Source organism: Frateuria sp. YIM B11624, from assembly GCF_049727805.1.
Taxonomy (GTDB): Bacteria; Pseudomonadota; Gammaproteobacteria; order Xanthomonadales; family Rhodanobacteraceae; genus Frateuria_A.
On record NZ_JBCNYA010000030.1, the window covers coordinates 1 to 47,563 of the forward strand.

Consider the following 47,563-nt stretch of genomic DNA (forward strand, 5'->3'; position numbering starts at 1 on the left):
GTCGCAGGGGAGCGCATCACCCGGACCGGGTGTGTAGAGCGCGAGGAAGTCGTCCCAGCGCTGCTGGCGCGCCTGGCTGCGCAGCCAGGCGCGGCGCAGGTCGGCGGACGGCGGCAGGTCCGGGTAACGCGCGAGGAAACCGGCGACGGTGGCACGGTCCAGCGTGTCCACGTCGTGCTCGAGCGCGGCTTCCTCCAGATAGGGATAGAGCGGGTAGTCGGCCAGTTCCTTGGCCCAGCTGCGCCAGCCGTCGCCACCCTGCTGCGCCACCGTCCAGGCCTGCTTGAAGGCGATGCGCTTCGCGGTCAGCGAAGGCTCGGCGTGCGCCATCGCCGCGAGGCAGAACCAGACGGACAGGGCGAGCAGGAGATGCGACAACGCGCGCCGCGCGCGGGCGGCCGGGAGGATGTGCGGGGTCATTGTTGCAAGTGTAGTAAGCGCCGGTAAGCGCAGCGTTAATCGGCGGCCACCGTGAGGCCAGCGTCCCCGGTTTCATGCACGCTCCTACTCTCCGGAAGAAAGACCGTCCACGCCCTTTGTTAAGCTGGCGCTTTGCCCCTGCGCAGGAAGACATGTCCGCCACGCCGTCCCGTTCCCGTTCGCGCTGGCCCGTGTGGACAACGCTCGTGCTGGCGGCGCTCGCCGGCATCGCCGGCTGGTGGTGGATGGGGCGCCCGGTGGCGCTGCCCGACGCGCCGTCATCGCGCATCGCGTGCGTGTCCTATGCGCCGTACCGCCGGCCCGGCGAGACGCCGTACGACCCGACCATCTTCATCAGCCCCGAGCGCATCGATGCCGATCTGCGCGCGTTGTCCCAGCGCTTCGACTGCGTGCGCACCTATTCGCAGGGACAGGGGCTGGCGGCGGTGCCGGCGATCGCCAAGCGCCATGGCATGCAGGTGCTGATGGGCATCTGGCTGGGCCGCGACCCTGTGGCGAACGCGCGCGAGGTGGCGATGGGCATCGCTACCGCCAAGGCCCATCCGGACGTGCTGCGCGGGGTGGTCGTCGGCAACGAGGTGCTGCTGCGCGGCGAGCTTTCGCCGCAGGCACTGGCCGGCTACGTGCGGCAGGTGCGTGCGGCGGTTCCCGCCGCAGTGCCGGTGACCTACGCCGACGTGTGGGAGTTCTGGCTGCGCTACCCGCAGATGGCCAGCGCGGTCGACTACCTCACCATCCACATCCTGCCTTACTGGGAAGACGAACCGGTGCCGCCGGAGCACGCCGTGCGCCACGTGGCGCAGGTGTACGCGCGGATGCAGCGGGCATTCCCGGACAAGCCGGTGATGATCGGCGAGACCGGCTGGCCCAGCGCCGGCCGCCCGCGCCGGGCGGCACGCGCCACGCTGGTCAACGAGGCGCGCTACCTGCGCGAGTTCCTCGCCTATGCCGACCGGGTGCACATGCCCTACAACGTGATCGAGGCCTTCGACCAGCCGTGGAAGCGCGTGCAGGAGGGCACGGTGGGCGGCTACTGGGGCATCTTCGACGTGGACGCGCGGCCGAAGTTTCCGATGACCGGCCCGGTGGTGGAGGAGCCGCGCTGGTGGTGGGGCTGGATCGCCGGCGCCGCGGGCATGCTGCTGTTCGCGCTGCGCCTGGGCCTCCCGCGCCGGCAACCATGGCGCGAAGGCCTCGCGCTGCGCCTGGCCGGGCTCGCCGCGGGCGCGGCGCTGGCCTGGCAGGTGCGGCAGATGGTTTACGCCTGCCGCGACCTGTTCGAGTGGAGCGCATCGGTCGCCGCCTGCGTGGCGGCGCTGCTGACTGCGCTGTGGCTGGCGCGCGACTTCGCCGCGCGGCTCGGCGGTGTCGAAGGACGCGCGCCACCCGCCCGGCTGCAACTGGGCTGGCTGTTCGCCCTGGCCTGGTACGACCTGCTGCTGGTATTCGACGGCCGCTACCGCGACTTTCCGCTGGGCCTGTTCGCGCTGCCGTGCGTGGGCTACGCGCTGGCCGGCTGGCTGGATCCCCGGCCGGCACGCCCGCCGCTGGAGCACTGCCTGCTGGCGCTGCTGCTGCCGGCGCTGGGCACGCTGGTGGTGGTGCAGGAGGTGGGGCTCAGCCTCACCGCCTGGCTATGGCTGGTGCTGAACCTCGCCCTCGCCGGGCCGGTGCTGCGGGCCTGGGGACAGGCTGTCCGCCTGCGCACGCAGCAGCCGTAGGACGCCGACCAGCAGCGCGAACGCGCCGGCCTCGAAGCAGTAGAGCACCAGCGCCGCCACACCCAGCGCCGCGGCCAGCCAGGCCGGGAGCGGGTGGCGCCAGAACAGCGCGATGAAGGCGGCGGTGAGCGCCGCGTAGCCGTAGCCGTAGCTCAGGAAACCGAGCACCGCCCACTGCCGCCAGGCGCACCAGGCGGGGCCGCCATTGGCGGTGCACAGGTTGGCCACCGCCGGCGGTTCGATCATCCCGTAGCGCAACGCGGCGGCGGCCACGGCGACCAGCGCGAGGGTGAACCAGGGCAGCACCAGGCGCAGCATGCGGTTCATCGGCGCAACCGGTGGGCGCGTGGCGCCAGCGTGGCCGGCAGGCGGATTTCCGCCGCCAGCGGCAGGTGGTCGGAGAACGCCTGCGGCAGGGCCCAGACGCGCTCGAGCTGCAGCGATTCGGACAGCAGGATATGGTCCAGCGCGCGCCGCGGCTTCCAGCTCGGAAACGTCGGCGTCGGCTGCCCCGGCGGTTCCAGGCTGCAGCGCGCGAACAGATGGCGCATCTCGGCGCTGTGCGCCTCGGTGTTCAGGTCGCCCATCAGCACCACGTTGGGATAGTCGTGCAGCACCTCGGCGATGAAGGCGAGCTGGCGCGCGCGCGCCTGCGCCGATAGCGAGAGGTGGGCGATCATCACGGTCAGCGCTTCGGGCTCCGCGCCATAGCGCACCAGCAGCGCGCCGCGGCCGGGGATGCGGCTGGGCAGCGGATAGTCGTGGACGCTGTAGGGCTCCATCCGGCTGATCAGGCCATTGGCCGAATGCGCCAGCCGCGCCATCGGCCGGTTCGGCTGGTGGCTCCAGAACGGCAGGCCGGAGGCTTCGGCCAGGTAGCGCGTCTGGTTGAGAAAGCCCGAGCGCAGACTGCCGGCGTCGGCCTCCTGCAGGCCGATCACGTCGAACTGCGGCAGCACTTCGGCCAGGCGGTCGAGGTTGTCCAGCTTGCTGCGGCCGGGCAGCACCGCGTTGATGCTGCGGGTCAGGTATTCGCTGTAGCGCTGCACGCTGGCGCCGGCCAGGATGTTGCAGCTCAGCAGGCGCAGGCGGCGTTCCGGGGTGGCCGGCTGGGCGGCCTTTTCTGTGGGGATCTTGGCGGGAGCGGCGCGTGTCATGGGCGGCGTTAGCGGAAACGGGGCGTTGGCGAAGGTTCCCTGCACCGATCACCTTGAGCGTAACGCAGCGGGGCCGGAGGGATCTTTCGACTCCGGCCCTGCGGGCTGCGCCCAGGGCGAATGGCTTGAGGTTCGACGAGCATCGCCTGCCGTGCGTGAACGCGAAGCGCGCCGCGCTACTTGCCGGCCAGCTCGCGATCGACCAGCCAGTGCGTGAGCTTGACCAGTTCGTCGAGCGTCTTCACGTGCGCGCTGCGGTACTTGCCATCGACGACGATCGTCGGGGTACCGTCGATCTGCCACTTCTGCAGCAGGTCGAAGTCCTTTTTCATCTGCGCGGTGGCCGCGTCGGAGTTGGCGATGCGCAGGAACTCGGCGCGGTTGACGCCCTGCCGGGCGTAGAAGTCGGCCAGTTCGTCCAGCGTGTTGATCGGGTAATTGTCCTCGAACTTCGCCTTGAACAGCGCCAGATGGGTACGCTCGACCACGCCCAGTTGCTTGGCCGCGTAGTAGGCGCGGGCGAACGGCATCCACGCGTCGTTGAAGGGCGCCGGCAACAGCTTGAACACCACGCCCTTGGGCAGCGACTTGCGCAGCTCCTCGGCGGTCGGTGCGAAGTGCGCGCAGTGGATGCAGCCGTAGGAGAACACCTCGACCACTTCGACCTTGCCCTCGGGGCCCAGGCGCTGGTGCGGCGCGGGCAGCGTCACGTACTGGTCACCCTCGGTGAAGGGCGCGGGCGACTCCGGTGCGGCGCTGCAGGCGCTGGCCAGCAGCAGGCCGCCGAGCAGGGCGAACAGGCGCAGGCGGGCGAAGTGCTTGATCATGGAGGTCTCCGTGGAAAGGGAAGTCGTGCAGCGCAGCCGGGCCGCGCGGATCCCGCCCATTGAACCACCTTCGCCGGCGCGGCGAGGATCCAGTGCGCGGAAACGCGACTTCGACCGCGCATTGCCGGCGCGAGTTTCCGTGCTTCACAACGGTGCAGGAGCGCGGCTGCGCGCTCCTGCACGGCGGGTGCCGCCAGTTACTTGCCGGCCGCTTCCTTGGCCACCAGCCACTTGGCCAGTTCGATGGTCTGCGGGTAGCCGCCGGCGTCGCGGACGTCGAAGCGGTACTTGCCGTTGACGATCAGCGTCGGCGTGCCCGTGACGCCGTAGGCCTTGATCAGGTCGTCGGCGCGCTTCATCTGCGTATTGATGCTGAAGGAATTGGCCACCGCGGCGAATTCCTTGGGATCGGCGCCGCACTTGGCGTACACCTTGGCCGCGTCCGCGATGGTCGGCAGCGCGTCGTGCGGCTTCAGGCCGTTGCCGGCCTGGTTCATCGCCGACAGCTCGCCGCTCTTCCACACCGCGTCGTACATCGCATCGTTGCACTTGTCGGCCACGCCCAGCGCCTTGGCGGTGAAGTAGGCGCGCTGCAGCATCGGCCAGTTCTCCTGCGGGATGAACGAGGCGGGCAGGTAGGCCATCGTCGCGTTCGACGGCAGGCTCGCGGCGAGCTGGCCGACGACCGGATGGAACTGGTTGCAGGCCGGGCAGCCGTAGGAGAACACCTCGGTCACCTCGATCTTGTCGGTGGAGGTGGCCTTGGGCTGGGCCGGCTCGATGCGGAAGTAGTTCTTGCCCTCGACCCACTTGCCGGTGTCCACGAACGGTTCGGCCGGCGGCGTCGGTGCGCTGGCCGGAGCCGTGGCCGCTGCCGCAGTGCCGGCACTGGCCGGCGTGCTGGCGGCGGGAGCCGGGGCCGCGCTGCCGCTGGCCGCCGGCGTGGCGGGCGCCGGCGCCGCGGTGCTGCTGGCGGCCGGTGCGGCGGGCGTGCTGCCGGTGTCGCTGTCATGGCTGCAGGCGGCGAGCGCGAACAGGGCGGCACACAGGATCGGCAGGCGCTTGAGCATGGGAAACCTCGGGTTGGCTAAGGCTGGAAACGGACACGCCGGCTTGCGCCGGCGTGTGGTCGGTCAGGGCGTGGCCGGCTTGGCCGCGCCCGCCGGGTCGTTCACGTGCAGGCCTTCGACGTAGCTGGCCAGTGCCGCGATGTCCTTGTCGTCGAGCTTCTTGGCGATCGCCGGCATGATCTTGGCCTGTGCGTCGTCGCCCCAGGTGGTGCCGTCATGCCAGGACTTGAGGGTCTTCTCGATGTACTGCGCGTGCTGGCTGGTCAGCTGCGGATAGGCCGCACCCGGATTGCCGCGGCCGTCGATGCTGTGGCAGGCCATGCAGGCGGGAATGCCGCGCTCGAGGTCGCCCTGGCGGAACAGCTTCTCGCCCTGCGCGACCAGCGCGGCATCGGCCACGCCCGGCAGCGACTGCTTGCTGGAGAAGTACGCGCCCAGGTCGTGCATGTCCTGCACGGACAGCGGCGCGGCCATGCCCATCATGATCGGGTTCTGCCGCTGGCCCGCCTTGAAGTGGGTCAGCTGGCGGACGATGTAGGCCTCGTTCTGGCCGGCCAGCTTGGGGTACTGCGCATCGCTGGAGTTGCCGTCCATGCCGTGGCAGGCGCCGCAGGCGGCAGCCTTGCCCTGGCCGGCGGCCGCGTCACCCGGCTTCACCGCGGCAGTGGCCTCCGCCGGCGCCGCCGGCTGGGCGGCAGGAGCGGTGGGCGCGGCTGCGGCCGGCGCGCTCGTCGCTGGTGCGGCGTCCTGCGCCACGACGACGCTGGCGGACAGCGCGAAGACGAGGGCGATCATTCCCCCCAGGGCAGCAGGCCGGAAACCGGCGGACCGAAAACTCATACACTTGTCTCCCGAAAGACCGCTTAGATCCGCCGCGAACCGCTGCCAACATGGCCTGCGGCAGGCAGAAACCGCCGAATTATCCCCGCCCCACTGCATCCGGGTCAAACCGTTCCCATGCCCAATCCGCTCAGCGGCGCGCAGTTCGTGCTGGCCGCCCATCGCATCAGCCAATTGCCCGCCGACAAGGGCGCCGAAGTCGCCTTCGCGGGGCGCTCCAACGCGGGCAAGTCCAGCGCGCTCAACGCGCTGACCGGGCACAAGGGGCTGGCGCGCACCTCCAAGACGCCCGGGCGCACGCAGCAGATGGTGGCGTTCTCGCTGCCGCCGCTGGCGCAGGGCGAAGGCGAGGCGCCGCTCGATGCGCGCCTGGTCGACCTGCCGGGCTACGGCTACGCCAAGGTGCCGGAGGAGTTGCGCGAACACTGGAAGCAGGAAATCGACGCCTATCTGCATCGCCGCCGCAGCCTGCGCGGCGTGGTGCTCATCGCCGACATCCGCCATCCGCTGAAGGAGTTCGACCGGATGATGCTGGACTTCTGCTTCGAGACGAACCTGCCCTGCCATCTGCTGCTGACCAAGGCGGACAAGCTTTCGCGCAACCAGGCGATGCAGGCGCTGGCGGCGGTGCGCAAGGGATTCGGCGAAGGCGTGCAGGCCAGCGCGCAGGTGTTTTCCTCGGCCGACGGCACCGGCGTGGAGCCGGCGCGCGAGGCGGTGCTGGCGCTGCTGCGCACGCCGCGCGAATAAGGCGGACGGCGTAGGGTGGACTTCAGCCCGCCAGGCGTTCTCGCGAAGTGGCTGGTGGGCTGAAGCCCACCCTACGAAAGCGGATCAGCCGCCCAGCGAGGCCATGAACACCGCGCAGAGCGCCGCCATGCCCTCGCGGTCGTCCTCGTCGAAGCGGTCCACCCGCGGGCTGTCCACGTCCCACACGCCCAGCAGCGAGCCGTCCGGCTTGACCAGCGGCACCACGATTTCCGATTGCGATGCCGCGTCGCAGGCGATGTGGTCCTCGAACGCGTTGACGTCGCGCACCAGCTGGATCTCCCGCGTGCGCGCCGCGGTGCCGCAGACGCCACGCCCCAACGCGATGCGCACGCAAGCCGGCTTGCCCTGGAACGGGCCGACCACCAGCTCGGTGCCGTCGAACAGGTAGAAGCCTGCCCAGTTGAGGTCGGGCAGGCTGTTGAACACCAGCGCGCTGAAGTTGGCCGCGTTGGCGATCAGGTCGCGCTCGTCGGCGAGCAGGCCACGCGCCTGGCTGGCCAGATCCGCGTAGTGTTCGCGCTTGCTGGCGTAGGTGGCTTCGGAGAGGTGGAACATCGGTGCGTTTCCGGCGGCAAAGGCCGCATTATGCGCCCCCCACCCGGGTGGGGAGACCTGCGATGGGCGTGACCGGGCGGCGCAAGGGCATCGAGGCAGGGCGACGTTGCCGTGGTCGTCGTCGGGCTTGCTGCACGTGCCGGTGTTCCCGGGTCATTGACCACCACCGTGGGTTGAACGAAGAGCACTCCGGCCTTCGCGGGCATTTCGTCGCATCGCTTGCCCGTGACCCATGGCCGCAGGGAACATGGCTGTTCCGCATCGACCGAGGACCGCCATGCACGACCAACCGAAGGCGGGCCGCGCGCTGTTCGTCGCGGGCACGGATACGGGCATCGGCAAGACCCACGCCGCCTGTACGCTGATCCATGCGCTGCGCGCGCGCGGGCTCGTCGCATGCGGCATGAAGCCGGTCGCCAGCGGCTGCCTGGAGACGCCCGAAGGACGACGCAACGAGGATGCGCTCGCCCTGCAGGCGCCCAGCAGTCAATCGGTCCCTTACGGGACGATCAACCCTGTCGCCCTGCGCGAACCGCTCTCGCCGCACCTGGCCGCGCGGCTGGAAGGGGTGACGGTGGCGATGCCGCCGCTGCGCGTCGCCTTCGACCGGCTGTGCGCCACGCACGAGGCCGTGGTGGTCGAGGGCGTCGGCGGCTGGATGGTGCCGCTCGCCCCCGGCCTGCTCGCCTCGGCGATACCGCAGCAATGGGACCTGCCGGTGGTGCTGGTCATTGGCCTGCGCCTGGGTTGCCTCAATCATGCGCTGCTGAGCGCGCGGGCGATCCTCGCCGACGGTTGCCGGTTGGCCGGCTGGATCGGCAACCGCATCGACCCGGCGATGGCCGCGCTGGAGGACAACCTGGAAACCCTGCGCGACACGCTCCCCGCGCCCTGCCTGGGCGTGCTGCCGTACGGTCTCGCGCCGGAGCAGGCTGCCGACCGGCTGGACCTGGCGCGGCTGATCGAACACCGTTCACCCTGAGCACAACCCGCAGGGCGAAGTCGAAGGCCCGCATGCCCGCGATGTGGCAACCGCTTCACGCCTCGCATGCTTCGATCCACCCAGCCCCGCCACAGGAGTGCGCATGAGCCACCGCAACCACTACTACCTCTCGATCGCCGACATCCGCAGCGCGCACGGCGCCGATCCGGCGCTGGCCTGGCAGGGCTCCAGCCCGGACGACCTGGCCGCGGCGCTGCAGGAGGCCCTGCGCGGTACCGGCCTGTTCGAGCGCTGGCGCGCCATGCAGCCGGATCCGGACGAGGTCGACACGAGCCTGGCCGCCACCGACCCGCAGGCCACCGCCAGCGCCAGGGTCGCCGACCTGCACGTGGACCTGGACCTGGTCACCGACCTGCCGATGCGCGTGGTGCGGCCGCGGCTGAACTGGTTGATCGGCTCGGGCTGGCAGCTGCGCGACATGCGCGCAGCCTGAAGGCCAGCGGCAGGATGGCCGTACTTCCGGCCCTTGGAACTCCCGCCCCAGTGTGGTTAGAGTCGAACGCTTGATTCGACCGTTCCGCGCCGCGGACGCCACCTGGGGAAAACCGAATGCCTCGTCTCCGCCTGCTCGTGATCGCCACCTCCATGGCCATGGCCGCCTGTTCGCAATCGTCCAACGACAACCAGTCCACGCCGGCACCCGCGGCGAGCGCGCCGGCGGCCGGCACCAGTACTGCGCAGGCGAATGCGACCAATCCGTTCTTCGCCGCCAGCACGCTGCCGTTCCAGGCGCCGCCGTTCGACAAGATCAAGGAAGGCGACTACCAGCCGGCGATCGAGGAGGGCATGCGCCAGCATCTGGCGGAGATCGAGAAGATTGCCGACAACGCCGAGCCGCCGACCTTCGACAACACCTTCATCCCGATGGAGAAGTCCGGTGCGCTGCTGAAGCGCGCGATGATGGCCTTCGACACGGTCACTGGCGCCAACACCTCCGATGCGTTGCAGAAGGTGCAGGAAGAGGAAGCGCCCAAGCTCGCCGCGCACCAGGACGCGATCTACCTCAACGACAAGCTGTTCCAGCGCGTGGAGACGATCTACAACCAGCGCGACACGCTCAAGCTCGATCCCGAGTCGCTGCGCCTGGTCGAGGTCACCTACAAGGACTTCGTGCACAACGGCGCCAAGCTCTCGGCCGCCGACAAGGCCAAGCTGAAGGAGCTCAACAAGGAAGAGTCCACCCTCAGCACACAGTTCACCAACAAGCTGCTGGCGGCGACCAAGGCCGGCGCGCTCACCGTCGATGATGCGGCCAGACTCAAGGGCCTCTCCGAGGGCGACCTCGCCGCCGCCGCGCAGGCGGCCAAGGACCGCAAGCTGGACGGCAAGTGGACGCTCCCGCTGCAGAACACCACCCAGCAGCCGGCGCTGAAGGACCTGGACGACCGCGCCACTCGCGAAGCGCTGTTCAAGGCGTCCTGGGACCGTGCCGAGCACGGCGGCGACAACGACACCCGCGCTACCATCGAGCGCATCGCGCAGATCCGTGCAAGCCAGGCCAAGCTGCTGGGTTTCCCGACCTACGCCGCATGGAAGCTCGAGGACCAGATGGCCAAGACGCCCGAGCGGGCGATCGACTTCATGCAGAACCTGGTGCCGGCCGCCACCGGCCGCGCCGGGCGCGAGGCGGCCGACATCCAGAAGGTGATCGACCAGCAGCACGGCGGTTTCAAGCTGGCCGCGTGGGACTGGCAGCACTACGCCGAGCAGGTGCGCAAGGCGAAGTACGACCTGGACGAGAACCAGATCAAGCCGTACTTCGAGCTCGACAACGTGCTGCAGAACGGCGTGTTCTACGCCGCCAACCAGCTCTACGGGCTGACCTTCAAGGAGCGCCACGACATTCCGGTGTGGCAGCCGGACGTGCGCGTGTTCGAGGTGTTCGACAAGGACGGCACCTCGATGGCGCTTTTCTACTGCGACTACTTCAAGCGCGACAACAAGGGCGGCGGCGCCTGGATGAGCAACCTGGTCGACGAGTCGACCCTGCTGGGCACCAAGCCGGTGGTCTACAACGTCGCCAACTTCACCAAGCCGGCGCCGGGCCAGCCGGCACTGCTGTCGTTCGACGACGTGATCACCATGTTCCACGAGTTCGGCCATGCGCTGCACGGCATGTTCGCCGACACCAAGTATCCGAGCCTTTCCGGCGCCAACACCGCGCGCGACTTCGTCGAGTTCCCCTCGCAGTTCAACGAGCACTGGGCGACCGACCCGAAGGTGTTCGCGCACTACGCGATCAACTACAAGACGCACGAGCCGATGCCCAAGGCGCTGGTCGACAAGATCAAGCAGGCGCGCCACTTCAACAGCGGCTACGACATGACCGAGCTGGTCGCCGCCGCGCTGCTGGACATGGGCTGGCACACGCTGAGCGCCGACGCGCCCAAACAGGACGCCGACAAGTTCGAGATGGACGTGCTGACCAAGGACAAGATCAACCTGTCCTACGTGCCGCCGCGCTACCGCTCCAGCTACTTCCAGCACATCTGGGGCAACGGCTACGCCGCCGGCTACTACGCCTACCTGTGGACGCAGATGCTGGCCGACGACGGCTTCGAGTGGTTCAAAGAGCACGGCGGCCTGACCCGCGCCAACGGCGACCGCTTCCGCCAGATGGTGCTCTCGCGCGGCAACACCGAGGACCTCGCGAAGATGTACAAGGACTGGCGCGGCAAGGACCCGAGCGTGGAACCGATGCTGATCGACCGCGGGCTGAAGGACGCGCCACAGGGCAACGAAAAGTAACCAACGAACCGGGCCGGCGCGATGCCGGCCCGGTCATTCCGGGCGTCGCAAGGAGGGGACATGGCCAAGTGGCTGTCCGGCGTGATGGTGCTGTACACGCTCGTCGTCGGAGTCGTCAGCGCCACGAAGACTCCTCCGCAAACCTTTCAGGCAGCGCTGGACCGCTACGTCGCCAGCAGGGACCAGCTCGTTCCCGCATGGCGGCGCCTGCATGCGACGCGCTGGCCGGACGATCAATCGTACGTCTACCAGATGCTGGCCACGGCTGACGCCATGGTAGGCCGCTATGCCCAGGCTCGGCAGGAATTCGAACAGGCATTCGATCGCCCTCGGCCGAAATCCTCGGGCTGCTCCAGTGCCCTGGGCGAGGGCAGCTTCCAGGACTGGCTGTCCAGCCATGCCGCGAGGGTCGATCTGGTCATGGTCAACGAGGCGCACACCGAGCCGGTGACGCGTGCGCTGGTCTACCAGATGCTGCCGTTGCTGCGCCGGCAGGGCTACACCATCCTCGCGATGGAGGCCTTGTACGACAGCGACATCGCGCGCGCGATTGATGCGCGCGGCTATCCACTCGACGACAAGGCCGCCTTTTACTACCTGCGCGAACCGATCGAAGGTGAAGTGCTCCGCGAAGCCAAGCGCCTGGGTTTCCGGCTGATGAGCTACGAGCAATGGGCGAATGTGCCGGGTGCCCGCGAGGCCGGACAGGCGGCCAACCTGGCGGCGATCCTGAAGAAGCATCCGGGAGCCAAGGTGTTCGTCGTCGCCGGCCACGGTCACGTATACCGTCAGGACGGCCGCATGGCGCAGCGGCTGGCCGAGATCTACGCCAAGCCGTTCCTCAGCATCAACCAGCTCGGTTGGCAGGAGTCGCCGGCGACGGACCCTTGCGTGCGGGCGCCTGCGGGCGCGGCGGCGGATTCGATGGCCTCGATGAGGTGGAAGCCAGGCGATCATGGCACCGACATCACGGTAGTGCGTGCCGGTACCTACGCACTCGAGCGCGGCGCCGCCGGAAGCGACTGGCTTACGCTCGGCGGCACGCGATCGCACCATCGCTTCGGTACGGCACCCTGCGGGCCCCACGCCAAAGCCTGCCTGGTGGAGGCCCGCTACGCGGATGAGCAGGCGGAGGCCGTTCCCGCCGACCGCTACCTCGCAGGAGAGGGCGAGGAGCACGCCGATCTCTACCTGCGTGACGGTCGGTATGTGGTCAGCTATCGCGATGCGGCAGGCAAGCTCAAGGAAAGCGACAACATCTCTGTCGCGCACGGCGTTCTTTCAACGGTCCCTTGACCTGTCGCTTCCCTCTTCCGAGGGAGAGCAGACGCATATGCGAGCAGGTGCAAGGACTGTGTTGCCGCATCAGCGGAGGAGAATTGCCGGGTTTCATGCGTTTGAATAAAGCACGGCAAGAGCCGGCGCCGGGGGAAATCGGTCGCCGGCATATCCGAAGCCAGGGCGCCTCAGTAAGCGAACTCGCGGAACACCGGATCCACGCTGCCGCCCCAGGCGCCGTGGAACAGCTCGAGTTTGCGTTCGGCGGGCGTCTGGTTGGCTTCGACGATCTCGATCAGCGGATCGAGGAACATGCTCTCGTCGGCGCCGTTGCGGTTCAGTCGTGCGCGGCGCTTGAGGCCGTACGCGGCGATCTTCAGCGTCTCCGCGGCCAGTTCGCGTACGGTGCCGCCGCGGAACGGCAGCTTCAGCGCCTGCCGCGGCACGCCATCGCGCAGCGCGTGGCGCTCTTCCATGCTGAAGTCCTTGACCAGGTCCCACGCCGCGTCCAGCGCCTCCTGGTCGTAGAGCAGGCCGACCCAGAGCGCGGGCAGGGCGCACAGGCGGTTCCACGGGCCGCCGTCGGCGCCGCGCATCTCCAGGTACTGCTTCAGGCGCACCTCAGGGAAGGCGGTGGTCAAGTGGTCGGCCCAGTCCTTCATCGTCGCGCGCGTGCCCGGGGCAGCTTCCAGCTGGCCCTCAAGGAATCGGCGGAAGTCCTGCCCGGCCAGGTCGATGTAGCGCCCGTCCTGGTAGCTGAAGTACATCGGCACGCCGAGGATGTAGTCGACGTAGCGTTCGTAGCCGAAGCCGTCCTCGAACACGAAGTCGAGCATGCCGGTACGGTGCGGGTCGGTGTCGGTCCACACCTGCGAACGGTAGGACAGGAAGCCGTTGGGCTTGCCTTCGGTGAACGGCGAATCGGCGAACAGCGCGGTGGCGATCGGCTGCAAGGCCAGGCTGGCGCGGAACTTCTTCACCATGTCCGCTTCGCTGGAGAAATCCAGGTTGACCTGCACGGTGCAGGTGCGCGTCATCATGTCCAGGCCCAGTGAGCCGACCTTGGGCATGTACTCGCGCATGATCTTGTAGCGGCCCTTGGGCATCCACGGCATCTCGTCGCGACGCCACTTGGGCTGGAAGCCCATGCCGAGGAAGCCCAGGCCCAGCCCGTCGGCCACCGAGCGGACTTCCTCCAGGTGCGCGTTCACCTCGCAACAGGTCTGGTGGATGTTCTCCACCGGCGCGCCGGAGAGCTCGAGCTGACCGGCCGGTTCCAGCGTGATGTTGGCCTTGCCGCGGGTCAGCGCCACTGGCGTCTCGCCCTCGCGCGCGATTTCCCAGCCGTATTTCGCCGCGAGGCCTTCCAGCAACGCGCGGATGCCGCGCTCGCCCTCGTAGGTCGGCGGCCGGAGATCGTCGGTGCGAAAGCCGAACTTCTCGTGTTCGGTGCCGATCCGCCAGGCCTCGGGCGGCTTCTCGCCGGCGGCAAGGTAGTCGGCCAGTTGCTGGCGGCCTTCGATCGGGGTGCTCTTTACGGCACTGGGTATGGACACGGGCAAGCCTTGCTTGGGGGAGCGGCCACTATGGGGGCGTACATGGCCACGAAAAGGGGGCCGTGCCGAAATAGTGTACGCCCTGGTTCTGGTGCACGGCCGTGAAAGGTCCGGCTTGCTTGCGTCGTCGACGCACTGAACGGCAGCGAACTGGGCTGTTAGGTTTTTGTGAGTACATTCTCTTGATGTGTCCGTGCCCAGGATGTCCCGCGCAGGGGCATCTCAAGGAGAACGAACACGATGTCTATAGAGCTTGCGCGTCAACGAACGACGCAGGCGGCGCTTCCCGCCATGGCACTCGCCCTGCTCGCACCCTGCGTTGCGTCGGCCTCCCCGCAGGAAACGATCGAGCGGGCCGGCCCCCCGGTGCCGACGCCACAAACCCAGCCGTGCGAAGTGCAGCTGTTTCGCGACGCCCCGTTCGCCACCCCGGCCACCGGTTTCAGTTTTACCCCGCCAGTCGGCTGCCCACCTCCGTGGGCCAAGGTGGTGCTGAGCATGGATCTGGATGGCTCGCGCGCCGCGCAGACCCGGGGCGTGGCCGTGGCATTGAACGACGTGCCGCTGTTTCTTGGTCCGACGCCCGACACCGCTCAGCCGTCGAACTGGCACGTGGAGCGCGACCTGACCGACTACAGTGTGCTCTTCAAGCAGCCGGGCAATGGAGCGCTGATCGCTTTGCGCGCGTTCCGTGACGCGACCGGGGGCAGCACCCGGATCATCGGCAGTGCCACCCTGCGCTTCTATCCACCCAGGCCGGGTAAACGCACTCCGCGGGTGCCCGATGCCGTGTATCCGGCCTACACCGACCAGCTCTCCGGGCCACCCGGGGTCAGGGACCTCGCCTCGCTGCCCCACAACATCGAGCGCGCCTACCTGGACGTGACCGCAAACGATGAATCCTTCTGGTACAACTGCATCACGCCCGCCATGGCGCAGGCGCACCCGACGCTGATCAGCCCCGTCGCGCTGGGCTTGAGCCAGCGCGGGATCTTCCCTGCCGACCAGGGTTGCCTGCCCCACAGCTATTCCGACGTGCTGGTAACCGTCGATGGTTCGCCGGCTGGCGTCGCCCCGGTGTTCCCGTGGCTGCCTACCCATTTCAGCATCAACTCGGGACCCAGGCGTTCGCCCTTCTGGAATGCGGTGGACACGCCCACGGACAGCGCCGAATCGCTGGACTTCGTCCCCTACCGGGTGGACCTGAGTCCGTTCGCCGCCATCCTCAACGAGGCCGGGACCCACCAGGTGGCGTTGAACATGACTGCGCACATGGACATCAATGGGCAGTGGTTCCTTGCTCCACGCACGGCCAACCTGCTGGTGTACCTGGACCACGGCAAGAGCCGCCTGCCCGGCGCGGTCACCTTCAACTCGCTGCCGGCCAGCCTGCCCGAGCCTGCGGTCAGCGACGGACTCGTGCAGGACGGCGACCTGCTGCAGGGGCGGGTAGGTACCCGGCTGGACCGCGACTTCGAGATTCGCGGCTACGTCGACACCTCGCACGGCCGCGTCCAGTCGGCGGTGATCCAGCATTCGAGGTTCTGGAACGTACGGCAGTACCACGTCAAGGACGATCCCGCCGATTTCGGCGACCAGCCCTACTACCGGGAGGACCTGTGGCTGAAGAGCACGACGCAGAGCGTCAGCCGGCACACGCAGGGCGGGAACCTGCTCAGCGAGGACCGGCGGGACGCCAGCTATCCGCTGGAGATGCACTACATCGGTGCCGGCCGGTTGACGGACTGGTACAGCGAGGAAGGCAACCTGGACGTCGACCTGTTCGGCGGGTCGGTGAACGTGCACCAGCAGCGTCTGCTCGACGTCAGCCATTTCAGGCACGACCTTCCCCGATACAGCACCCAGTTGCGCGAAGAGTTCTACGGCAACCATCGGGTCGATCCGGACACCGACGCGGACAGCAACTGGCATGCAACGCATGCTTTCGCATTCCAGGACAGTCGCGGCAGCTGTTACCAGAAGACGGTCACCACCCAGGATGGTTCGCTGGACGACACGACCACCGGCATGGGTTGTCCCGATGGCATCAACCGGTTGCGCTGGTATGCGCATCCTGACGGTTCGCCTGATGGATGGAGCTGGCAGCGTCCCTGATGCGCAAGCGGACAGGCCGGCCTGGCCGGCCTGTCCGCTGCATGGCCCACGCCACGCCGCCCGGGGCTGGCCGTGGCTTGCAGGTACTACCGTGATGCGGCTCCTGTCTTCTGGAGCAGGGTGCCGAAGGCGGCGCCGATCTGCGCGTCGCTGAAACCACAATGGCCCTCGCCGGCGGGGGCGAGTACGGTCAGCAGATTTCCGCTGCCGGCCGCGCGGACCTGCTCCGGATAGACGCCGTGAAGCCGCGAGGGAATGGTCATATCGGCGACGTTCCATTCCATCACCAGCGGCACTTCGATGCGGCCGGTAAGGCTGGCGTTGCGGTCGGCGTAGGCAAGGGCTTCGGCCGGGCCGGCGTAGCGATGCACCCGGCGGTTGAAGGCGGCATCGTCGCCGAAACCGCGATAGACCGTCGTGCGGTTGTCCACGGGCATGCCGCCCGCACGCTGCTCCAGTTCGCGCAGCACCATGTAATAGAGCGACAGCGAGGTTTGCGTGCCCTGCAGACGTCGCTCCAGCAGGGCGGCCTGTGCCGGGTGCGTCTTGAGTGCCGTGGCGAAGACCGTGGGCGGAACGAATTCCGGCGCGTCCGCGGCAGCCAGGTCAGGCAGCACGCCGGGAATCAGCGCGTCGAAGGTGACCAGCGGTTCGAGCAGGGCATGGGATGCCAGTTCGGGTGTCGAAACGGTGGCGCCGCACAGGATCAGTGCGCCCGTGTAGGCGTGCGGATAGCGTTCCAGGCTTGCCGCCGCTTCGAGGCCGCCGAGCGAGAAGCCGACGAGGTACGTGTGGCGCGGGCGTCCGACGTGGTGGACAGCAAGCTGCCGGAGCCGCTCGTTGTCGATGATGGCATCGCCCACGGCCCATCCTTGCGATGCGTAGGCACTCTGCGCGACCGCGTATCCCTGCCCGAGGAAGAGCTGCGTGGGCTCCTTCGGTTCCATCGGTGTGGCCCGCGGCGCGCCCTGGGGCTCGTAGCCGTGCATCAGCATGACCAGGTCGCCGTTCCAGTCCGCGGGAACGTCGATACGGTAGGGCGCGCCGTGGAGCGTGCCGGATGTGGGCTGCTTGGACGGTGCCCCGGCCGCGAGCGCAGCCGGAGCCGGCATCCCGAGGCAGGCGGCCAGCGCCGTCCCTGCGATCCATCGGGCCACACGTTTCCATCGCTGCATGGTTGTCGCCTTGGGTGGGATCCGCGCCAACTTAGCACGCGAAAGGGTCTGTCCCATCGCAATGGCGAACATGCCGAAGGCCGCAAAACAAACAGGCCGGCATGTGCCGGCCTGTTTCGCGAAGACGTGTCGCCTCAGCGCTTCATCGAATTGAAGAACTCGTCGTTCGTCTTGGTGTTCTTCATCTTGTCGAGCATGAACTCCATCGCCGCGAGCTCATCCATCGGATGCAGCAGCTTGCGCAGGATCCAGATCTTGGCGAGCAGGTCCGGGTCGATCAGCAGGTCCTCACGGCGGGTGCCGGAGCGGTTGATGTCGATCGCCGGGTACACGCGCTTCTCGGAGATGCGGCGGGACAGGTGCACTTCCATGTTGCCGGTGCCCTTGAACTCTTCGTAGATCACCTCGTCCATCTTCGAGCCGGTGTCGATCAGCGCGGTGGCGATGATGGTCAGCGAACCGCCTTCCTCGACGTTGCGCGCGGCGCCGAAGAAGCGCTTCGGGCGCTGCAGCGCGTTGGCGTCCACGCCGCCGGTGAGCACCTTGCCGGAGCTGGGTACCACGGTGTTGTAGGCGCGCGCCAGGCGGGTGATCGAGTCGAGCAGGATCACCACGTCGCGCTTGTGTTCGACCAGGCGCTTGGCCCGCTCGATCACCATCTCGGCGACCTGCACGTGGCGGACCGCCGGCTCGTCGAAGGTCGAGCTGATGACTTCCGCGCGCACGGTGCGGGCGATCTCGGTGACTTCCTCCGGCCGCTCGTCGACCAGCAGGATGATCAGGTGCGACTCGGGATGGTTGTACTGGATCGCCTGGGCGATGTTCTGCAGCATCATCGTCTTGCCCGACTTCGGCTGGGAGACGATCAGGCCGCGCTGGCCTTTGCCGATCGGCGCGATGAGGTCGAGGATGCGCCCGGTGATGTCCTCGCTCGAACCGTTGCCGCGCTCGAGATGGAACGCCTTGCGCGGGAACAGCGGCGTCAGGTTCTCGAACAGCATCTTGTTCTTCGACGCCTCCGGCGGATCGCCGTTGATGTCGTCGACCTTGAGCATCGCGAAATAGCGCTCGCCTTCCTTCGGATGGCGCACGCGCCCGGTGATGTAGTCGCCGGTGCGCAGGTTGAAGCGGCGGATCTGGCTGGGGCTGACGTAGATGTCGTCCGGGCCGGCGAGGTAGGACTCGTCGGCCGAGCGCAGGAAGCCGAAGCCGTCCTGCAGGATTTCCAGCACGCCCTCGGCCCAGATGCCGCCGCCGGAGCGCGCGTGGGCCTTGAGGATGGAGAAGATCACGTCCTGCTTGCGCGCGCGCGCCACGCCTTCCTGGATGCCCAGCGATTCGGCGAACTCCAGCAGCTGGATCGCGTTCTTGCGCTTCAGCTCGGTGAGGTTGATCAGCCGGTCGCTGCTGCCGATGTCGGCGTTCTCGTCGTCCTCGGGCAGGCCGCGCGGGTTGTTGCGATTGGGCTGGCCCTGGTTGCCGCCCTGGCCGCCGCCTTGCCCGCCCTGCGGGCGCTGGCCGCGCTCGTGGCGGCGCCGGCGGCCGCGGCCGTCGCGGTCATTGCGGTCGTTGCGGCGCTCGTTGCCGCCATTGGCCTGTTGCTGGCCGTTGCCGTTCTGGCCGCCTTCGCGCGGTTCCTGCGGTGCGCGCTGGCTGGCGTCGCCCGCTTCGATCGGCAGGTTGGCCTGGGCGGGCGCCGGCGCAGGAGCGGGTGCCGGAACTGGCGCCGGAGCGGCCTGGGCCGGTGCGGAGGCCGCGGGTGGTGCAGCCGGGGCCGGGCTCGGCGCCGCGGCGGCCGCCTTCTCGGCGGCGGACTTGCGCGGCGCGCGGGTGCGCGGCGCGTCCGCACTCTTGGGTTCGGCGCGCTTGGCGTCGGACGGGTCTTGGGTTTCGATATCGGACACGGGCAAACCTCGTGGGGCGCCGTTGGGACAGGCCGTAAGTGAATCAGGAGGGAGATCGAGCGTCGCGCGATGCGCGCGGGAGGGGCGAAGCGGACCGCCCCTTTCGGTCGTAAAAGGAATCTAGCATCCGCCGCGCGGCGCCGTAAAGCGCGCGCGGCGGGGACGGTTGCTTCGAGGCGACTCGCTCAGATCGCCTTGTCGATCATCTGGCTGAGCTGGCCCTTGCTGACGGCGCCGATCTGCGTCGCCTCGACCTTGCCGTGCTTGAACACCATCAGGGTCGGGATGCCGCGCACGCCGTAGGTGCGTGGGGTCTTCTGGTTCTCGTCGATGTTGAGCTTGACGATCTTCAGCTTGCCCTCGTACTGCCTGGCCAGCTCGTCGAGCATCGGCGCGATGGCCTTGCACGGGCCGCACCATTCAGCCCAGAAGTCGAGCAGCACGGGGGTGTCGGACTCGAGTACGTCCTTCTGGAAGGCATCGTCGTTGACGTGGGTGATCAGGTCGCTCACCAGGATCTCCATGGTTGCGTGGAAAGGGGGTTTGGGACCGCGCGGCCGGCATCGGCTACACTGGGGCGCCCATGTTGCGCGGTTCTAACCGGAAGACTGCGGGGGATTGCCGTTGCGGCAGGCCTCCATTCCAGCGTAACTCGGGTCGCTATTCAAGCGATTCAAGGGCGGCGACGGAGGGTTCCGTTGTCATAGGCGAGCCGGCTCGAGCGCAGCCGGTTCGCCTATGCCAGCGGGGCCGTCGGTCGCAAGCCTCCACCGGCGGAGCCCAAGGCGGCAGCGCGCGCAGGACCGATCCGAAGCGATGATCGGCAGGACGCACGCGCAGCCGGCCGCCCCGCGACCTTCAACCGTTCCGCGCCTTTCCGGCCGCGGAGCCGGGCCCCGCTCCGCGGCCGCCCGCACCCATCCCAGTGACCCATGTCCGAAACCGTACTGACTGACACCTTCTTCACCAACTTCGACCTTCACCCGCTGCTGCAGCAGGGCCTCGCCGAGGCCGGCTTCACCCGCTGCACGCCGATCCAGGCACTGACCCTGCCGATCGCGCTGACCGGCCGCGACGTCGCCGGGCAGGCGCAGACCGGCACCGGCAAGACCTGCGCCTTCCTGGTCGCGCTGATGAATCGCCTGCTGACCCAGCCGGCGGTCGCCGAACGCAAGGATTCCGATCCGCGCGCGCTGATCATCGCCCCGACCCGCGAGCTGGCCATCCAGATCGACAAGGACGCGCGCAACATCGGCCGCCACACCGGCCTGAAGACCGCGCTGATCTACGGCGGTGTCGACTACGACAAGCAACGCCAGCAGCTCAAGGACGGCTGCGACATCATCATCGCCACGCCCGGCCGCCTGCTCGACTACTACAAGCAGCAGGTGTTCGGCTTCAACGGCGTCGAGGTGATGGTGGTCGACGAGGCCGACCGCATGTTCGATCTCGGCTTCATCAAGGACGTGCGCTTCATCTTCCGCCGCCTGCCGGCGCGCGAGCAGCGCCAGGTGCTGCTGTACTCGGCCACGCTCAGCCACCGCGTGCTGGAGCTGGCCTACGAGCACATGCACGAGGCCGAGAAGCTGGTGGTCGAAACCGACCACGTCACCGCCGACAAGGTGCGCCAGGTCGTCTACTTCCCGGCCAAGGAAGAAAAGATGCCGCTGCTGCTCAACCTGCTGGAGCGCGAGAACCCCAGCCGCAGCATCATCTTCGTCAACACCAAGGCCGCCGCCGAGCGCATCACCGAGCGGGTCAAGCGCCAGGGCTACCGCGTCGGCGCGCTGTCCGGCGACGTGCCGCAGCTGAAGCGCCAGAAGCTGCTGCAGCGCTTCCAGGACGGCCAGCTCGACATGCTGGTGTGCACCGACGTGGCCGCGCGCGGCCTGCACATTCCCGCGGTCAGCCACGTCTTCAACTACGACCTGCCGCAGGATGCGGAGGACTACGTGCACCGCATCGGACGCACCGCGCGCCTGGGCGCCGAGGGCGATGCGGTCAGCTTCGCCTGCGACCTGTACGCGATGAGCCTGCCGGACATCGAGACCTACATCGGGCAGAAGATCCCGGTGGCGACGGTCGAGCCGGAACTGCTGGTGATGCCCAAGCCGCGCGAGATCGATCCGCAGTTCGCCGCGCAGGCCGCGGCCGACAGCGCGCAGTTCGGCGACCGGGTCGAGCCGCGCGGTGACGAGCGCAAGGGACCGCGCAGCGGTTCCCGTCGTGGCCGCGATGGCGAACGCGGTCCGCGCGAAGCTCGGCCGCCGCGCGCGCCGCGGCCGCCGCGTACGGAAGGCGAGGTGGCGGTGGCAGCCGAGCCGGGCGTGGTCGCCGCCGGCCCGGCCGTACCGGCCGGCGCTCCGGCACCGGAGGGTGGCGAAGGCCCGCACAAGCGGCGCCGTCGCCGTGGCGGCCGTGGCCGTCGCCGCGAAGGTGGCGAGCACGCTGCAACGCAGGCTGCGACGCCGGTGGAGAGCCGCGTGCCGCATGGCGAGCGCAAGCCGCCGCGCGAGCGTGCCGCCGGTCCGTCGCGGCCGTCGCGGCAGGTGGCGGTGCAGTCGGGCGTGGAATCGGCCGGCAAGAAACCGGGCTTCTTCCGCCGACTGACGCGCCTGTTCACCGGGCGCTGAACGCGTTCGATCCTTCTCCCTCCGGGGAGAAGGTGCCCGAAGGGCGGATGAGGGGCGGGGCTCGCGCTGGGCTCCATCAAAGCCACGCTTCGACGAAACCGTGTCGCAAGAGTGACCCCTCACCCCAACCCTCTCCCCGGCGGGGAGAGGGAGCTTGGTTGGTGGCAACCGGGTGACCCCGCGGAAGCGGGAGCTTCTTCCGCGCTAGATGGGCACCAACCGCACCAGGCATTCCCGTATCCTTTGCCCCTGGTGCGGGACAAGGAACCACACGCGGTGATCCGCTTCGACCAGGTGAGCAAGCGCTACGAGGGCGGCCACGAGGCACTCTCGCAACTGTCCTTCGAGGTGGCGGCCGGCGAGATGGCCTTCGTCACCGGCCATTCCGGCGCCGGCAAGAGCACCCTGCTCAAGCTGATCGCGCTGATCGAGCGGCCCTCGCACGGGCAGATCGTGGTTGACGGGCAGGCTCTCGCCAAGGTCGGCACCGGCGGTATCCCGAGGCTGCGGCGGCGCCTCGGCATGGTGTTCCAGGACCATCGCCTGCTGATGGACCGCACGGTATTCGCCAACGTCGAGCTGCCGCTGACGATCGGCGGCATCGCGCCGGCCGAACGCAGCCGCCGCGTGCGCGCGGCGCTGGAGAAGGTCGGCCTGTTGTCCTACGAGCGCCAGTTGCCCGACTCGCTCTCCACCGGCGAGCAGCAGCGCGTGGGCATCGCCCGCGCCATCGTGGCGCGGCCGGCGGTACTGATCGCCGACGAACCGACCGGCAATCTCGATCCGCAACTGGCGGTGGAGATCATGGGACTGTTCGCCGAGTTCCAGGAGATCGGCACCACCGTGCTGGTGGCCAGCCACGACCTGCCGCTGATCAAGCGCATGCACAAGCGCGTGGTGGTGCTCGACCACGGCCGGCTGGTGGCCGACATCGCGGCGGAGGAGGTGCTGTGAACGCGCCCGTCGCCACCGAAAAAGCCGCGCCCCGCAGCGAGCGCAGCCAGGCCCGCCGCTTCGGCGGCTGGCGCGAGCACCATGGCTGGAGCGCGGCGGCGAGCCTGCGCCGGCTCGGCGGCCGCCCGCTCGGCACGCTGATGACCGTCGCCGTGCTGGGCCTGGCGCTGGCGCTGCCGCTGGCGTTCTATCTGCTGCTGGCCAACGTGCAGTCGATGGGCGGCGCGCTGGGCCAGAACCCGGCGATCAGCGTGTTCCTCAAGGCCGACCAGGCTGGCGCGCAGGCCAACCTGCTGGCCGGCGAGCTGCGCCAGCGCGCGGACGTGGCGGCAGTGGCCGTCAAGACGCCGCAGCAGGGCCTGGACGAACTGGCGACGCTGCAGGGCTTCTCCGGGGCCGCGCACGCGCTGGACGATGCCAACCCGTTGCCCTGGGTGCTGGTGGTGCAGCCCCGGGCCGGGCTGGATGCCGCGGCGGCGGGCAAGCTGGTCGAAGCGCTGCGCGGCGAACGTGCGGTCGACCTGGTGCAGGACAGTGGCCAGTGGCGGCAGCGGCTGGACGCCCTGCTGGGCGTCGGCCATCGCGCGGTGCTGGTGCTGGCCGTGCTGCTCGCGCTCGCCGCGCTGCTGGTGGTCGGCAACACCGTGCGTACCGACATCGCCGGGCGCAGCGAGGAGATCGGGGTATTGATGTTGCTGGGCGCCAGTCGCGCCTTCGTGCGCCGGCCCTACCTGTATGCCGGGATCTGGTATGGCCTGTTCGGCGGCGTGCTGGCCTCGCTGCTGGCGCTGGCGATCGAACTGGCGCTGGCCGGTCCGGCCGCCGAGCTCGATCGCGCCTATGGCGGCAGCCTCACACTGGGTGCGCTTCCCTGGTGGCTGTTGCTGGCCGTACCACTGGCATCGGCCGTGCTGGGCTGGATCGGCGCGCGGCTGGTCAGCGCCCGGCAGTTGCGCAAGGCGGCCTAGTGATCGCCTTCGCAACCCGCGCTCGGCGCGATGGTGCAAGATAGCCCCGATTGCGCGCGGGGCGTACACGGGGTTGGATGTGGATGGGTGGGGCATGAATGCAGGCATCGGCAGCCGTGGCGCCGGCACCGCTCCGCGGGTGCTGGTGGTGGACGGCTCCAAGGTGGTGCGCCAGCTGATCACGCGCGTACTCAAGGCCGAGCTGCCCGAAGCCGAGCTGGTCGGTTGCGGCAGCGGTGCCGAGGCGCGCGAGCTGATCGAACAGGGCCCGTTCGACTTCATCACCATCGCGCTGCGCCTGCCTGACATGGACGGGCTGGAACTGGCCCGCCACGTACGTGAATCGGCGCAGGCCTACGTGCCGATCGTGGTGGTGTCCGGCGACGTCGACACCCGCCTGCACAAGCGCGAACTGGGCGACGTCACCGACTATTTCGACAAGTCGCTGGGCTTTCAGGCGCTGGCCGACTTCATCCGGGGCTACGTGCGGCCGGAGGACACCGCCGAAGGCACCGTGCTCTACGTCGAGGACAGCCGCGTGGTGGCGCTGGCCACCCGCCGCATGCTGGAAAAGATCGGCCTGACCGTGCGCCACGTGGTCAGCGTGGAGGACGCCCTGGCCATGCTGGAGACCGACCGCGCGCAAGGCCGTATCGGCGCCGACGTGGTGCTCACCGACGTCAGCCTGAAGGGCGAGCTTACCGGCGGCGACCTGCTCGAGCGGATCCGCAGCCAGTTCGGCTACGGCAAGGGGCAGCTGCCCGTGCTGGTGATGACCGGCGACGAGAACCCGGCCAACCAGGCCGCGCTGCTCAAGGCCGGCGCCAACGACCTGGTCGAGAAGCCGGTCGAGGAAAAACTGCTGGTCACCAAGCTGCTGTTCCAGTTGCGTGTGGCCAGGCACCTGCGCGAGCGGACCGAGGGCGCGTGAGCGAGACCGCCGAGGCCGAACGCATCCGCCTGGAGCCTTCCTGGAAGGCGCGCCTGGGCGATTACCTGGAACGCACCGACATGCGTGCGCTGGCCGGCTTCCTGCGCGCCGAGAAGCGTGCCGGCAAGGTGCTCTATCCGCCCGGGCCGGAGATCTTCAACGCCTTCGCGCATACGCCCTTCGACAAGGTGCGGGTGGTGATTCTGGGCCAGGACCCCTACCACGGCCCCGGCCAGGCGCACGGGTTGTGTTTCTCGGTCCGCCCGGGCGTGCCGGTGCCGCCCTCGCTCGTCAACATCTTTGCCGAGATCGAGCGCGACCTCGGCATTCCGCGTCCGGACCACGGTTGCCTCACGCCCTGGGCCGACCAGGGCGTGCTGCTGCTCAACAGCGTGATGACGGTCGAGCAGGGCCGCGCCGGCGCGCACCAGAACAAGGGCTGGGAAGGCTTCACCGACGCTGCCATCGAGGCGCTGAACCACGAGCGCCAGGGGCTGGTGTTCCTGCTCTGGGGCGCCTACGCGCAGCGCAAGGGCCGCCTGGTCGATCCGAACCGGCACCTGGTGCTGAGCTCGGTGCATCCTTCGCCGCTTTCCGCGCACCGGGGTTTCATCGGCAACGGGCATTTTTCCGCCGCCAACCGTTACCTGGAGAGCCACGGTCAGCCACCGATCGACTGGTCGCTACCGCTGCGCTCACGGCTGGCCGCTTGACCGGCAAGAGGACTGCCGGCAGTTTACGGAAAGGTTTCCAGGCAGGGAGCAGGACCATGCAAAACCGTTGGCTCGGCATTCTCCTCGCGCTTGCCGTCGCCTGGCCGTTGGCCGGTGCGGCGGCCATTCGCGATGGGGCGCAACACTTCCCCCGCTTCGAACAGCTCGATGCCAATCACGACGGTTTGCTCAGCCGTTCGGAGTTGCCCAACAGCCTGCAGGACATGCGGGCGCACTTCAGCCAGTACGCCTACGTCGGCGGGCGCATTTCGCAGGACACGTACGCCCGATACGTCGCCTACGCCAACGTGCCCGACGGTGTGTGGGTCACGCTGGCGGAATCTGGCACCCGCGACCCGTAATAGCCCTGCCGGGCCGCGGCTGAAGCAGCGGCCTCGGTGGACGCACCGCCGTACCCCGGTTCACGACCGATAGATCGGCCACGTGAACAATGGCTGCTGGCCACACGGCAAAGGGCTGGCATCGCCGCCTGGATTGCTGTACGATTCGGTTCATTAAATCCCGCAGCCGAAACTTTTCGGTGCTTTAGCACTCTCAACGGTGGAGTGCTAAGCTGCGTTTTACTTGCCGGAGGTTCCAAATGTCCCAAGCCTTGGTGACCGCCAACCTGCCGATCCCCAGCGTCGTTGGCAGCCTGGATGCCTACATTTCTGCCGTGCATCGCATCCCGGTGCTCAGCCACGACGAGGAGCAGGCGCTGGCGCGCCGCTTCAACGAAGAGAACGACCTCAACTCGGCCAAGAGGCTGGTGATGTCGCACCTGCGCTTCGTGGTCCACGTGGCCCGCGGCTATTCGGGCTACGGCCTGCAACTGGGCGACCTGATCCAGGAAGGCAATATCGGCCTGATGAAGGCGGTCAAGCGCTTCGACCCGGACCAGGGCGTGCGCCTGGTCAGCTTCGCGGTGCACTGGATCCGCGCCGAGATGCACGAGTTCATCCTGCGCAACTGGCGCATCGTGAAGGTCGCCACGACCAAGGCCCAGCGCAAGCTGTTCTTCAACCTGCGCAAGAGCAAGAAGCGCCTGGGCTGGATGAACGCCGAGGAAGTGCGTCTGGTCGCCCATGACCTGGGCGTGCCGGAGGCGACTGTGCGCGAGATGGAGTCGCGCCTGTCCGGCCGCGACATCGGTTTCGAGGCCCCGGCCGATGCGGACGACGACGCCAAGCCCGCACCGGAAGCCTTCCTGGTCGACGACGGCGCCGATCCGTACGACAACGTGTCCGACGCCGACCAGGCCGACAACCAGATGGAGACCCTCTCCACCGCATTGGCCAAGCTCGACGACCGCTCGCGCGACATCATCCAGCGTCGCTGGCTCAACGAGGACAAGGCCACGTTGCAGGACCTGGCCGACGAGTACGGCGTATCGGCCGAGCGTATCCGCCAGGTCGAGGCGAACGCGATGAAGAAGATGCGCGCGCTGTTCTGATCCGCGCCATCATCACGGCAGATGACAAAAGCGGCCCTCGTGGCCGCTTTTGCTTTTACGCTTCTGCTCCCTCTCCCCTCCGGGGAGAGGGTTGGGGTGAGGGGTCGGGGCTCGCGGGGAGGTTTGTTTTGTCTGTCGCTCTTGCGGGACGCCTCCGCGACCTGGCTCGCCTGCGGCGGGCTTCCGATCGCCTGACGGCGCTCGGGTCACTTTTCTTTGCTGGCCCAAAGAAAAGTAACCAAAAGAAACGGCCTGCTCAGCCCGGTGAGGGATAAGAGCTAGGTGCCATCTCGCCTTGATGGGTAAGCGCCTGCTCTTAGAGGAGCTGCCGCCGCTTTACCCGCGGGCGCTCGGGAGTTGAGGCGAGGGAGGCATGCAGTGTGTTTGACGGCATCGGCGTTGGCCGCCCTTTCGTGTGCGAACGCATCCCGCGGTGTCGAGGGGCTGCGGTTGAGGGGCTGGCGGGCTGAAGCCCATCCTACTCAGCGCACCGTAGAGTGGACTTCAGCCCACCAGCAGGTCGCAGGGAAGCCTCACAAGAGCGACAGACAAAGCCATGTCCCCGTGGGCATCCCGCGAGCCCCGGTTCCTCACCCAGCCTCTCCCCGGAGGGGAGAGGGAGCAAGGTGCGTCAGAGCCGTTCGGCGAGCAGCTTCTCCAACTGGCGCTGGTCCGCTGCGAACTTGCGGATGCCCTCGGCCAGCTTGTCGCTGGCCATCGCATCCTCGTTCATGCCCCAGCGGAAACGCGCCTCGTCCATCGCCGGCGGCCGCTCGGTGCGGGTGCCATCGTCGGACAGGCGCCGTGGCAGCGCCTCCTCCGAGGCGTCCAGCTGTTCCATCAGGTCCGGGCTGATGGTCAGGCGGTCGCAGCCAGCCAGCGCCTGGATCTGCCCCACGTTGCGGAAGCTCGCGCCCATCACCACGGTGTCGTAGCCGTGCGTCTTGTAGTAGCGGTAGATGCGCCGCACCGACTGCACACCCGGATCCTCGTCCGGCGCGTACTGCTTGACGCCGGTATTGGCCACGTACCAGTCCATGATGCGGCCGACGAACGGCGAGATCAGGAACACGCCCACCTCGGCGCTGGCCACCGCCTGCTCGAAGGCGAACAGCAGCGTCATGTTGCACTGGATGCCGCGGCGCTCCAGCTCGCGCGCGGCGCGCACGCCCTCCCAGGTGGACGCCAGCTTGATCAGCACGCGATCGCGCTTGATGCCCGCGTCCTCGTACATCCCGATCAGCCGTTCGGCCTTGGCGATGCTGGCATCGGTGTCGAACGACAGGCGTGCGTCGACCTCGGTGGAGACACGTCCGGGCACCAGCTCGAGGATCTTGCGTCCGACCGCCACCGCCAGGTGGTCGCCGGCATCGAGCAGTTGCTGCTCGCGCGAATGGCTCTTTGCCCGCGCCCAGGCCAGCGACTCTTCCAGCAGCGAGGCGTAGCTGCTCTGCGTGATGACCTTGAGCAGCAGCGAGGGATTGGTGGTGGCGTCGACCGGCCGCCAGCGGGCGATCGCGTCGATGTCGCCGGTATCGGCGACGACGGTGGTGTATTGGCGCAGTTGTTCGAGTTGGGAGGGCACGATGAAAGGTCCGAGGCTTCAGGGAATGTCGGTGGGGCGTTCGTCCGCGGCGGGTACGGCTTCCGCGTCGGCGCCGGTGACGATGCGGGCGTGGCGCTCGTAGGTCCAGTACGCCCAGGCCCAATCCAGCAGCACCACCAGGCGGTTGCGGAAGCCGATCAGGAAGTAGATGTGGGCGACCAGCCAGACCCACCATGCCGGCGGACCGGACAGGCGCAACCGTCCGAATTGTGCCACCGCCGCCATGCGTCCGATGGTGGCGAGCGCGCCCTGATCTTTGTAGTGGAACGGAGCGGGTGTCGAATCGGCGTCGAGGCGTGCGCGGATGCGGTGGGCCACATGGCGCCCCATCTGCTTGGCGGCGGGCGCCACGCCCGGCACCGGCGTGCCGTCGGCGCGCTCGATGCAGGCCAGGTCGCCGACCACGAACACCTCCGGGTGCGCGGGCAGGCTGAGATCCGCGGCCACCCGCACGCGGCCTGCGCGGTCGACCGGCGCATCCAGTCGCCGGCCCAGCGGCGAGGCGGCCACGCCGGCGGCCCACAACACGGTGCAGGCGTCGAGCCGGGTCTCCCCGAGGCACACGCCGTCGCCATCGATCGCCGTCACCGCGGTGCCGGTCAGCACCTCCACGCCCAGCCGTTCGAGTTGGCGCTGCGCCTTGGCCGAAAGCGCTGGATCGAACGCCGCCAGCAGCCGCGGGCCGGCTTCGACCAGCAGCACGCGCGCGAGGCGCGGGTCGCTGCGGCGGAACTCGCGCGGCAGCGTGTGCCGCGCGATCTCGGCCAGCGTGCCGGCCAGTTCCACGCCGGTCGGGCCGCCGCCGACTACCACGAAGTTGAGCCAGGCCTGGCGCCGCGCCGGGTCATCCTCGCGCTCGGCGCGTTCGAAGGCGAGCAGCACGCGGCGGCGGATCGCGAAGGCGTCGTCCAGCGTCTTCAGCCCGGGCGCCCAGCGCGCCCAGTCGTCGTGGCCGAAGTAGGCGTGGGTGGCGCCGGTGGCGACGACCAGGAAGTCGTAGTCGAGCGTTTCGCCGGCAAAGCGCACGCGCCGTGCGGCGAGATCCACGTCCAGCGCCTCGTCGAGCAGCACCGTGGCGTTGTCCTGCCTGCGCAGGATCTGTCGCAGCGGCGCGGCGATCGAGGGCGCCGACAGTCCGGCGGTGGCGACCTGGTAGAGCAGCGGCTGGAACAGATGATGGTTGCGCCGGTCCACCAGGGTGATGCGTACCGGCGCATCGGCCAGTCCGCGCGCGGCGGCCAATCCACCGAAACCGCCGCCGAGGATCACGACGTGGGGAAGCGCCGGGCCTTCATCCATGGGCTTGCCTTTGCAGGGATCTGTCCCGTCTATTCTCCCACCTGGCGCGCGCAAACCGAATACGCGTGGCCCCTAGGGCAGCGACGGGACGCGCGACGTTTTCAGTAGAGATCGATCGGATCGACGTCGAGCGACCAGCGCACGCGGCGCGCCGATGGCAGCCCGGCAAGCGCGTGCGGCCATGGTCGCAGCGCGGCGTGCAGCGGCCCACGGGCGTCCGCCTCGATCAGCAGTTGTCCGCGATGGCGGCCGGCGCGCAGCGGCATCGGCGCGGGCATCGGCCCGGCGACGCGCAGCGCCGGATCGGCAGGCAGGGCGGCGAGCGCCTCGGCGAGGAAGCCATCGACGGCTGCACGCTGGTGCGCCTCCACGCGCAGCAACGCCTGGTGGCTGTACGGCGGCAGCATCGCTTGTCGTCGTTCGGCCAGCAGTTCGCGTGCGGCGGCCGCATAGCCCTGCGCGAGCAGGCCGCGCAGCAGCGGATGGTCGGGATGGTGCGTCTGCAGCAGCACGCGGCCGGGCTTGCGTGCGCGGCCGGCGCGCCCGGCCACCTGCACGACGAGCTGGGCCAGCCGCTCGCCGGCGCGGAAGTCCACGCTGTGCAGGCCTTCGTCCACGCCGACGATGGCCACCAGCGTGAGGTTGGGCAGGTCGTGGCCCTTGGCCAGCATCTGCGTGCCGACCAGGATCGCGGCGGCGTCGTCCTGGAGACCTTCGAGCAGTTGCTCGAAGGCGTCGCGGCGGCGGGTGGTTTCGCGGTCGATGCGCCATACCGGCACGTCGGGAAAGCGCGCCGCCAGGGCTTCTTCCAGCCGCTCGGTGCCCTGGCCCTGGGGCTTGAGTTCGGCGCCGCCGCAAGCAGGGCAGGTACCTGGCACGGCCGCGTGGCGGTCGCAGTGGTGGCAGACCAGCGTGCGCCGCTGCGCGTGCAGCGTCATCGGGCGCTCGCAGCGCGGGCATTCGGCGTGCCAGCCGCAGGCATGGCACAACAGTACGGGTGCGTAGCCGCGGCGATTGCGGAACACCAGCGCCTGTTCGCCGCGGGCGACCGTCTCGGCCACCGCCGCCAGCAGCGCGGGCGACAGGCCGTGGTCAAGCCGCTGCGCGCGCATGTCGACGATCTGCACCTGCGGCGGCTGCACTGCGCCGGGACGCGCGCGCAGGTGGAGCGCGCGATAGCGCCCGGCCTCGACGTTGGCCAGCGACTCCAGCGACGGCGTGGCCGAACCCAGCAGCACCGGCACGCCCAGCGCCCGGCCGCGCACCAGCGCCAGGTCGCGTGCGTGGTAGCGGAAGCCTTCCTGTTGCTTGTAGGCGCCGTCGTGCTCCTCGTCGACCACGATCAGCCCGGCCTGCGGCAACGGGGTGAACACCGCCGAGCGGGTACCCAACACCACGCGCGCCTCGCCGCTGCGCGCACGCAGCCAGGCGCGCGCGCGTTCGCCTTCGGCGAGGTTGGAATGAATCACCTCCACCGGCACGCCCAGCCGCTCGCGTAGGCGGCGCACGGTCTGCGGCGCCAGGCCGATCTCCGGCACCAGCAGCAGGGCCTGCCTTCCGGCTGCGAGCGCCTGGGCGATCAGCGCCAGGTAGACCTCGGTCTTGCCGCTGCCGGTGACGCCATCGAGCAGGAACGGCTGGAAACGGCCGAACGCGCTCGCAATCGCGTCCACCGCGGCCTGCTGTTCGGTGCTCAGCGGCGGCGCGGGGTTGGGAGCCGCTGCCGCCGGCGCGGGCGCGCGTTGCTCGACCAGCCCCGCCTCCAGCAGGCGGCGTGCGGCGGGGCGCCAACCGGGCAGGGCGACGTCCAGCTCCGCGGCGCCTTGCGACGCGCCGGCCAGCAGATCGAGCAGCGACCGGCTGGAGCCACGCCGGCTGCCGGCGTCGCGTGCGCTCTGCCCGGCCACGGTGAGTGCGTACCACGGCTCGCTCGTTTCCGGCAGCGGCCTCGGCTCGCGCAGCGCCAGCGGCAGCGCGTTGGCGTAGGCCTCGCCCGGCGCGGCCAGCCAGTAGTCCGCGGCCCAGGCGAGGGTCTGCATCAGCTCGGCATCGAGCAGCGGACCGTCGTCCAGCACGCGCAGCACGCTCTTCAGGCGCGTGCCCGCCACGGCGGCCTCGACGTCGGTCGCCACCACCACGCCCACCATCTTCTTTCGCCCGAACGGCACCAGCACGCGGCTGCCGGCCGCCACGCCGCCGGCGGGGGACAGGTAGTCGAACAGGCGGGCGAGCGGAACCGGCAGGGCGACGCGGACGACGGCGGGCATGGCGACCTCGTGGGCGGCCCAGTGTAACGGCTCGCGCGCGGTGCCCTGCGGCCGGGCGCCGGCTTGCTGCCCTGTCATCTAGGAATAGTTCCTAAGTGACTCTCCTCCGGCGGAAATTTCCCTTATCCACAAAGCTTGTGGATAAGTCTGTGGACGGCCCGGGGAGAGCGTGGTCAAAGCCCTGTCACGATGCCCTCGCGTACGCGCTGGGCAAAAAATAACCAGCAAATTTAGGACCTAACAATCAATGACTTGCGCGTCCGCATGTGACGCTGTTCACGTACGGCTCATGCCGTCTGGAGCGCCCTTGACAGCCCCATGACGCTGTGCACAACCGCCATGACAGGCAGTTTTCCGGTCGGCTGAGGCCGCTATCGGGCGGTTCAGTGCCCGGCGCCCAGGACGAGCGCCAGACCCAGCACCGTGGACAGCAGCCAGAAGTAGCACCAGCCCACGAACCAGTACTTGACCACGGTCATCGGCCAGCGCTGGTGGTAGATGCGCTTTTGCATCGCCAACAGGTAGACCGGCATCCACAACAGCACGGCCCCCTGCAGATAACCGAGGGCATGGCCGGTCCATGCCAGGTGCGGCCGCAGCCAGGTCGAAAGCATGCCGATTACGGTCACCAGCAATAGCGCGAGAAACAGGAAGGCATGGCTGTGCAGCGCCACGATCAGGTGCTCCATGTAGAGCCGGCGCTTGAACACGTAGAACAGTTTCAGCAACAGGGCGAAGATCGGGATCATCACGACCATCGCCTGCGGCAGCACGGCGAACACGCCCGTGATCAGCCGCTCCCGGGCCAACTGGCGGGCCTCCGGGTTCTCGTCGTCGAAGGCCTCCTTGATGTTGGCCAGCATGCGGTGCACGTAAAGATCCAGCCGCTCGTTCATGAACTGCGGCAACCAGGCGACGTGGACGATCTGATGGTCCATTTTGCTGGTCAGGTGCACCGGGCGATCAGGGCCCGCTACGTCGTCCGCCGCGGCACTGGACGCCCGTGCCGGCGCCTTGCCCAACTCGGTCAGGCGCATGTTTGCCTGCTCGCGCAACTTGTTCTCGGCAGCATCGATTCCGGGCAATGCGACCGTCGGCACGGTCTTGCGCGTGACTTCGAGCGCGCCGAGGCTCTCGGCCAACTTGGTCTGCACTTCCTGCGCGGTACGCGCCTGGGCGAACGTGTTCTCTCCGCCTCCTGTCCTCGCTGTCGCGCGCTTGTTCACCACCACGTCCACCGCCAGGTGGAAGGCAAAGAACGCCAGCAGGCACAGCACGAACATCAGCCGGAACGGGGCGACGTAGCGCTGGCGGCGCCCGGAGAAATATTCGAGCGTGAGGAAGCCGGGTTTGGTCAGCAGCGGCGGCAGCGTGTGGAAGATGCGTCCGTCCACGTGCAGGAACATATCCATGCCGTCTTCGAGCATGTGATGCACGGGCTTGAGCACGCTGTGCACGGACTGGCCGCAGTGGTGGCAGAACTCGCCTTCCAGCGGCGTGGCGCAGTTGGCGCAATGCAGCGTGCCGGCTTCGGTCAGCTCGTTCATGAGGTACCGCCCCTATGAAAGCGTGCGATCTTGGCACAGCAGGCCGCGCGGGGCAGCCCTGCCGACTCGGCTAGAATGGCGCGCCCTCCCTGGATGCAAGAGCCGATGAAGACCATCGATCGCGCGCGCGTCGTGCACGAGGTCGGCGCCACCGTGCGCCTGGCCCTGCCGCTGGTGGCCGCGCAACTGGCGGCGGTCGGCACCAACGTGGTCGACGCGGTGCTCTCCGGGCATTTCAGCGCGCACGTGCTGGGCGCGGTGGCGGTGGGCACCAGCGTGTGGACGCTGGCGATCGTCAGCGGCATCGGCGTGATGATGGCGGTGCCGCCGTCGGTCGCGCAGCTCGATGGCGCCAACCGGCGGCCGGAAGTGGGCGCGGTGTTCCGCCAGGCGTTGTGGCTGGCGGTGATGCTGGGCGCGCTGCTGTGGTTCGGCGTGCGCCATGCCGAACCGCTGGTCAACCTTATCGGCGTGACGCCGGGCTTGCGTCACGACGTCAACGAATTCCTGCATGCGATCAGTTGGGGCGCGCCGGCGCTGGCGTGCTATTTCACCCTGCGCGGCTTGTCCGAGGGTCTGTCGCTGACGCGGCCGTCGATGATGTTCAGCCTGGGCGGCCTGGCCGTGCTGGCGCCGCTGGGCTACGTCTTCATGTTCGGCAAGCTGGGCCTGCCGCCGCAGGGCGCGCGCGGCTGCGGCATCGCCACGGCGCTGGTGCTGTGGCTGGAGATGCTGGGCTTCCTCGTCTATGTGCTGTGCCATCGCAACTACCGCGGGCTGAACCTGTTCGAGCGCTTCGAGTGGCCGCACTGGCGGCGCATCGGCGCGTTGCTGCACATCGGCCTGCCGATGGCGGTGACGCTGCTGGCCGAGGCCGGACTGTTCGTGGCCACGGCGTTGCTGATCGGCACCATGGGCGAGGACGTCGTGGCCAGCCACCAGGTGGCGATCAACGTGGCCTCGGTATTCTTCATGGTCCCACTCGGCCTAGCCATGGCGATCACCGTGCGCGTCGGCAATGCGGTGGGCCGCAACGACGCGCGCGGCGTGCGCTATGCCGGCTTCTGCGGCATCGGCCTTGCACTGGTCACGCAACTGGTCTCGGCTACGCTGATGCTGGGCCTGCCGCATGCGATCGCCTCGCTGTACACCGGCAACGCCACGGTGATCGCGCTGGCCGCGCAGTTGCTGGTGCTGGCCGGCCTGTTCCAGTTCTCCGACGGCATCCAGGTCGCCTCCAACGGGGCGTTGCGCGGCCTGAAGGACACCCGCGTGCCGATGGCGATCACCCTGTTCGCCTACTGGGGCGTGGGCATGCCGGTGGGCTGGTGGCTGGCGTTCCGGCACGGCCTGGGCGCGCGCGGCATGTGGATGGGGCTGATTGCGGGCCTTAGCGTGGCGGCGGTGCTGCTGTTCACGCGTTTCTGGCGCAGCGCCTGGCGGCACCGCTGGCAGGCGGTCCCGCCGGAAGACAGCATGACGGTGCGTTCGCAAGCGGTTACGCTCAACGATCATCTCTAGCACGCCCAGGATCGACCGATGAGCACCCCGCCGCCGCTGCACCGCCCGAACGGATTCTGGGCCTTCCTGCGGGTGATCGGGCGCGGCTTCAACGTGGTGCGGCTGGTGATCCTCAACCTGGTGTTCTTCGCGCTGCTGTTCGTGGTGCTGCTGCTGATCGTCGGCGGCGTGGCCGGCAACCGGCTGGCGCACACCATCAAGGACGGCAGCGTGCTGGTGCTGCAGCCCAAGGGCGAGCTGGTCGAGCAGTACAGCATCGAGCCGCTGCAGCGCGCGCTGCAGAGCCTGTCCGGCGAGCCGCCGAAGCAGGTGCAGATGCGCGACCTGGTCGGCGCCATCGACGCCGCCGCGCACGACAAGCGGATCAGCCGCATCCTCCTGCTGCCGGACGAGCTCAAGGGCGGCGGCTTCGCCACGCTGCGCGAGGTCGGCGCGGCGCTGGACCGCTTCCGCGCCGCCGGCAAGCCGGTGATCGTGTGGGGCGTGAACTTCGACCAGGGCCAGTACTACCTGGCCGCGCACGCCGACCGCATCCTGCTCGACCCGCAGGGCGGCGTGATGATCACAGGGCTGGCCAGCTACCGGCTGTTCTACAAGGACCTGCTCGACAAGCTCGGCGTGGACGTGCACCTGTTCCGCGTCGGCCGCTACAAGAGCGCCGCCGAGCCCTACATCCTCGACCACGCCTCGGACGACTCCAAGGCCGCCGACCGCTTCTGGATGGGCGGCCTGTGGGACGAATACATCGACGAGGTGGCCAAGCTGCGCCAGCTCGACCCGGCGGTGTTCCGCGCCGACATCGACAACCTGCCCGACGCCATCGCACGCACCCAGGGCGACCTGGCGCAACTGGCGCAGGACGAACACCTGGTCGACGGCACCGCCACTCGCGCGCAGCTCGACGCGATGATGCGCAAGGCCGGCGTGCCGGCCGGCGACAAGCCGCAGGAGGGCTTCCGCCAGGTCGAGCTTTCGCGCTACGTCGCCAACCTCGAGCACGACAGCCCGTTCGCCCCGGGCGTGGCGGTGGTGGTGGCCGAAGGCGAGATCGTCGGCGGCCGCCAGCCGCAGGGCAGCGTAGGCGGCGACTCGACGTCCGCGCTGATCCGCGCCGCGCGGCACGACCGGCGCACGAAGGCGCTGGTGCTGCGCATCAACTCGCCCGGCGGCGAGGTCTACGCCGCCGAGCAGATCCGTCGCGAGGTCGAGCTGACCCGCAAGGCCGGCATCCCGGTGGTGGTCTCGATGGGCAACGTGGCGGCCAGCGGCGGCTACTGGATCGCGATGAATGCCGACCGCATCGTCGCCGATCCCAACACGATCACCGGCTCGATCGGCATCTTCGGCATGTACTACGCCGTGCCCGGCGCGCTGGACAAGATCGGCATCCACAGCGACGGCGTGGGCACCGGGCCGATGGCCGGTGCCTTCGACATCACCCGGCCGCTCGATCCGAAGGCCGGCGCGGTGATCCAGGCGATCATCGACAAGGGCTACCGCGACTTCGTCGGCAAGGTGGCGCAGGCGCGTGGCAAGACCTTCGATGCCATCGACACGATCGCCCAGGGCCGCGTGTGGACCGGCCGCCAGGCGCTGGAGCGTGGCCTGGTCGACCAGCTCGGCGGCATGGACGCTGCGCTCGACGCGGCGGCGTCGCTGGCCAAGCTGGGCAAGGACTACCACGTGCACTACGTCGAGGCGCCGCTGGGCGGCTTCGAGCAGTTCCTGGTGGGCATGAACCAGAGCGCGATGCTGCAGGTGGCCCAGGGCTACGGCCTGCGCCTGCCGTCGTGGCTGGCCGAGCTGCCCCAATTGGCGCCCGAACTCAAGCTGCTGCGCCATGCGCAGGCCGGCCGGCCGAACGTCTACGCCTACTGTTTCTGCGCGCCGCGCTGAAGGCGCTCCGAGTCCTTCCCCCGTTCACGGGGGAAGGTGCCCGCAGGGCGGATGGGGGAGGCCTTGCGAAAGGCTCGACCGTGCGCCTCGCCCTAGAGCGCCCCCATCCGCCTGTCGGCACCTTCCCCCGCGTTCACGAGGGAAGGGCTCGATAGCGGGCATCGCGGCTTCGATCCTGCGTCCATCGGATGGTGGCTACTGCCCGGCGTCGTCCAGCGCCTTCTGCTGCTCCTTGGCGTGGTCGTCGACCAGCTTCTGCACGTCCTTGGCTTTCTGTTCGTCCTTTTTCATGTCGTCCCACGGCGTGGCCACGCGCTTGGACGTGGCAGTGGCCTGCGGTTCGGGCGCCTTGTTCGAGCAACCGGCGAGCGCGAGCAGGCAGGCGAGCGGCAGCAATGGCTTCATGGTGATCCCCAGGTCGACCAGGCTGCAGTGTCCCGCCGCCCGGCGATCGCGGCAAGCGCATCGGCTAAGCTCTTGCCCATGAACCTGCGCACCGACGCCTGGCAGCTCACCGGCCACACCGCCCTGATCACCGGCGCCAGCAAGGGCATCGGCCTGGCCGTCGCGCGCGAGCTCGGCGGCCTGGGCGCCGACCTGCTGCTGGTGGCGCGCGACGACGTGCACCTCGAACAGGTTCGCGCCGAACTCGCCGAAGACCTGCCCGGCCGTGAGGTGCTGGCCTTCGGCGCGGACCTGACCGATGAGGAAGAACGTCTGGCGGTGTTCGACTGGATCGCGGACATCGACGCGCCGGTCTCGCTGCTGGTCAACAACGCCGGCGGCAACGCGCCCGACGCCACGCTCGCGTATGAAAGCGCGGACTACCGCGCCATCTTCGAGCAGAACCTGTTCAGCGCCTTCGAGATGTGCCGCCTGGCGCATCCGCACCTGGTCGAGCATGGCAACGCGGCGATCGTCAACGTGGGCTCGGTGTCCGGCGCCTTGCACGTGCGCACCGGCTCGCCCTACGGCATGACCAAGGCCGCGCTGCACCAGCTCACCCGCAACCTGGCGGTGGAGTGGGCGGTCGACGGCATCCGCGTCAACGCGGTGGCGCCCTGGTATATCCGCACGCAGCGTTCGGAACCGGCGCTGGCCGATCCGGACTACCTCGAGGAGGTGCTCGAGCGCACGCCGCTCAAGCGTATCGGCGAGCCGGAGGAGGTGGCTGCTGCGGTGGCCTTCCTGTGCCTGCCGGCGGCCGGCTACATCACCGGGCAGGTGCTGGCGGTGGATGGCGGGTTCTTGAGCTACGGTTTCTAGCCTTCCGTAGGGTGGGCTTCAGCCCACCGCCCTCGCGCCGCCGAGCATGGTGGGCTGAAGCCCATCCTAAGGATCCGGTTCACCCGCCGCAGTTGGCCAGTTGCGCCTGCAGCTGCGCCTCGCGCTTCTCCAGCGGCGGACGCTGGCTCTTGAACGCGTTGTTGAGCTTGTGCTCGTTCTTGTCGTAGGCGTCCTGCAGGGCCTGGCAGGTCTCCTCGACGTCGAGCTCGCGGCACTGGTCCTGCACCCACACGTAGTTGTTCGCCACCAGGCCGGAGGTGACGCGGCCGCGGTTGGCCTCCGGCGCGGAGATGCCGGCGGCGCCGCGGTCGGGTCCGTACACCTCCGACAGCGGCAGCTGCTCGGCACCGAGCACACCGTAGGGCGCCTGGTAGGGCGGTGGGTTGCCGTTGTCGCTGAGATAGGTCTTGCCGTCGGTGGCGCGCACGCAGGTGTACATCACCGGCAGCGGCGCGGTGGGCTGGGGCGCCGGTGGCGGCGGTGCTTGTTCGGGCGGGGCCACAGGCGCCGGTGGTGCGGTGGCAGGCAGCGGGGCCGCGGGTGCGTCGGCCACCTGCATCGTGCGCTGCCGCTGGCCCGCGGGGCAGGGCGTGTCCTGGTAGGTCACCCGGCCGTCGGCGGCGGTGCATTCGTAGACGGTGGTCGCCGCACAGGCATGCCGCACATGGCCGACGGCGAGCAGGCCGAGGGCCAGCAACATGGAGGCGGGCAGGAGGCGGCGCATGGGGTGGATTCTAGGGCTGCGCGGGTGAACCGGATGCGGGCTTGGAGTTCGTCCTTGCCGGGCTTACCGCGAGCCTCGCCCTTCACCCTCATTCCTATGAGAAGAGGGAACGGTGCGCGCGTGCTGGAGTTTCAGAAATCGGGCTCGTGTTCCTCGGCGGCGAAGCCGAGCGTGACCGCGCCCTCGCCGACGTTGACCATGCCGGTGATGCTCATCGGTGCTTCCAGCAGGGTCACGCCGGTCTCCTCGCAGGCCTGGCGCAGACCGTCGTAGCCGGGCAGCTTGGCCAGCTCGGCCAGGTTGCCGCCGTAGCTGACGCACACCACCGGCACCATCAACCCGGCGCGCACACGGCGCGCGGCGTAGCCGAACAGCGTCTCGGCGCCGTGCTCGAAGCCGCGTACCTTGCCGACCGGGCCGGTTTCGCCGCGGAAGCAGCGCAGCAGCGGCTTGATGTCCAGCGCCGTGCCGACCACCGCGCTGAACAGGCTGACGCTGCGGTCGCCGCGCTTGCGGGTGCGGCTGCGCAGGTGGTGCAGGTCGCGCGGCAGCATGTAGGCGTAGGTATGGTTGGCGATCAGGCCCAGCCGTTCGCGGATGGCGGGCGGCGCCTCGCCGGCGCGGATCAGCCGGGTCGCCTCGAACACCGCCGGGCCCTCGCCGGCGAACACGTTGCGCGTGTCGACCACGCGCATCAGGAACGGCCCCGGCACGCCCGCGCGGTCGCGCACCTCGCGGTAGTTCTTGAGGATTGCGAAGCTGGCCTTGAGCACGTGCTCGTGGATCGGGCTGCGCGTGGCGGTGATGGTCAGGCAGAACACGCAATCGTGTTCCAGCACCAGCTTGTCCAGAAACAGCCTTTGCACGTCCTCGACCGAGCAGGGCTCGGTTTCCGCCGCATGGGTGCCGGCCAGCTTCATGTAGAGGAAGCGCTCGATCTCTTCCTGGTCGCGGTCGTCCTTGAACACGCTGCCGTCGAGCTTCACGGCGATCGGCATGACCGCGATGTTGTGTTCCCGGAGGAACGCCTGCGGCAGGTCGCAGGATGCGTCGATCGCCAAGCCCATCCGCATCGTGTCATTCCCCCTTGGTCAATGACGCGCCGAACATAACACGCGCGTCGATGCTGTGACCTGGGTCTGGCTGCGCGGTTCCCGACAGGCTTATCGGCCTGTGCGAAGCCGGCTTGAGTGACGGCCGCGGGCCGCTCCCCGTAGAATGGCGCGGACTCGAGAAATGGTCCCTGCCGGCGTGGCGTCGCCGGCGCGCGTGCCGCGACCGCGGCGCGTTTTCCCGGGATACCCCATGAAAGACAAGCAAGCGATCGTCTCCAACTGGCTGCCGCGCTATACCGGCACGCCGCTGGAGCAATTCGGCCAGCACATCCTGCTGACCAATTTCGGCCTATATGTGGAGCTGTTCGCCCAATGGCACGGCGTCGAAGTGCAGGGCCGCGACCGGCCGATGCCCAACGCCACCGCCGACGGCATCACCCTGATCAACTTCGGCATGGGCAGCCCCAATGCCGCGACGGTGATGGACCTGTTGAGCGCCGTGCAGCCGCAGGCCGCGCTGTTCCTGGGCAAGTGCGGCGGGCTCAAGAAGAAGAACCAGCTCGGCGACCTGGTGCTGCCGATCGCCGCGATCCGCGGCGAGGGCACCTCCGGCGACTACCTGCTGCCGGAGGTGCCGGCGCTGCCGGCGTTCCAGTTGCAGCGCGCGGTCTCCACCATGATCCGCGACCTCGGCCACGACTACTGGACCGGCACCGTCTACACCACCAACCGGCGCGTATGGGAGCACGACGAGGCGTTCAAGGATTATCTGCGTCGCACCCGCTGCATGGCGGTGGACATGGAAACGGCGACGATCTTCGCCGCCGGCTTCGCCAACAAGATCCCCTGCGGCGCGCTGCTGCTTGTGTCGGACCAGCCGATGATCCCCGAAGGCGTCAAGACCGAGGCCAGCGACCGCAGCGTGACCGAGAAGTACGTCGAGGCGCACATCCGCATCGGCATCGAGGCGCTCAAGCTGGTGCGCCGCAACGGGCGCAGCGTGAAGCACCTGCGCTTCGAGGACGAGATGGAAGGCGAGTGAGCATCCATGCCCTCCCCGCTCGGGGAGGGCGTGCGGACCCGCAGAAACATGCGCCGTGCGTCGCGCCCGCATCGCATCGCTTTCACCCGCGCATGACCGCGCCCGCGGCAAGGTAGGGCAGACCGATCCCCAGCGCGTGTCGGCCCGGCGGTCCGCCGTGTCGCCGATCCTTGCCAGATTCCCTGAAGCTCTGACAGGCACGCGCGTCCCGCGCGAGGCGAGCCCTTGCGTTTCGTCCGCGCCGCGCCTGCCAGGAGCCAGCAACCCATGAGCGAAACCGTCGGCGACTTCATCCTGCAACGCCTCACCGACTGGGGCCTTCGGCGCATCTTCGGTTTCCCCGGCGACGGCATCAACGGAATCATGGGCGCGATGGGGCGCGCCGCCGACCGCTTCGACTACGTGCGCGTGCGCCACGAGGAAATGGCCGCCTTCATGGCCGGTGGCCATGCCAAGTTCACCGGCGAGATCGGCGTCTGCATGGCGACCTCCGGTCCCGGCGCGATCCACCTGTTGAACGGCCTGTATGACGCGCAGATGGACCACATGCCGGTGCTCGCCATCGTCGGCCAGTCCGCGCGCAGTGCGATCGGCAGCGACTTCCAGCAGGAGGTCGACCTGCAGGTGTTGTTCCAGGACGTCTGCGGCTACGTCGAGACCATCCTTTCGCCGGTGCAGGTGCGCCAGGTGGTGGATCGCGCGATCCGTATCGCGGCGGCACAACGCACCGTCACCTGCGTGATCGTGCCCAACGACATCCAGGAGCTGCCGGCGGTCCGGCACCCGCCGCGCAAGCACAACGACGTCTATACCGGCATCGGCTACGCCAACCCCTGCCCGGTGCCGGGCGACGAAGACATCAAGCGCGCCGCCGATCTGCTCAACGACGGCCGCAAGGTGGCGATCCTGATCGGCGCCGGCGCCATGCATGCCGGCGACCAGGTGGTCGCGGTAGCCAACCGGCTCGATGCGGGCATCGCCAAGGCGCTGCTCGGCAAGGCGGCGCTGCCGGACGACCTGCCGTTCGTCACCGGTTCGATCGGCCTGCTCGGGACCAAGCCGAGCTGGGACTTGATGAACGACTGCGACACCCTGCTGATGGTCGGCACGACCTTCCCGTACTCGGAGTTCCTGCCCGAGGAAGGACAGGCGCGCGCGGTGCAGATCGACATCGACCCGCGCAACGTGTCGATGCGCTACGCGACGGAAGTGAACCTGATCGGCGACAGCGCGCAGGTGCTCGAACGGCTGCTGCCGTTGCTCAAGCCGAAGGACAACCCGGACTGGCGCGAGCGCATCGAGCTCAACGTGCGCAAATGGTGGCGCGATCTGGAAGCCAAGGCGATGGAGCCGGCCAATCCGATCAACCCGCAGCGCATCTTCTGGGAGCTCTCCCCACGCCTGCCGGACAACACCATCATCTGCGGCGACTGCGGCTCGCACACCAACTGGTACGCGCGCGACGTGAAGATCCGCTCCGGGATGATGGCGTCGCTCTCGGGCAAGCTCGCCACCATGGGCAGCGGCATGCCCTACGCCATCGCGGCGAAGTTCGCCCATCCCGGGCGGCCGGTGCTGGCGATCGTCGGCGATGGCGCCATGCAGATGAACGGCAACGCAGAGCTGATCACCGTCAAGCAGTACTGGAAGCAGTGGTCCAACCCCTGCTTCGTGGTGATGGTGCTGCACAACGACGACCTCAACCAGGTGACCTGGGAGCAGCGCGCGCTGGGCGGCGATCCGAAGTTCACCCAGTCGCAGTACGTCGAGGAGTTCTCCTACGCCAAGTACGCCGAGCTGCTCGGCTTCAAGGCGATCCGCGTGGATCGGCCCGAGGATCTCGGCAGCGCCTGGGAGCAGGCCTTCGCCGCCGATCGCCCGGTGCTGCTGGACATCATCGCCGACCCGGACGTGCCGCCGCTGCCGCCGCACATCACCTGGAAACAGGCGAAGGACTACATGACCGCGCTGGCCAAGGGCGACCCCGACGAGGCCGGCATCATCAAGCAGAGCCTGCGCCAGGTGCTCGCCGGCATCCTGCCGCACAGCCAGCGATGAACGCCGCGCGGCCCTCGCCAGCCGCGACCGTTCCCGCAACGCGCCGCATCGCACGCATCGAGGTGAGTGCTTACCGCATTCCCACCGATGCGCCGGAGGCCGACGGCACCATCGCCTGGGACGCCACCACGCTGGTGCTGGTGCAGGTCTCCGCCGGTGGCTACACCGGCCTGGGATGGACCTACGCGCACGCCGCGGCAGGCGCGGTGATCGCCGACCCGCTGCGCGACGTGCTGCTCAACCACGACGCCGACGACATCGCCGGCGCATGGCACGCGATGAACCGCAGCCTGCGCAACGTCGGCCGCCCCGGCGTGGGGTTGATGGCCATCGCCGCGGTCGACGTGGCGTTGTGGGACCTGAAGGCGCGCCTGCACGGCACCTCGGTGGTGCGGCTGATGGGCCGCGCGCGCGAGGCGGTGCCGGTGTACGGCAGCGGTGGCTTCACATCCTATCCGGTCGAACGCCTGCAGGAGCAACTCGCCGGCTGGGCCGAGCAGGGCATGGCGCGGGTGAAGATGAAGGTGGGCACGCATCCGCACGACGATCCGGCGCGCGTGCGCGCCGCGCGCGAGGCGATCGGCACGGCGCCCGCGCTGATGGTCGACGGTAACGGCGCCTACGCGCGCAAACAGGCGCTGGCGCTGGCCGAGCGCTACGCGCACGAGGGCGTCGACTGGTTCGAAGAGCCGGTGTCCTCGGACGACCTGGAAGGGCTGCGCCTGCTGCGCGACCGCGCGCCGGCCGGCATGGCCATCGCCGCCGGCGAATACGGCTGGGACACCTGGTACTTCCGCCGCATGCTCGATGCCGGGGCGGTCGACGTGCTGCAGGTCGACGGTACCCGCTGCGGCGGCTTCACCGGCTTCCTGCACACGGCCGCGCTCGCGCATGGCTTCGGCATCCCGGTGTCGGCCCACTGCGCGCCGCACCTGCACGCGCACGTGTGCAGCGCGGTCGGGCACCTGGAGCACGTGGAGTACTTCCACGACCACGCACGGATCGAGTCGATGTTCTTCGACGGCCTGCCCGCGCTGCGCGACGGCGCACTGGTGGTCGATGCGGACGCACCCGGGCTGGGCCTCACCCTCAAGGCATCCGACGCGCGGCGCTACCGCGTCGAGGAAGGTTGGCAGACATGACCAAGCAGCGGGAGCACGGTTCGGTTCCTTCGTTTCCGCGCGCGCCCGGCTCGCCCGGGGCCGAGGCGGCCGCATCGTCCAGCCACGGCCGCGACCGGCCGGACGCCCGCCGCGACGCGGCCGTGCTGCCGCTGGCGCCGCCGCGCGTGCGCCACTCGCACAGCGACCGCTTCGCCTTCTCCAGCGCCGCCGCCACCGTGCTTGCGCAGGACCTGGCGGCGGCGCTGGAAGGCGAGGTCTGCTTCGACGACGGCAGCCGCGCGCTGTACGCCACCGACGGCTCGATCTACCGCCAGGTGCCGATCGGCGTGGTCAAGCCACGGCATGCGAAGGACGTCATCGAAACCCTGCGCATCTGCCGCGAGCACGACGCGCCGGTGCTCTCGCGCGGCGGCGGCACGAGCCTGGCCGGGCAATGCTGCAATACCGCGGTGGTGATGGATTTCTCCTATCACCTGAACCAGATCGTCGCGATCGACCCGCAAGCGCGCCGCGCGCGCATCGAGCCCGGCTGCGTACTGGACGACCTGCGCGACCAAGCCGAGAAGCACCATCTCACCTTCGGTCCCGACCCCTCCACCCACGCGCACAACACGCTGGGCGGCATGATCGGCAACAACTCCTGCGGCGTGCACTCGGTGATGGCTGGGCGCACGGCCGACAACGTGCATGCGCTTCAGATCGTCACCTATGACGGCCTGCGCATGCGCGTGGGGCCGACCGGCGAGGAGGAGCTGGAGCAGATCATCCGCGAGGGCGGCCGGCGCGGCGAGATCTACGCGGGCCTGAAATCCATCCGCGACCGCTACGCCGATCTGATCCGCGCGCGCTACCCGAAGATCCCGCGCCGCGTGTCCGGCTACAACCTCGACGAACTGTTGCCGGAGAACGGCTTCAACGTGGCGCGCGCGCTGGTCGGCACCGAAGGCACCTGCGTGACGATCCTGGAGGCCGAGGTGCGCCTGGTACCCAGCCCGCCGGTGCGCTCGCTGCTGGTGCTGGGCTATCCCGACGTGTTCGAGGCCGGCGACCACGTACCGCAGATCCTTTCATTCGGACCGGTCGGCCTGGAAGGCATCGACGACGCGCTGATCGCCGACATGAAGCGCAAGGACATGCACCCGAAGGATCGCGCCCTGCTGCCGCCGGGCGGCGGCTGGCTGATGGTCGAGTTCGGCGGCGATTCCAAGGAGGAGGCCGACGGCAAGGCGCGCAAGCTGATGCAGGCGCTCAAGGCCGAAGACCACCCGCCAAGCATGAAGCTGTTCGACGATCCCGCCGAGGAAGGCATGCTGTGGACCATCCGCGAGTCGGGCCTGGGCGCCACCGCGCGCGTGCCCGGCCAGCCGGACGGCCATCCCGGCTGGGAGGACGCCGCGGTACCGCCGGACAAGGTCGGACCGTACCTGCGCGACTTCCGCAAGCTGCTGGCCAAGTACACCTACACCTGCGCGCTGTACGGCCACTTCGGCGACGGTTGCATCCATTGCCGCATCGCCTTCGACCTGTCCACGCCCGAGGCGGTGGCGCAGTGGCGCGCCTTCATGGACGAGGCCTCCGACCTTGTGCTGGCCTACGGCGGCTCGCTCTCCGGCGAGCACGGCGACGGCCAGGTGCGCGCCTCCTTCCTGCCCAAGATGTTCGGCGACGAACTGGTCCAGGCCTTCGGCGAGTTCAAGGCGCTGTGGGATCCGCGCGGGCGCATGAACCCCGGCAAGGTGGTCGATCCCAATCCGATGGATGCCGACCTGCGCGACGGCCCCGGCTACCGGCCGCCCAAGCTCGACACCGCGTTCGCCTATCCGGCCGACGGCATGAGCTTCGCCCAGGCCGCGCGCCGCTGCGTGGGCGTGGGCAACTGCCGCAACAAGCACAGGAACGTGATGTGCCCGAGCTACCGCGCCACCCACGAGGAGAAGTGGAGCACGCGCGGACGCTCGCACCTGTTGTTCGAGATGCTCGAGGGCGATCCGCTGAAGGACGGCTGGCGCAGCGAGGCGGTGCGCGACGCGCTGGACATGTGCCTGGCCTGCAAGGGCTGCAAGAGCGATTGCCCGGTCAACGTGGACATGGCCACCTACAAGGCCGAGTTCATGCATCACCACTACAAGGGCCGCCTGCGCCCGCGCGCGGCGTACGCGATGGGGCGCATCTTCGACGTGGCGCGCGTGGCCTCGCACGTGTCGTGGCTGGCCAATGCGGTCCTGCAGACGCCGGGGCTGTCGCACCTGGCCAAGGCCATCGGCGGCATCGCGCAGCAGCGCGCGATGCCGCGCTTCGCCGACGAGACCTTCCGCGCCTGGTTCGCCGCGCGCGGGAAGCCGCGCGTGCGCGGGCCGGAGGTGCTGCTGTGGCCGGACACCTTCAACAACTACCTGCACCCCGCGCCGCTCAAGGATGCCGTCGCCGTGCTGGAAGCGGCCGGCTACCGCGTCGTGGTGCCCGAGGCGCCGCTGTGCTGCGGCCGACCGCTCTACGCCGAGGGCATGCTGGACAAGGCGCGCGCACAACTGACCGACCTGCTGGACGCGCTCTCGCCGTTCATCGACCGCGACGTGCCGGTGGTGGGGCTGGAACCGTCCTGCGTGGCGGCCTTCCGCGACGAACTGCCCAACCTCTTCCCCGGTGACGAGCGCGCGCACTGGCTGGCGCGCCACACTTTCATCCTCAGCGAATATCTCGACCGCGTCGGCTACGCGCCGCCGCCGTTGAAGCGCAAGGCGCTGGTGCACGCGCACTGCCACCACCACGCGGTGATCGGCACCGATGCGGAGAAGCGGCTGCTTGCCAAGACCGGACTGGACGTCGAGTTCCTCGACGCCGGCTGCTGCGGCATGGCCGGCTCGTTCGGCTTCGACGCGAAGAAGGTGGCCGTGTCGCTCGCCATCGGGGAGCTCGAACTGCTGCCGGCCATCCGCGCGGCCGATCCGGACACGCTGATCATCACCAACGGCTTTTCCTGCCGCCAGCAGATCGAGCAATGCACCGGGCGCACCGCGCTGGACGTGTCGCAGGTGCTGGCCATGGCGCTGGCGCAGGGGAGCTCCAATCTCGACGAGATCCCCGTCCGCGAGCGCGAGGCTTCGATGCCGGAGCCTGGACGCCGCGGCGAAGTCCGGGAAAGGAGGCCTCGGTGAGTATGGCGAGGTCGCGCGCTCCGCTCGCCCCCATCCGCCCTTCGGGCACCTTCCCCCGTGGAACGGGGGAAGGGTCGACCTTGCGGGAGCGCGCGTTCGTGAGTCTTCCCCCGTTCCACGGGGGAAGGTGCCGACAGGAGGATGGGGGACGAAGCGCAGTCCACACGCC

Annotated in this window: 38 protein-coding genes and 1 pseudogene; 21 read left to right on the forward strand and 18 right to left on the reverse strand. The window is 69.0% G+C overall.

What is annotated here, in order from left to right; genetic code table 11:
• Window positions 1-420: pseudogene (locus AAIL17_RS14440) on the reverse strand (transglycosylase SLT domain-containing protein); the annotation flags it as partial.
• Between the two features lie 152 nt (window positions 421-572).
• Here AAIL17_RS14440 and AAIL17_RS14445 point away from each other — a divergent pair.
• A complete protein-coding gene (locus AAIL17_RS14445; protein ID WP_424683555.1) occupies window positions 573-2,162 on the forward strand; it encodes a glycoside hydrolase family 17 in 1,590 nt (529 codons plus the stop codon).
• Here the strand turns inward: AAIL17_RS14445 and AAIL17_RS14450 are convergent.
• The 5 genes from AAIL17_RS14450 to AAIL17_RS14470 form a co-directional block, all read right to left on the reverse strand.
• Entirely contained in the window at window positions 2,076-2,489 is a 414-nt protein-coding gene (locus AAIL17_RS14450; RefSeq protein ID WP_424683556.1) for a hypothetical protein, read from the reverse strand. The genes AAIL17_RS14445 and AAIL17_RS14450 overlap by 87 nt on opposite strands.
• Window positions 2,486-3,319, reverse strand: a complete 834-nt coding sequence (locus tag AAIL17_RS14455; protein WP_424683557.1) for an endonuclease/exonuclease/phosphatase family protein — start codon at window positions 3,317-3,319, stop codon at window positions 2,486-2,488. Before AAIL17_RS14455 ends, AAIL17_RS14450 begins: the two co-directional genes overlap by 4 nt.
• Before the next feature lie 176 nt (window positions 3,320-3,495).
• A complete protein-coding gene (locus AAIL17_RS14460) occupies window positions 3,496-4,146 on the reverse strand; it encodes a thiol:disulfide interchange protein DsbA/DsbL (protein ID WP_424683558.1) in 651 nt (216 codons plus the stop codon).
• 197 nt (window positions 4,147-4,343) lie between these two features.
• The gene (locus AAIL17_RS14465; RefSeq protein ID WP_424683559.1) at window positions 4,344-5,216 is read right to left on the reverse strand and encodes a thiol:disulfide interchange protein DsbA/DsbL; all 873 of its coding nucleotides are present in this window, start codon (window positions 5,214-5,216) and stop codon (window positions 4,344-4,346) included.
• A gap of 63 nt (window positions 5,217-5,279) precedes the next feature.
• Window positions 5,280-6,011, reverse strand: coding sequence for a c-type cytochrome (locus tag AAIL17_RS14470; protein ID WP_424683560.1), 732 nt, complete (start codon window positions 6,009-6,011; stop codon window positions 5,280-5,282).
• A 162-nt stretch (window positions 6,012-6,173) separates the two neighbouring features.
• Here AAIL17_RS14470 and yihA point away from each other — a divergent pair, with 162 nt between their 5' ends.
• Window positions 6,174-6,806: a ribosome biogenesis GTP-binding protein YihA/YsxC gene (yihA, locus tag AAIL17_RS14475; RefSeq protein WP_424683561.1), complete on the forward strand. Its 633-nt coding sequence runs from the start codon at window positions 6,174-6,176 to the stop codon at window positions 6,804-6,806.
• 84 nt (window positions 6,807-6,890) lie between these two features.
• Here yihA and AAIL17_RS14480 read toward each other — a convergent pair whose 3' ends face one another.
• Entirely contained in the window at window positions 6,891-7,382 is a 492-nt protein-coding gene (locus tag AAIL17_RS14480) for a GAF domain-containing protein (protein WP_424683562.1), read from the reverse strand.
• Window positions 7,383-7,659: 277 nt separating this feature from the next.
• On the opposite strand from AAIL17_RS14480, the gene bioD reads away from it, so the two are divergent.
• The 4 genes from bioD to AAIL17_RS14500 all read left to right on the forward strand — a co-directional run bounded on the left by bioD (window position 7,660) and on the right by AAIL17_RS14500 (window position 12,429).
• Entirely contained in the window at window positions 7,660-8,364 is a 705-nt protein-coding gene (gene bioD, locus AAIL17_RS14485) for a dethiobiotin synthase (RefSeq protein ID WP_424683563.1), read from the forward strand.
• A gap of 103 nt (window positions 8,365-8,467) precedes the next feature.
• Window positions 8,468-8,818, forward strand: coding sequence for a hypothetical protein (locus AAIL17_RS14490; RefSeq protein WP_424683564.1), 351 nt, complete (start codon window positions 8,468-8,470; stop codon window positions 8,816-8,818).
• Between the two features lie 116 nt (window positions 8,819-8,934).
• Window positions 8,935-11,133 carry a peptidyl-dipeptidase Dcp gene (gene dcp, locus AAIL17_RS14495; protein ID WP_424683565.1) on the forward strand — a complete coding sequence of 733 codons (2,199 nt, stop codon included), beginning with the start codon at window positions 8,935-8,937 and terminating at the stop codon, window positions 11,131-11,133.
• Between the two features lie 60 nt (window positions 11,134-11,193).
• The gene (locus AAIL17_RS14500) at window positions 11,194-12,429 is read left to right on the forward strand and encodes a hypothetical protein (protein WP_424683566.1); all 1,236 of its coding nucleotides are present in this window, start codon (window positions 11,194-11,196) and stop codon (window positions 12,427-12,429) included.
• Between the two features lie 170 nt (window positions 12,430-12,599).
• Here AAIL17_RS14500 and AAIL17_RS14505 read toward each other — a convergent pair whose 3' ends face one another.
• Window positions 12,600-13,967, reverse strand: a complete 1,368-nt coding sequence (locus AAIL17_RS14505) for a glutamate--cysteine ligase (protein WP_424683567.1) — start codon at window positions 13,965-13,967, stop codon at window positions 12,600-12,602.
• Between the two features lie 291 nt (window positions 13,968-14,258).
• Here AAIL17_RS14505 and AAIL17_RS14510 point away from each other — a divergent pair, with 291 nt between their 5' ends.
• The gene (locus tag AAIL17_RS14510) at window positions 14,259-16,082 is read left to right on the forward strand and encodes a peptide-N4-asparagine amidase (protein WP_424683568.1); all 1,824 of its coding nucleotides are present in this window, start codon (window positions 14,259-14,261) and stop codon (window positions 16,080-16,082) included.
• Between the two features lie 86 nt (window positions 16,083-16,168).
• Here AAIL17_RS14510 and AAIL17_RS14515 read toward each other — a convergent pair whose 3' ends face one another.
• From AAIL17_RS14515 to trxA, 3 genes are all read right to left on the reverse strand, one after another.
• A complete protein-coding gene (locus AAIL17_RS14515; protein WP_424683591.1) occupies window positions 16,169-17,257 on the reverse strand; it encodes an alpha/beta hydrolase family protein in 1,089 nt (362 codons plus the stop codon).
• Between the two features lie 134 nt (window positions 17,258-17,391).
• Window positions 17,392-19,161, reverse strand: a complete 1,770-nt coding sequence (gene rho / locus AAIL17_RS14520) for a transcription termination factor Rho (protein ID WP_424683569.1) — start codon at window positions 19,159-19,161, stop codon at window positions 17,392-17,394.
• Window positions 19,162-19,346: 185 nt separating this feature from the next.
• A complete protein-coding gene (gene trxA, locus AAIL17_RS14525) occupies window positions 19,347-19,676 on the reverse strand; it encodes a thioredoxin TrxA (protein ID WP_342707633.1) in 330 nt (109 codons plus the stop codon).
• A gap of 417 nt (window positions 19,677-20,093) precedes the next feature.
• On the opposite strand from trxA, the gene AAIL17_RS14530 reads away from it, so the two are divergent.
• The 7 genes from AAIL17_RS14530 to rpoH all read left to right on the forward strand — a co-directional run bounded on the left by AAIL17_RS14530 (window position 20,094) and on the right by rpoH (window position 26,813).
• Complete coding sequence (locus AAIL17_RS14530; RefSeq protein WP_424683570.1) at window positions 20,094-21,794, forward strand: DEAD/DEAH box helicase; 1,701 nt, start codon at window positions 20,094-20,096, stop codon at window positions 21,792-21,794.
• Between the two features lie 276 nt (window positions 21,795-22,070).
• Entirely contained in the window at window positions 22,071-22,748 is a 678-nt protein-coding gene (gene ftsE, locus AAIL17_RS14535; RefSeq protein ID WP_424683571.1) for a cell division ATP-binding protein FtsE, read from the forward strand.
• Window positions 22,745-23,716, forward strand: coding sequence for a permease-like cell division protein FtsX (gene ftsX, locus AAIL17_RS14540; RefSeq protein ID WP_424683572.1), 972 nt, complete (start codon window positions 22,745-22,747; stop codon window positions 23,714-23,716). The genes ftsE and ftsX overlap by 4 nt, the downstream gene beginning before the upstream one ends.
• 94 nt (window positions 23,717-23,810) lie before the next feature.
• A complete protein-coding gene (locus AAIL17_RS14545; protein WP_424683573.1) occupies window positions 23,811-24,647 on the forward strand; it encodes a response regulator in 837 nt (278 codons plus the stop codon).
• The gene (gene ung / locus AAIL17_RS14550) at window positions 24,644-25,360 is read left to right on the forward strand and encodes a uracil-DNA glycosylase (RefSeq protein ID WP_424683574.1); all 717 of its coding nucleotides are present in this window, start codon (window positions 24,644-24,646) and stop codon (window positions 25,358-25,360) included. The genes AAIL17_RS14545 and ung overlap by 4 nt, the downstream gene beginning before the upstream one ends.
• 56 nt (window positions 25,361-25,416) lie before the next feature.
• Entirely contained in the window at window positions 25,417-25,722 is a 306-nt protein-coding gene (locus AAIL17_RS14555; RefSeq protein ID WP_424683575.1) for a hypothetical protein, read from the forward strand.
• Between the two features lie 239 nt (window positions 25,723-25,961).
• Window positions 25,962-26,813: an RNA polymerase sigma factor RpoH gene (gene rpoH, locus AAIL17_RS14560; RefSeq protein WP_424683576.1), complete on the forward strand. Its 852-nt coding sequence runs from the start codon at window positions 25,962-25,964 to the stop codon at window positions 26,811-26,813.
• Between the two features lie 631 nt (window positions 26,814-27,444).
• Here the strand turns inward: rpoH and tal are convergent.
• The 4 genes from tal to AAIL17_RS14580 all read right to left on the reverse strand — a co-directional run bounded on the left by tal (window position 27,445) and on the right by AAIL17_RS14580 (window position 33,532).
• Window positions 27,445-28,398 (reverse strand): transaldolase, encoded by a 954-nt coding sequence (gene tal, locus AAIL17_RS14565; protein WP_424683577.1) that lies wholly within the window; start codon window positions 28,396-28,398, stop codon window positions 27,445-27,447.
• 18 nt (window positions 28,399-28,416) lie between these two features.
• A complete protein-coding gene (locus AAIL17_RS14570) occupies window positions 28,417-29,718 on the reverse strand; it encodes an NAD(P)/FAD-dependent oxidoreductase (protein ID WP_424683578.1) in 1,302 nt (433 codons plus the stop codon).
• A gap of 101 nt (window positions 29,719-29,819) precedes the next feature.
• A complete protein-coding gene (locus AAIL17_RS14575) occupies window positions 29,820-31,985 on the reverse strand; it encodes a primosomal protein N' (RefSeq protein WP_424683579.1) in 2,166 nt (721 codons plus the stop codon).
• Window positions 31,986-32,368: 383 nt separating this feature from the next.
• A complete protein-coding gene (locus tag AAIL17_RS14580) occupies window positions 32,369-33,532 on the reverse strand; it encodes a DUF3667 domain-containing protein (protein ID WP_424683580.1) in 1,164 nt (387 codons plus the stop codon).
• 105 nt (window positions 33,533-33,637) lie between these two features.
• Here AAIL17_RS14580 and AAIL17_RS14585 point away from each other — a divergent pair, with 105 nt between their 5' ends.
• Window positions 33,638-35,053, forward strand: a complete 1,416-nt coding sequence (locus AAIL17_RS14585; RefSeq protein ID WP_424683581.1) for an MATE family efflux transporter — start codon at window positions 33,638-33,640, stop codon at window positions 35,051-35,053.
• Window positions 35,054-35,071: 18 nt separating this feature from the next.
• Entirely contained in the window at window positions 35,072-36,949 is a 1,878-nt protein-coding gene (gene sppA, locus AAIL17_RS14590; RefSeq protein WP_424683582.1) for a signal peptide peptidase SppA, read from the forward strand.
• 195 nt (window positions 36,950-37,144) lie between these two features.
• Here the strand turns inward: sppA and AAIL17_RS14595 are convergent, their stop codons facing one another.
• Window positions 37,145-37,354: a hypothetical protein gene (locus tag AAIL17_RS14595; RefSeq protein ID WP_424683583.1), complete on the reverse strand. Its 210-nt coding sequence runs from the start codon at window positions 37,352-37,354 to the stop codon at window positions 37,145-37,147.
• 78 nt (window positions 37,355-37,432) lie between these two features.
• Between AAIL17_RS14595 and AAIL17_RS14600 the strand changes: the two genes are divergently transcribed.
• Window positions 37,433-38,215 (forward strand): SDR family oxidoreductase, encoded by a 783-nt coding sequence (locus tag AAIL17_RS14600; RefSeq protein ID WP_424683584.1) that lies wholly within the window; start codon window positions 37,433-37,435, stop codon window positions 38,213-38,215.
• A 79-nt stretch (window positions 38,216-38,294) separates the two neighbouring features.
• Here AAIL17_RS14600 and AAIL17_RS14605 read toward each other — a convergent pair whose 3' ends face one another.
• Both AAIL17_RS14605 and AAIL17_RS14610 read right to left on the reverse strand, forming a co-directional pair.
• Window positions 38,295-38,960: a DUF4124 domain-containing protein gene (locus tag AAIL17_RS14605; protein ID WP_424683585.1), complete on the reverse strand. Its 666-nt coding sequence runs from the start codon at window positions 38,958-38,960 to the stop codon at window positions 38,295-38,297.
• A 131-nt stretch (window positions 38,961-39,091) separates the two neighbouring features.
• Window positions 39,092-40,033, reverse strand: a complete 942-nt coding sequence (locus AAIL17_RS14610; protein WP_424683586.1) for a DegV family protein — start codon at window positions 40,031-40,033, stop codon at window positions 39,092-39,094.
• A gap of 232 nt (window positions 40,034-40,265) precedes the next feature.
• Between AAIL17_RS14610 and AAIL17_RS14615 the strand changes: the two genes are divergently transcribed.
• The 4 genes from AAIL17_RS14615 to AAIL17_RS14630 all read left to right on the forward strand — a co-directional run bounded on the left by AAIL17_RS14615 (window position 40,266) and on the right by AAIL17_RS14630 (window position 47,394).
• Complete coding sequence (locus AAIL17_RS14615) at window positions 40,266-41,057, forward strand: AMP nucleosidase (protein ID WP_424683587.1); 792 nt, start codon at window positions 40,266-40,268, stop codon at window positions 41,055-41,057.
• 267 nt (window positions 41,058-41,324) lie between these two features.
• Window positions 41,325-43,115, forward strand: a complete 1,791-nt coding sequence (locus AAIL17_RS14620; protein WP_424683588.1) for a thiamine pyrophosphate-requiring protein — start codon at window positions 41,325-41,327, stop codon at window positions 43,113-43,115.
• Window positions 43,116-43,177: 62 nt separating this feature from the next.
• Entirely contained in the window at window positions 43,178-44,257 is a 1,080-nt protein-coding gene (locus tag AAIL17_RS14625) for an enolase C-terminal domain-like protein (RefSeq protein WP_424683589.1), read from the forward strand.
• On the forward strand, window positions 44,254-47,394 hold the full coding sequence (locus tag AAIL17_RS14630) for an FAD-binding and (Fe-S)-binding domain-containing protein (RefSeq protein WP_424683590.1): 3,141 nt from the start codon (window positions 44,254-44,256) through the stop codon (window positions 47,392-47,394). The genes AAIL17_RS14625 and AAIL17_RS14630 overlap by 4 nt, the downstream gene beginning before the upstream one ends.
• The last annotated feature ends 169 nt before the right edge of the window (window positions 47,395-47,563 follow it).

Excerpts from the sequence above, each read along its gene's own strand:
- AAIL17_RS14445 (WP_424683555.1), top strand. The coding sequence starts at position 573 with ATGTCCGCCACGCCGTCCCGTTCCCGTTCGCGCTGGCCCGTGTGGACA.
- AAIL17_RS14450 (WP_424683556.1), bottom strand. The coding sequence starts at position 2,489 with ATGAACCGCATGCTGCGCCTGGTGCTGCCCTGGTTCACCCTCGCGCTG.
- AAIL17_RS14455 (WP_424683557.1), bottom strand. The coding sequence starts at position 3,319 with ATGACACGCGCCGCTCCCGCCAAGATCCCCACAGAAAAGGCCGCCCAG.
- AAIL17_RS14460 (WP_424683558.1), bottom strand. The coding sequence starts at position 4,146 with ATGATCAAGCACTTCGCCCGCCTGCGCCTGTTCGCCCTGCTCGGCGGC.
- AAIL17_RS14465 (WP_424683559.1), bottom strand. The coding sequence starts at position 5,216 with ATGCTCAAGCGCCTGCCGATCCTGTGTGCCGCCCTGTTCGCGCTCGCC.
- AAIL17_RS14470 (WP_424683560.1), bottom strand. The coding sequence starts at position 6,011 with ATGATCGCCCTCGTCTTCGCGCTGTCCGCCAGCGTCGTCGTGGCGCAG.
- yihA (WP_424683561.1), top strand. The coding sequence starts at position 6,174 with ATGCCCAATCCGCTCAGCGGCGCGCAGTTCGTGCTGGCCGCCCATCGC.
- AAIL17_RS14480 (WP_424683562.1), bottom strand. The coding sequence starts at position 7,382 with ATGTTCCACCTCTCCGAAGCCACCTACGCCAGCAAGCGCGAACACTAC.
- bioD (WP_424683563.1), top strand. The coding sequence starts at position 7,660 with ATGCACGACCAACCGAAGGCGGGCCGCGCGCTGTTCGTCGCGGGCACG.
- AAIL17_RS14490 (WP_424683564.1), top strand. The coding sequence starts at position 8,468 with ATGAGCCACCGCAACCACTACTACCTCTCGATCGCCGACATCCGCAGC.
- dcp (WP_424683565.1), top strand. The coding sequence starts at position 8,935 with ATGCCTCGTCTCCGCCTGCTCGTGATCGCCACCTCCATGGCCATGGCC.
- AAIL17_RS14500 (WP_424683566.1), top strand. The coding sequence starts at position 11,194 with ATGGCCAAGTGGCTGTCCGGCGTGATGGTGCTGTACACGCTCGTCGTC.
- AAIL17_RS14510 (WP_424683568.1), top strand. The coding sequence starts at position 14,259 with ATGGCACTCGCCCTGCTCGCACCCTGCGTTGCGTCGGCCTCCCCGCAG.
- AAIL17_RS14515 (WP_424683591.1), bottom strand. The coding sequence starts at position 17,257 with ATGCAGCGATGGAAACGTGTGGCCCGATGGATCGCAGGGACGGCGCTG.
- AAIL17_RS14530 (WP_424683570.1), top strand. The coding sequence starts at position 20,094 with ATGTCCGAAACCGTACTGACTGACACCTTCTTCACCAACTTCGACCTT.
- AAIL17_RS14545 (WP_424683573.1), top strand. The coding sequence starts at position 23,811 with ATGAATGCAGGCATCGGCAGCCGTGGCGCCGGCACCGCTCCGCGGGTG.
- AAIL17_RS14555 (WP_424683575.1), top strand. The coding sequence starts at position 25,417 with ATGCAAAACCGTTGGCTCGGCATTCTCCTCGCGCTTGCCGTCGCCTGG.
- rpoH (WP_424683576.1), top strand. The coding sequence starts at position 25,962 with ATGTCCCAAGCCTTGGTGACCGCCAACCTGCCGATCCCCAGCGTCGTT.
- AAIL17_RS14570 (WP_424683578.1), bottom strand. The coding sequence starts at position 29,718 with ATGGATGAAGGCCCGGCGCTTCCCCACGTCGTGATCCTCGGCGGCGGT.
- AAIL17_RS14575 (WP_424683579.1), bottom strand. The coding sequence starts at position 31,985 with ATGCCCGCCGTCGTCCGCGTCGCCCTGCCGGTTCCGCTCGCCCGCCTG.
- AAIL17_RS14580 (WP_424683580.1), bottom strand. The coding sequence starts at position 33,532 with ATGAACGAGCTGACCGAAGCCGGCACGCTGCATTGCGCCAACTGCGCC.
- AAIL17_RS14585 (WP_424683581.1), top strand. The coding sequence starts at position 33,638 with ATGAAGACCATCGATCGCGCGCGCGTCGTGCACGAGGTCGGCGCCACC.
- sppA (WP_424683582.1), top strand. The coding sequence starts at position 35,072 with ATGAGCACCCCGCCGCCGCTGCACCGCCCGAACGGATTCTGGGCCTTC.
- AAIL17_RS14595 (WP_424683583.1), bottom strand. The coding sequence starts at position 37,354 with ATGAAGCCATTGCTGCCGCTCGCCTGCCTGCTCGCGCTCGCCGGTTGC.
- AAIL17_RS14600 (WP_424683584.1), top strand. The coding sequence starts at position 37,433 with ATGAACCTGCGCACCGACGCCTGGCAGCTCACCGGCCACACCGCCCTG.
- AAIL17_RS14605 (WP_424683585.1), bottom strand. The coding sequence starts at position 38,960 with ATGCGCCGCCTCCTGCCCGCCTCCATGTTGCTGGCCCTCGGCCTGCTC.
- AAIL17_RS14610 (WP_424683586.1), bottom strand. The coding sequence starts at position 40,033 with ATGCGGATGGGCTTGGCGATCGACGCATCCTGCGACCTGCCGCAGGCG.
- AAIL17_RS14615 (WP_424683587.1), top strand. The coding sequence starts at position 40,266 with ATGAAAGACAAGCAAGCGATCGTCTCCAACTGGCTGCCGCGCTATACC.
- AAIL17_RS14620 (WP_424683588.1), top strand. The coding sequence starts at position 41,325 with ATGAGCGAAACCGTCGGCGACTTCATCCTGCAACGCCTCACCGACTGG.
- AAIL17_RS14630 (WP_424683590.1), top strand. The coding sequence starts at position 44,254 with ATGACCAAGCAGCGGGAGCACGGTTCGGTTCCTTCGTTTCCGCGCGCG.